This is a genomic window from Nocardia sp. NPDC059228, from assembly GCF_042754245.1.
GTDB lineage: Bacteria > Actinomycetota > Actinomycetes > Mycobacteriales > Mycobacteriaceae > Nocardia.
On the sequence record NZ_JBHZAL010000006.1, the window covers coordinates 114,044 to 170,837 of the forward strand.

The 56,794-nt window shown below is 67.5% G+C and carries 54 protein-coding genes and 1 pseudogene (2 of these 55 cut by a window edge); 23 read left to right on the forward strand and 32 right to left on the reverse strand.

Annotated elements, in window-relative coordinates; all coding sequences use genetic code 11:
• From ACFXKA_RS12715 to ACFXKA_RS12730, 4 genes are all read right to left on the reverse strand, one after another.
• A protein-coding gene (locus ACFXKA_RS12715) for an FAD-binding protein (protein WP_379427454.1) crosses the window boundary here: on the reverse strand, positions 1–664 show its start. It extends 722 nt beyond the left edge of the window; 664 of the gene's 1,386 nt are visible here — the first part of the coding sequence; the start codon lies at positions 662–664; the stop codon falls past the left edge of the window.
• A 307-nt stretch (positions 665–971) separates the two neighbouring features.
• Positions 972–1,418, reverse strand: a complete 447-nt coding sequence (locus ACFXKA_RS12720) for a DUF4189 domain-containing protein (protein WP_379427294.1) — start codon at positions 1,416–1,418, stop codon at positions 972–974.
• A gap of 990 nt (positions 1,419–2,408) precedes the next feature.
• Complete coding sequence (locus ACFXKA_RS12725) at positions 2,409–2,879, reverse strand: hypothetical protein (protein WP_040863499.1); 471 nt, start codon at positions 2,877–2,879, stop codon at positions 2,409–2,411.
• Positions 2,880–3,759: 880 nt separating this feature from the next.
• Positions 3,760–4,071 (reverse strand): EthD family reductase, encoded by a 312-nt coding sequence (locus tag ACFXKA_RS12730; protein WP_379427295.1) that lies wholly within the window; start codon positions 4,069–4,071, stop codon positions 3,760–3,762.
• A 281-nt stretch (positions 4,072–4,352) separates the two neighbouring features.
• On the opposite strand from ACFXKA_RS12730, the gene ACFXKA_RS12735 reads away from it, so the two are divergent.
• A complete protein-coding gene (locus ACFXKA_RS12735) occupies positions 4,353–5,255 on the forward strand; it encodes a LysR family transcriptional regulator (protein ID WP_379427296.1) in 903 nt (300 codons plus the stop codon).
• Between the two features lie 350 nt (positions 5,256–5,605).
• Here the strand turns inward: ACFXKA_RS12735 and ACFXKA_RS12740 are convergent, their stop codons facing one another.
• A complete protein-coding gene (locus tag ACFXKA_RS12740) occupies positions 5,606–6,022 on the reverse strand; it encodes a winged helix-turn-helix transcriptional regulator (protein WP_379427297.1) in 417 nt (138 codons plus the stop codon).
• 97 nt (positions 6,023–6,119) lie between these two features.
• Between ACFXKA_RS12740 and ACFXKA_RS12745 the strand changes: the two genes are divergently transcribed.
• Both ACFXKA_RS12745 and ACFXKA_RS12750 read left to right on the forward strand, forming a co-directional pair.
• Positions 6,120–6,992, forward strand: coding sequence for an alpha/beta fold hydrolase (locus ACFXKA_RS12745; protein WP_379427299.1), 873 nt, complete (start codon positions 6,120–6,122; stop codon positions 6,990–6,992).
• Positions 6,993–7,616: 624 nt separating this feature from the next.
• Positions 7,617–8,435 (forward strand): TIGR02452 family protein, encoded by an 819-nt coding sequence (locus ACFXKA_RS12750; RefSeq protein ID WP_379427300.1) that lies wholly within the window; start codon positions 7,617–7,619, stop codon positions 8,433–8,435.
• Between the two features lie 101 nt (positions 8,436–8,536).
• Here ACFXKA_RS12750 and ACFXKA_RS12755 read toward each other — a convergent pair whose 3' ends face one another.
• Positions 8,537–9,028: a hypothetical protein gene (locus tag ACFXKA_RS12755; protein WP_379427301.1), complete on the reverse strand. Its 492-nt coding sequence runs from the start codon at positions 9,026–9,028 to the stop codon at positions 8,537–8,539.
• 223 nt (positions 9,029–9,251) lie between these two features.
• Complete coding sequence (mraY, locus tag ACFXKA_RS12760; RefSeq protein ID WP_379427302.1) at positions 9,252–10,328, reverse strand: phospho-N-acetylmuramoyl-pentapeptide-transferase; 1,077 nt, start codon at positions 10,326–10,328, stop codon at positions 9,252–9,254.
• A gap of 337 nt (positions 10,329–10,665) precedes the next feature.
• Here mraY and ACFXKA_RS12765 point away from each other — a divergent pair, with 337 nt between their 5' ends.
• A complete protein-coding gene (locus tag ACFXKA_RS12765) occupies positions 10,666–11,283 on the forward strand; it encodes a hypothetical protein (RefSeq protein WP_379427303.1) in 618 nt (205 codons plus the stop codon).
• 75 nt (positions 11,284–11,358) lie between these two features.
• Here ACFXKA_RS12765 and ACFXKA_RS12770 read toward each other — a convergent pair whose 3' ends face one another.
• The 7 genes from ACFXKA_RS12770 to ACFXKA_RS12800 all read right to left on the reverse strand — a co-directional run bounded on the left by ACFXKA_RS12770 (position 11,359) and on the right by ACFXKA_RS12800 (position 19,287).
• Positions 11,359–12,807, reverse strand: coding sequence for an amino acid permease (locus tag ACFXKA_RS12770; protein WP_379427304.1), 1,449 nt, complete (start codon positions 12,805–12,807; stop codon positions 11,359–11,361).
• 64 nt (positions 12,808–12,871) lie between these two features.
• Positions 12,872–13,873 (reverse strand): proline racemase family protein, encoded by a 1,002-nt coding sequence (locus tag ACFXKA_RS12775; protein WP_379427305.1) that lies wholly within the window; start codon positions 13,871–13,873, stop codon positions 12,872–12,874.
• Complete coding sequence (locus tag ACFXKA_RS12780; protein ID WP_379427306.1) at positions 13,873–15,345, reverse strand: FAD-dependent oxidoreductase; 1,473 nt, start codon at positions 15,343–15,345, stop codon at positions 13,873–13,875. Before ACFXKA_RS12780 ends, ACFXKA_RS12775 begins: the two co-directional genes overlap by 1 nt.
• Complete coding sequence (locus tag ACFXKA_RS12785; RefSeq protein ID WP_354833716.1) at positions 15,342–15,656, reverse strand: (2Fe-2S)-binding protein; 315 nt, start codon at positions 15,654–15,656, stop codon at positions 15,342–15,344. The genes ACFXKA_RS12780 and ACFXKA_RS12785 overlap by 4 nt, the downstream gene beginning before the upstream one ends.
• Complete coding sequence (locus ACFXKA_RS12790; RefSeq protein WP_379427307.1) at positions 15,653–16,843, reverse strand: NAD(P)/FAD-dependent oxidoreductase; 1,191 nt, start codon at positions 16,841–16,843, stop codon at positions 15,653–15,655. The genes ACFXKA_RS12785 and ACFXKA_RS12790 overlap by 4 nt, the downstream gene beginning before the upstream one ends.
• 26 nt (positions 16,844–16,869) lie before the next feature.
• Positions 16,870–18,333, reverse strand: coding sequence for an aldehyde dehydrogenase family protein (locus ACFXKA_RS12795; RefSeq protein ID WP_379427308.1), 1,464 nt, complete (start codon positions 18,331–18,333; stop codon positions 16,870–16,872).
• Positions 18,334–18,375: 42 nt separating this feature from the next.
• Positions 18,376–19,287, reverse strand: a complete 912-nt coding sequence (locus ACFXKA_RS12800) for a dihydrodipicolinate synthase family protein (protein ID WP_354833722.1) — start codon at positions 19,285–19,287, stop codon at positions 18,376–18,378.
• A 171-nt stretch (positions 19,288–19,458) separates the two neighbouring features.
• On the opposite strand from ACFXKA_RS12800, the gene ACFXKA_RS12805 reads away from it, so the two are divergent.
• Both ACFXKA_RS12805 and ACFXKA_RS12810 read left to right on the forward strand, forming a co-directional pair.
• Entirely contained in the window at positions 19,459–20,874 is a 1,416-nt protein-coding gene (locus tag ACFXKA_RS12805) for an MFS transporter (RefSeq protein ID WP_379427310.1), read from the forward strand.
• A gap of 51 nt (positions 20,875–20,925) precedes the next feature.
• The gene (locus tag ACFXKA_RS12810) at positions 20,926–21,588 is read left to right on the forward strand and encodes a GntR family transcriptional regulator (RefSeq protein ID WP_354833726.1); all 663 of its coding nucleotides are present in this window, start codon (positions 20,926–20,928) and stop codon (positions 21,586–21,588) included.
• 30 nt (positions 21,589–21,618) lie between these two features.
• On the opposite strand, the gene rox is transcribed toward ACFXKA_RS12810, so the two are convergent.
• Positions 21,619–23,046 (reverse strand): rifampin monooxygenase, encoded by a 1,428-nt coding sequence (gene rox, locus ACFXKA_RS12815; protein WP_379427311.1) that lies wholly within the window; start codon positions 23,044–23,046, stop codon positions 21,619–21,621.
• A gap of 144 nt (positions 23,047–23,190) precedes the next feature.
• Positions 23,191–23,382, reverse strand: a complete 192-nt coding sequence (locus tag ACFXKA_RS12820) for an alpha/beta fold hydrolase (RefSeq protein WP_379427313.1) — start codon at positions 23,380–23,382, stop codon at positions 23,191–23,193.
• A gap of 27 nt (positions 23,383–23,409) precedes the next feature.
• Here ACFXKA_RS12820 and ACFXKA_RS12825 point away from each other — a divergent pair.
• Together ACFXKA_RS12825 and ACFXKA_RS12830 are read left to right on the forward strand one after the other, a co-directional pair.
• Positions 23,410–23,676: pseudogene (locus ACFXKA_RS12825) on the forward strand (cupin domain-containing protein); the annotation flags it as partial.
• A 319-nt stretch (positions 23,677–23,995) separates the two neighbouring features.
• Complete coding sequence (locus tag ACFXKA_RS12830; protein WP_379427314.1) at positions 23,996–26,392, forward strand: ATP-binding protein; 2,397 nt, start codon at positions 23,996–23,998, stop codon at positions 26,390–26,392.
• Positions 26,393–27,359: 967 nt separating this feature from the next.
• Here ACFXKA_RS12830 and ACFXKA_RS12835 read toward each other — a convergent pair.
• Together ACFXKA_RS12835 and ACFXKA_RS12840 are read right to left on the reverse strand one after the other, a co-directional pair.
• On the reverse strand, positions 27,360–27,686 hold the full coding sequence (locus tag ACFXKA_RS12835) for a transcriptional regulator (RefSeq protein WP_379427315.1): 327 nt from the start codon (positions 27,684–27,686) through the stop codon (positions 27,360–27,362).
• Entirely contained in the window at positions 27,683–28,129 is a 447-nt protein-coding gene (locus tag ACFXKA_RS12840; RefSeq protein WP_379427316.1) for a hypothetical protein, read from the reverse strand. The genes ACFXKA_RS12835 and ACFXKA_RS12840 overlap by 4 nt, the downstream gene beginning before the upstream one ends.
• Between ACFXKA_RS12840 and ACFXKA_RS12845 the strand changes: the two genes are divergently transcribed.
• Positions 28,117–28,431: a TipAS antibiotic-recognition domain-containing protein gene (locus tag ACFXKA_RS12845; RefSeq protein ID WP_379427317.1), complete on the forward strand. Its 315-nt coding sequence runs from the start codon at positions 28,117–28,119 to the stop codon at positions 28,429–28,431. The two genes, ACFXKA_RS12840 and ACFXKA_RS12845, sit on opposite strands and share 13 nt — an antisense overlap.
• Before the next feature lie 705 nt (positions 28,432–29,136).
• Here ACFXKA_RS12845 and ACFXKA_RS12850 read toward each other — a convergent pair.
• Positions 29,137–30,111 carry a hypothetical protein gene (locus ACFXKA_RS12850; RefSeq protein ID WP_379427318.1) on the reverse strand — a complete coding sequence of 325 codons (975 nt, stop codon included), beginning with the start codon at positions 30,109–30,111 and terminating at the stop codon, positions 29,137–29,139.
• 579 nt (positions 30,112–30,690) lie between these two features.
• Between ACFXKA_RS12850 and ACFXKA_RS12855 the strand changes: the two genes are divergently transcribed.
• A complete protein-coding gene (locus ACFXKA_RS12855; protein WP_379427319.1) occupies positions 30,691–32,943 on the forward strand; it encodes a serine/threonine-protein kinase in 2,253 nt (750 codons plus the stop codon).
• Positions 32,944–33,103: 160 nt separating this feature from the next.
• On the opposite strand, the gene ACFXKA_RS12860 is transcribed toward ACFXKA_RS12855, so the two are convergent.
• The 3 genes from ACFXKA_RS12860 to ACFXKA_RS12870 all read right to left on the reverse strand — a co-directional run bounded on the left by ACFXKA_RS12860 (position 33,104) and on the right by ACFXKA_RS12870 (position 35,114).
• Positions 33,104–34,240 (reverse strand): NAD(P)/FAD-dependent oxidoreductase, encoded by a 1,137-nt coding sequence (locus tag ACFXKA_RS12860; RefSeq protein WP_379427320.1) that lies wholly within the window; start codon positions 34,238–34,240, stop codon positions 33,104–33,106.
• A gap of 169 nt (positions 34,241–34,409) precedes the next feature.
• Entirely contained in the window at positions 34,410–34,622 is a 213-nt protein-coding gene (locus ACFXKA_RS12865) for a hypothetical protein (protein ID WP_379427321.1), read from the reverse strand.
• A gap of 15 nt (positions 34,623–34,637) precedes the next feature.
• Entirely contained in the window at positions 34,638–35,114 is a 477-nt protein-coding gene (locus ACFXKA_RS12870; protein ID WP_379427323.1) for a hypothetical protein, read from the reverse strand.
• Positions 35,115–35,490: 376 nt separating this feature from the next.
• On the opposite strand from ACFXKA_RS12870, the gene ACFXKA_RS12875 reads away from it, so the two are divergent.
• Together ACFXKA_RS12875 and ACFXKA_RS12880 are read left to right on the forward strand one after the other, a co-directional pair.
• The gene (locus ACFXKA_RS12875; RefSeq protein ID WP_379427324.1) at positions 35,491–36,369 is read left to right on the forward strand and encodes a helix-turn-helix domain-containing protein; all 879 of its coding nucleotides are present in this window, start codon (positions 35,491–35,493) and stop codon (positions 36,367–36,369) included.
• A complete protein-coding gene (locus ACFXKA_RS12880) occupies positions 36,366–36,578 on the forward strand; it encodes a DUF397 domain-containing protein (RefSeq protein ID WP_354833748.1) in 213 nt (70 codons plus the stop codon). The genes ACFXKA_RS12875 and ACFXKA_RS12880 overlap by 4 nt, the downstream gene beginning before the upstream one ends.
• Positions 36,579–36,648: 70 nt before the next feature.
• Here ACFXKA_RS12880 and ACFXKA_RS12885 read toward each other — a convergent pair whose 3' ends face one another.
• From ACFXKA_RS12885 to ACFXKA_RS12920, 8 genes are all read right to left on the reverse strand, one after another.
• Positions 36,649–36,981 (reverse strand): hemophore-related protein, encoded by a 333-nt coding sequence (locus ACFXKA_RS12885; protein WP_354833750.1) that lies wholly within the window; start codon positions 36,979–36,981, stop codon positions 36,649–36,651.
• A gap of 128 nt (positions 36,982–37,109) precedes the next feature.
• Positions 37,110–38,471: a sensor histidine kinase gene (locus ACFXKA_RS12890; RefSeq protein ID WP_379427325.1), complete on the reverse strand. Its 1,362-nt coding sequence runs from the start codon at positions 38,469–38,471 to the stop codon at positions 37,110–37,112.
• Positions 38,468–39,139, reverse strand: coding sequence for a response regulator transcription factor (locus ACFXKA_RS12895; RefSeq protein WP_379427326.1), 672 nt, complete (start codon positions 39,137–39,139; stop codon positions 38,468–38,470). The genes ACFXKA_RS12890 and ACFXKA_RS12895 overlap by 4 nt, the downstream gene beginning before the upstream one ends.
• A gap of 60 nt (positions 39,140–39,199) precedes the next feature.
• Positions 39,200–39,622: a CBS domain-containing protein gene (locus ACFXKA_RS12900; protein WP_354833756.1), complete on the reverse strand. Its 423-nt coding sequence runs from the start codon at positions 39,620–39,622 to the stop codon at positions 39,200–39,202.
• A 50-nt stretch (positions 39,623–39,672) separates the two neighbouring features.
• Positions 39,673–40,383 (reverse strand): ABC transporter permease, encoded by a 711-nt coding sequence (locus ACFXKA_RS12905; RefSeq protein WP_354833758.1) that lies wholly within the window; start codon positions 40,381–40,383, stop codon positions 39,673–39,675.
• Positions 40,380–41,021 carry an ABC transporter permease gene (locus ACFXKA_RS12910; RefSeq protein ID WP_354833760.1) on the reverse strand — a complete coding sequence of 214 codons (642 nt, stop codon included), beginning with the start codon at positions 41,019–41,021 and terminating at the stop codon, positions 40,380–40,382. The genes ACFXKA_RS12905 and ACFXKA_RS12910 overlap by 4 nt, the downstream gene beginning before the upstream one ends.
• Entirely contained in the window at positions 41,018–42,163 is a 1,146-nt protein-coding gene (locus ACFXKA_RS12915) for an ABC transporter ATP-binding protein (RefSeq protein ID WP_379427327.1), read from the reverse strand. Before ACFXKA_RS12915 ends, ACFXKA_RS12910 begins: the two co-directional genes overlap by 4 nt.
• 15 nt (positions 42,164–42,178) lie before the next feature.
• Entirely contained in the window at positions 42,179–43,075 is an 897-nt protein-coding gene (locus ACFXKA_RS12920) for an ABC transporter substrate-binding protein (RefSeq protein WP_379427455.1), read from the reverse strand.
• A gap of 357 nt (positions 43,076–43,432) precedes the next feature.
• Between ACFXKA_RS12920 and ACFXKA_RS12925 the strand changes: the two genes are divergently transcribed.
• The 3 genes from ACFXKA_RS12925 (at position 43,433) to ACFXKA_RS12935 (ending at position 45,532) form a co-directional block, all read left to right on the forward strand.
• Complete coding sequence (locus ACFXKA_RS12925; RefSeq protein WP_379427328.1) at positions 43,433–44,407, forward strand: glycine betaine ABC transporter substrate-binding protein; 975 nt, start codon at positions 43,433–43,435, stop codon at positions 44,405–44,407.
• A 177-nt stretch (positions 44,408–44,584) separates the two neighbouring features.
• Positions 44,585–45,247 carry a Crp/Fnr family transcriptional regulator gene (locus tag ACFXKA_RS12930; protein ID WP_354833765.1) on the forward strand — a complete coding sequence of 221 codons (663 nt, stop codon included), beginning with the start codon at positions 44,585–44,587 and terminating at the stop codon, positions 45,245–45,247.
• 117 nt (positions 45,248–45,364) lie between these two features.
• The gene (locus tag ACFXKA_RS12935; protein WP_379427330.1) at positions 45,365–45,532 is read left to right on the forward strand and encodes a hypothetical protein; all 168 of its coding nucleotides are present in this window, start codon (positions 45,365–45,367) and stop codon (positions 45,530–45,532) included.
• Between the two features lie 9 nt (positions 45,533–45,541).
• Here ACFXKA_RS12935 and ACFXKA_RS12940 read toward each other — a convergent pair whose 3' ends face one another.
• Positions 45,542–46,168: a TetR/AcrR family transcriptional regulator gene (locus ACFXKA_RS12940; RefSeq protein ID WP_379427331.1), complete on the reverse strand. Its 627-nt coding sequence runs from the start codon at positions 46,166–46,168 to the stop codon at positions 45,542–45,544.
• Positions 46,169–46,282: 114 nt separating this feature from the next.
• Between ACFXKA_RS12940 and ACFXKA_RS12945 the strand changes: the two genes are divergently transcribed.
• The 5 genes from ACFXKA_RS12945 to ACFXKA_RS12965 all read left to right on the forward strand — a co-directional run bounded on the left by ACFXKA_RS12945 (position 46,283) and on the right by ACFXKA_RS12965 (position 53,286).
• On the forward strand, positions 46,283–47,803 hold the full coding sequence (locus ACFXKA_RS12945) for a flavin-containing monooxygenase (protein ID WP_379427332.1): 1,521 nt from the start codon (positions 46,283–46,285) through the stop codon (positions 47,801–47,803).
• A 32-nt stretch (positions 47,804–47,835) separates the two neighbouring features.
• Positions 47,836–48,666 carry an SDR family NAD(P)-dependent oxidoreductase gene (locus ACFXKA_RS12950; protein WP_354833773.1) on the forward strand — a complete coding sequence of 277 codons (831 nt, stop codon included), beginning with the start codon at positions 47,836–47,838 and terminating at the stop codon, positions 48,664–48,666.
• A gap of 28 nt (positions 48,667–48,694) precedes the next feature.
• Positions 48,695–49,609 (forward strand): alpha/beta hydrolase, encoded by a 915-nt coding sequence (locus tag ACFXKA_RS12955; protein WP_379427334.1) that lies wholly within the window; start codon positions 48,695–48,697, stop codon positions 49,607–49,609.
• Positions 49,610–49,721: 112 nt separating this feature from the next.
• Positions 49,722–51,518, forward strand: coding sequence for an AMP-dependent synthetase/ligase (locus ACFXKA_RS12960; protein ID WP_379427335.1), 1,797 nt, complete (start codon positions 49,722–49,724; stop codon positions 51,516–51,518).
• 301 nt (positions 51,519–51,819) lie between these two features.
• Positions 51,820–53,286 carry an MFS transporter gene (locus ACFXKA_RS12965; protein WP_379427336.1) on the forward strand — a complete coding sequence of 489 codons (1,467 nt, stop codon included), beginning with the start codon at positions 51,820–51,822 and terminating at the stop codon, positions 53,284–53,286.
• Between the two features lie 75 nt (positions 53,287–53,361).
• On the opposite strand, the gene ACFXKA_RS12970 is transcribed toward ACFXKA_RS12965, so the two are convergent.
• Positions 53,362–54,261, reverse strand: a complete 900-nt coding sequence (locus ACFXKA_RS12970; RefSeq protein ID WP_379427337.1) for an alpha/beta fold hydrolase — start codon at positions 54,259–54,261, stop codon at positions 53,362–53,364.
• A gap of 88 nt (positions 54,262–54,349) precedes the next feature.
• Here ACFXKA_RS12970 and ACFXKA_RS12975 point away from each other — a divergent pair, with 88 nt between their 5' ends.
• The 3 genes from ACFXKA_RS12975 to ACFXKA_RS12985 form a co-directional block, all read left to right on the forward strand.
• Complete coding sequence (locus ACFXKA_RS12975) at positions 54,350–54,910, forward strand: CGNR zinc finger domain-containing protein (protein ID WP_379427338.1); 561 nt, start codon at positions 54,350–54,352, stop codon at positions 54,908–54,910.
• Positions 54,911–55,034: 124 nt separating this feature from the next.
• Positions 55,035–55,463: a VOC family protein gene (locus tag ACFXKA_RS12980; protein ID WP_379427339.1), complete on the forward strand. Its 429-nt coding sequence runs from the start codon at positions 55,035–55,037 to the stop codon at positions 55,461–55,463.
• A gap of 183 nt (positions 55,464–55,646) precedes the next feature.
• Positions 55,647–56,794: the 5' portion of a molybdopterin-dependent oxidoreductase gene (locus ACFXKA_RS12985; protein ID WP_379427340.1), read on the forward strand. The gene runs 427 nt beyond the window's last position; 1,148 of the gene's 1,575 nt are visible here — the first part of the coding sequence; it begins with the start codon at positions 55,647–55,649; its stop codon lies beyond the right edge, outside the window.

Below are 56,794 nucleotides of genomic sequence, written 5' to 3' on the forward strand. Positions count from 1 at the left end.
CAGGGACCGACATCGAGTATTCGTAACCGTCGTCGGAGCCGCCGGTGAGCAGTTCCATGGTCTGTTCGAGATTGTCGGTGCGGTCGTTGTCGACGAGGAAGTACGCGGTTTCGGTGTGTTTCATCCGTACCCGGGCGCGCACGACGATGCCGGTCAGCCCCATGCCACCCACGGTGGCCCAGAACAGATCCGCGTCGGCTCCTGCGGGAGTGAGGGTACGGAGCGTGCCGTCGGCAGTGAGCAGTTCCATCGAGAGGACATGGTTGCCGAAACTGCCATGGGAGTGATGGTTCTTGCCGTGGATGTCGGAGGCGATCGCGCCGCCCACGGTGACTTGACGGGTGCCGGGGAGGACCGGAACCCACAGGCCATGGGGCAGAGCGGCTTTCATGAGGGTATCGAGACTGACGCCGGCATCGATGTCGACCACGCCGGTGTCGCGGTCGATGTCGTGGATGCGGTCGAAGGCGGTCATGTCGACGACCAGACCGCCGCCGTTCTGGGCGGGATCGCCGTAACTGCGACCGAGCCCGCGGGCGATGACCCCGCGCGGTCCGGCAGCGCTGACGGCTTTGGCGACCGTGTCGAGGTCGGGAGTGGAAAGTACCCGCGCCACAGACGATGCGGTACGGCCCCACCCCGACAGCGGGCGTTGATCAATCATCGATCCCCCTTGAATGAAATTCACCTCGCCACGGTAGCCGCGCAGCGAACGATGCTGCTGTGAAGCTCTGTCCGTCGAGTTTCCGCGCCTCGCGCTGGCCAGCTCGGTATGCGGCAATAGCGTGCGTTCGCGGTGACAAGGCAGCCCCGGCAAGCCTGAAGATCCTGGTCTACACCACAATGCCGTGCGACGCCGTCTCGAGAGACTGCGGTTCGATCGAGAAACCACTGTGCCCCCTCCGAATTACCAGGCGGGGCACAGTCACTGTCAGGTCCGGCACCGAGGTTTCGGCGGTGCCACCCGCGAATCATGCGTTGGCGGTGCAGATTACATCGTTGATCGCCGTCGCCGACAGGTCCGCGGAACCGACATTGGCCAGCATGGCCCGCGGATAAACTCGGGAGAGACTGGAATAGGCCTCGCGGAGCGCGGACGCCCGGTCGCGGCCAGCGCCGCTGCCTACCGCGACGTCGTCTCCAGCGTCGTTCCGGTACACGAGTGCGCCACAGCCGTCCGACCAGGCCACAAGAACGGCGCAGTCGGAGATGCCGCCGTAACTGCAGTTGGCCATCGCCTCGTCGATCGCCTCGCCGCGGCTGCCCGCATTGACACTGGTGCCGTAGCTCCAGTTCTCGACACTGAACGCGATCGCACCGTGGAGATCGGCCGCATTCGCCGTACCAGCACCGATCGCAGACCCGGCCGCAAGGCCCACCGCCGCGACCCCGACGACGGCCTTACCCATGAAATTCATCAAGCATTTCCCTGTCAACGTATGGAGAGACTTACCCGACGAATCATGGCTGATCACTGTCAGATTCGCCAAAAGGCCTAAAGTCACAAACCCCGCCGGCGAGTATCCTCGAGATCGCGGACGCGCTCAATGGCTGGGCAAGTCGAGTCGGCGCGACGTCACAAACGGTTGACCGCAACTGCTGAATCGGCATAAGTGCGCTACCGGCGGCCGGACGGCCTCTGCTGGTTGATCTTCCGATGTCCCATGCTGGCTGGTTCGATCAACGCGGGGCGCGGCAATCGAGGACGTTCTGGCTGGTATTGGTCACCGTTTGGGTCCTATTGCCCGCGATGCTCGCAGCATTGACGTTTCGGCAGTCACCCGAGCGTCTGCTCGATCATCCACAACTGCCGCCGACCGTGCCCGCACATTTCGATCGCTGGTGATCGCTCGAACCTGGCAATTGCACATCGGCACAGGGGCTGAAAAACCGCTGTATACGAACATCGGCAACATCTCCGGGCATGCTCAACTCGGCAGCTGCGGACGTTTCGCCAGCCTCGGATCGGCACGGCCAGTTGATCTTCCGATGCCTCGCGCTGGCCGGTTCGGTCAGCGCGGTATGGCGCCATGACGGTGCGTTCGGGAGCTGCCTGGCGGCCGGCCTATGGCGGCGGACTGGCCTGTTGCTCCATTCTCGAGTGGTTTCAAGCAGTTTCCTGACTCAGAGGCACCGAAAGTGGAGCAAAAGGCCAGATCCGACCTCCGTCACATGGTCGCTGGTTCGATCCAGCTAGAACCACAGGAAGCGGCCGGTCATCGCAGGTGTTGCGATGACCGGCCGTTTTCGTGCCATTTGCGTGCGCACTGGAGTCGATGAAGAAGATCGACCTCGCCGATAGGCCAAAAACGATTGCTGCGTAACGGCGTTCGATTCACTTTGTGTGCCTGGGGCCGTCGACCACTGCACTCCGTGCCGTCCACCGACCCACTGTCCCAACTGGCCGGTCAGAGTTGTGTGTGCCCGGAGCCGGTGAGGATGATCAGCGGCATCATCAGAGCGCCGAGAATATCGTTTCCGGTGCACTGGGCCGAGGCGCTGGAGCTGCCGGTCGGCTGGCTGCCGCAGTTCTGCACCGTCATGGACTTGGTCGACGAGCCCTGCGTGGCGGTGAGGCTATAGACGCCTTCGGGAAGCTTCGAGCGATAGACGTACTGGATGATCCCGGTGCCGGCCGTGGATCCGGCTTGCGGGGTGAAGGTGCCGACGTTCTGCCCGTCCAAGGTGACCGTGACCGGTGCCAGGGCGTCCGCGCCGCTGGTGGTCACCAATATCGTGCAGGTATTGCCTGCCCCTTCACATCCGCCGATGCCGGTGTCGACCTGTGTCAGATTCACATTGTCGACCGTGGCCGACGCCGATGCCGCCGCGACGACCGGTATCGCCAGCATGGCCACCGTGACGGCGGCCCAACTCATTTGCCTCATCTGTACTTTCCCGTTGGAGTAGTCGTTGCCGGCACCTGAGTGCCGCTCCGACGGTAACCGCGTAGTGCGGCCCCGCGCGTACAAATTGAAAAGCCTATACTTCAATATGTCCTAGAGTCGGCTCTGGGCGTGGTGCCCTCGAAGACGCCGGGGTCCCGTCGGTGGCGTAGCGCTGGGCGGCGGTGACGTTCACCGGCTGCGGCGCGCCGCAGGCCAGTTCGCCGACCAGATACCGAAGACGACGAATTGTCGAGGGAGCGACGGTGCGTTCGGCTCGGCCTCGGATCGGCGCGGCCGGTTGACCTTCGCCCGCCCGTTGTAGCCGGTTCGGTCAGCACGGTATGCGGCAGAAGAGCACGCTGCCGTGCGCGCATGAACGGCCAACCCAACCGTTCTGAACGCGCACTACAGCTGAGGAACTGGCGCGAAATCGCTGTTCTACAGCGGATTGTGCGGGATTGCACCGGTCCTCCGAAACTCGGCATGAGCGCGCACTGCCGGCGGTCGTACGGCGCTCTGCCCGTTGATCTTCCGATGCCCCGCGCTGGCCGGTTCGGTCAGCACGGTATGCGGCATAGAAAGACGTTCTGTGCGTCGGTTGTCTGGACGTGGGGAACGTCCTCCTGATGTGCTTGTCGGGCTTGGTGTCTCATCGCAGGAGGAGGACGGCCGTTGTTCGAGGTCACCTAGCGCAGTTGCAGTGTCATCGAGCCGGTAGGTGCCGCCCGGAGTGGCGGACATGGCTCCGGCCAGGACATCGGCCCCACCTCTGACGCTCAATGAACCAGCAACCGCGAACGGTGTCCCGTCGATAGCCGGGACCTGGCCCGCAACGGCCGACCGAACGCGTCCCGGGGCTTACCGTCCTGCCTCAGGCGGGTCCGTCCTGCACCGGATAGTCGATGACGACCGCACCGCCGGTGGCGTAGTTGGCGACATCGGCGGCCACCCGCTGGCCGTGCGCCGACGCCCGCGCCGCGGCCAGGGCGGCGGCGTCAGCGAAGTCGCCTTCGAAGACCACGAAATACGGCGCTTCTCCCTTGGTCCCCGCCACGTCGAAGCTGTAGCGCCACGCAAGCAGGCCGGGCATCTTCATGACCAGTGGAAGGTGGTTGGTCACGTAGTAGTCGCGGAAGTGGTCAGGGTCGGCGGGCTTGGGATACAGGACCAACAACTTATGCATGACGACCTCCGTCCAGCGACGAAACCACAACACTCCGGGTGACCTGGAAGCTCCTGTCGAGAACTGCCGCCGACCTCGCTAGGTGCGGAGCATCGGGATCTGGGTGAGGACGGAGGTGGTTTCGAGGAGCGCGTGGGAGTTGGTGGCCAGCCACAGCGGGAGGTCGCCGACGAAGGCGTTGAATCGTCATATGCGCAGGTTAGGGCTTGATGTGCGATCGAGGGAAAGACCGGAATGGGATAGGCTCAGAACGGATCGTTATCAATTGGCGGGGAGGGCTTGTGGCGCCGGATACGGTGAGCCTGCGGTACTTCCTGGTGCTGGCGCAGGAGTTGAACTTCACCCGTGCGGCCGCACGGATCGGTATCGCACAGCCCGCACTCAGTGCCCGGATGCGCCGATTGGAGGCGGAACTCGGTACGGCCCTGCTGGTCCGCAACACGCGTAGCGTCGTATTGACCACGGCCGGTGCGGCTTTGGCGGAGTCCGCGCCGTCCGCGCTGGCGGCGCTGGACCGGGCATGGGACACGGCCCGGAGCGCGGCGGCCGGTGAACTGGGCACGCTGCGCATCGGATACAGCCTCAGCACCGGGGCCGAGACGGCACCGGCCCTGGTGGACGGGCTGATTCGCGGCAACAGCGGACTCGAAGTCGTTGCGGTCCCGATGGCGACACCGGAGATCTCCGCCGCGGTCGCCGACGGCCGCATCGATGCCGGGATCACCCGCGGTGAACAGCCGGGCCGTGGCGTGCGCCGGTTCCTGCTGCGGTGTGAGCGCATCGGGGTCCAATTGGCGCAGCACCATCCGCTGGCTGAACACCCGGAGATCGAGATCGCCGACGCGGCCGCGTATCCGCTGCGACTCCCGGACCGTGCGGCCAACCCCGTGATCCACGATCAGCTGTCCGCACTGTTCCGCGACACCCGGCCACACCCCCGATTCCTCACGCCCACAGTCTCTTTCGACCTGTCGCAGCGCGACCTGCGCGACGGGGTCACCCTCGCCCCGGCCGGTGAAGCCGCGGTCACGGCAGCACCGGCCGGTCTCACCTGGCGACCGCTGCGGGGCGCGCCCAGCCTGACGATCCACCTGGTCCTCCCGCGCGAGCAGTCGCCACTACACCGCCGCATCCGTGCTGTCGCCAAAACCTTGGCGCACGAGCTGCACTGGCTGCCGGACTGACGCGCAAGAAGTCAAGCTAGACGGACGTCTGCGGTGACGAAGCCACGACCTTGCGCCCGGCGGACTTCGCGGCGATGACGACGACGGCGGTCTTGCTGAATGTCCGACACGACCTCGCTGCGCCGGCGGATCAGCATCCGATGATGGCCTTTGCGATCCGCTTGCCTGGAGGTCGGGTCGCTGCGCCCTGTATTCGGCAGTTGCGTGCACTCGCCGACCGAGCCTGCGGCCGGTTCCGAACGCCCGCGTCGCGGCTGTCAGTGCATTGGCGCGCTGCCGGTTGATCTTCCGAAGCGCCGTGTTGGCCGTTCCGAGCAGCATGGCGTGCGGCATGAGCGTGTGCTGGGAAGCTATTCGGTGGCGGTTGGGTCGGCTTGCGTGTCGTTGACAGTGTTGGCGTGGTCGATCTCGGCCATATGCTCCTCGGCCCAGGTGCGCAACGCGGCTAATGGAATCTCCAGGGACAAGCCCAGTTCGGTGAGCCGGTAGTGCACGCGCGGTGGCACTGTCGGCTCCACTCGACGGATGACCAGGCCGTCGCGGACCAGGTTGTGCAGGGTCACCGACAGCATCTTCTGAGATACACCGGGCATTCGCCGCCGCAGCTCGGCGAACCGCACCTCACCCGGGGCGGCCTCAGCGAGGACCTTGACCGCCATCGACGTCCATTTCGTGCCGATACGGTCCAGCAACTGCCGTGTCGGGCATTGGGAATCGAACAGATCACCGCGAACAGGTGCCTTCGCGTGCACTGATCGAGCAGTCACCTGGACCTCACCACCTGTAGCCGAAGTGCCTTCTTGGCAGCGTAACCGACGTTACCTACCGTTTTCTGGTAACTAATGGTAACCAGCTGGAGGTCTCATGATCCGCACGCCACCGCTCCAAACCGCCCCTATCGAGCTGCGCCAGATCGAGACCAACGGCATCCGCGCCAATGTCGCCATTGCCGGCTCCGGCCCCGCGGTCGTTCTGCTGCATGGTTTTCCGCATACCTGGCGACTGTGGAGCGAGATCATCGGCCCGCTGTCCACGCATTACCGGGTCATCGCCCCGGACCTGCGCGGATTCGGCGCCACCAGCCGTGCGCCGGACGGCTACGACGCCACCACGCTGGCCGCCGACATCGCCGGGATCCTCGACGCCCTCGGCGAACCCACCGCGGCCGTGGTCGCGATCGATGCCGGTACCCCGGTCGCGCTCCTGCTCGCCCTGCGCCACCCCGACCGGGTACCACCGCTGGTGGTCATGGAAGCCCTGCTGGGCGCCCTCTCCGGCGCCGAGGACTTCCTCGCCGCGGGTCCGCCGTGGTGGTTCGGCTTCCACGCCGTCCCCGGTCTCGCCGAAACGGTCCGGTCCGGCCACGAGGCACAGTACGTCGAATGGTTTCTCACCACCGGCACCCGTGGACGAGGTGTGCGGGCCGATATCCGCGACGCATTCGTCGATGCCTACACCGGTGAAGAGGCCCTACGTTGCGCCTTCTCGTACTACCGGGCACTACCGGCCAGCGCACGACAGATCGATCACGCCGTGGCAGCCGACCGACTCACCACACCCACCCTGGCGATCGGTGCCCACCCGGTCGGCGACGCACTCGAGCGGCAACTACGCCCCATCGCCGATACCCTTGCGGGACACGTCATTCCGGATTGTGGCCACATTATCCCGCTGGACCGCCCGCAAGAACTGCTCAACCTCATAACCCCCTTCCTCGCCGCCGACCAACCTGCCTGACCACGCATCCGCAAAGCCCCCATGAGGCCATCCCCGGTACAACACTCCATCCGGCATTCCGCATGAGCGCGCACTGCCGGCGGTCGTACGGCGCTCTGCCCGTTGATCTTCCGATGCCGGCGCGGCCGGTTCGGTCAGCGCGTTATGCGGCAGTAGCGGACGTTCTGGTGCCGTGCAGCGGGAAGCGAGCCGCATGATCGCCTGGTAGCTCGCTGTTTCCATGGTTGCTTGAGCATGGGAGAGGCTGCTGGGTATGTCTGAATACACCGCCACCGTAACCGTGAGCGACGAGAAGTACGAGCCGGGTAGTATCGAAAAGACCTGTGTCGCAGTGACGTTGGAGTGAGAAGCTGTCGGCGGTCGTACGGCGCTCTGCCCGTTGATCTTCCGATGCCCGCACGGCCGGTTCGGTCAGCCCGGTATGCGGCAGTAGCGGACGTCCTGGTGCCGTGCAGCGGGAAGCGATCGGCATGATCGCATCGCCGAAGAAGATTGGCCCACAGCGTGTTACGGGGCTGTGTGCGTAGCCGAAGATCGGGCGTCGTGTTTTGGTTTTTGTAGCGGCCCGCACTTCCCCTCTGGCGGTGGTATCCGGTTCGTCTCGAGCCATGAGAGCATTGCGGGGTGACCGAACGCCTGCGAGCCATCGCCGCCGACAACGAGCGGATCATCGCAGCCGGCGGTTACCGGACGCCCAGCGGGCACCATGTGTCGTTGACATCGGGGGTACAAGCCGCCGTCGAGGGCACCCGGATGTACGGTCCCGACCCGGTCCCTGTAATCACCCGCAGCGAGGCCGCCACCGTCATCACGGTGACCGGGGAGAGCAGCCTCGCCGCGGCGCGCCGGATGCTCGACACCGATCCGGAGCCGGTCGCCGTTCTGAATTTCGCGTCCGCCCGCAATCCCGGCGGCCACTACCTCGCCGGCGCCCGCACCCAGGAAGAAGCCCTGTGCCGAGCGTCGGCGCTGTACACCACCCTGCTGGCCGTGCCGCAGTACTACGAGCACCACCGCCGCACACCGGACCCTTTCTACAGCGACCGCGTGATCCTGTCTCCTGCCGTGCCTGTCTTCCGCGACGACACGGGCTTTCTGCTCGACAGCCCCTATACGGTCGGCTTCCTCACTTGCCCAGCGCCCCGGACCAACGTGATCGTGCAGGAGCTGGCGAGCGAGGCGTATCGAATACCCGCGGTGCTGGCCACCCGCGCCGAGCGCATTCTCGAAACAGCCGTCGGCTACCGGCGTTTGGTGCTGGGCGCCTGGGGTTGCGGCGCCTACGGCAACGACCCAGGCATGGTGGCCGGTGTCTTCCATGCACTGCTAGCCGACGGTGGGCGGTTCAACGGGCACTTCGACGAGATCACCTTCGCAATACTGGACCGGACCCCCGGCGAGGCCACCCTCACTGCCTTCCGAGCGGCCCTCAGCTCGGCCTGACGGCGCGTTCGGCCAGCCGTGGATACGCACGGCCAGTTGATCTTCCGCCGCGCCGCGCTCGCCGGTTCGGCCCGCGCGACCAGCGGCAAGAGAGGGCGTTGCTAGCCGTGGCAACAGACCCGAACAAGCACTGTGTCGTCGGGCAGTGTCTCCAGGTAGTTTTCGATGCCGCCCGGTGGTATCGGGCAGTCGGGTTGGTCCTCGCCGGACGTGGTCTCGCCCCAATCCTTGTGTCGGCAAATGCCACTCCACTCGACCCACCAACCGTCCTGGGTGAGTACATCGGGCTCTGACAGGTTGTGTACCGCGACGTTCAGCAAGGACTTCGGGCCGCCCGCGCACTCGCCTCGCGTGGGGAGCAGCACGATGCCGAATTGATTGGGGCCGTCGTGAATCAGCCGAGGATCGTCCTCATGACCCGGTCGGACGTAGAACCCGGCTCCTCCTCCACCATCCCGAATCTGCCACGTGTCCCACATATCTCGCTCCGGGAACCCTTGCCGCATCTCGAATGGAGCGAGAGCTCGCGTGATCGCGGCTTCCACGTCATCGATCGCATCCGGCGGCAGGCAGATCGTCACCCAGCGCTGCACCAAACCACATCCCTCCCGCCGTTCCGCGCGCCAAGGTTACCTCTCGGAATCGACGAGCACAGATTCCTGACCGCTGTGACCAATCCACCAGAAGAGCGCCCTGCCATCGGCAATTCAGTGCGTTCGGTAGGTGCGCGGTTGCCCGAGATCCGCCCGTGGATCTTCGGGTGTGCCGGGTGGGCGGTCCGAACTGCGCGCAGTGCGGCGGTCGCGGATATTTTCACTATCGGGTAACGGCGAGGTGTTCTCCGTAGAACAGCATCAGGCCGGTGGCTGCGGAAATTGCTGTGAGCAACCAGAATCGGATGGATACCGTGGTCTCGGGCCAGCTGCTGAGCTCGAAGTGGTGGTGCATCGGGGCTATGCGGAAGAGGCGGCGGCGGGTTGTTTGGAAGACGACGATCTGCAACAGAACCGAGAGGATCTCGGCGCAGAACAATGCACCGATCACGACCATGAGCAGCTCGGTGCGGGTCGTGATGGACAGCCCGGCCAGCAGCCCACCCAACGCCAGCGATCCGGTATCGCCCATGAAGATCTTCGCCGGTGCCGCGTTCCACCAGAGGAACCCGACGCAGGCCCCGCCCGCCGCAGCGCTGACCAGGGCCAGATCGAGCGGGTCGCGAACCGTGTAGCACCCCACCCCGGGACGGGTCGTGCACGCGTTGGTGAACTGCCAGAACGTGATCAGCACATAGGCACCCAGAGTCAGGCCCATCGATCCCGCGGCCAGACCGTCGAGCCCGTCGGTGATGTTCACCGCGTTCGACCACGCGACCACCATGATGCACACCGCCAGCAGGAACAACGCCGGGACGAACGACAGCCAGCCGACATCGCGCAGGATCGACAAATGCCTGCTGGCCGGGGTCAAGCCGGTGCTATCAGGGAAACGCAGTGCCAGCACGCCGAAAATGATCGCGGCGCCGAATTGGCCGACGTACTTGCCGCGGGCGGTCAGCCCGAGATTGCGCCGCTTGTAGAGTTTGACGAAATCGTCGAGAAATCCGACCACACCCAGCGCGGTGGCCAGACCCAGAACCAGCAGTCCGGAGGCTGTGACTCCGGATGCGTTATAGCGCAAGCCGATCAGATGCGAGCCCAGGTAGCCCGCCCACATGCCGGTCACGATCGCGATCCCGCCCATGGTGGGCGTTCCGCGTTTGGCTTGGTGGCTGCTGGGTCCTTCGGCGCGGATCTCCTGACCGAGCTTCTTCCGGGTGAACAACCGGATCAACAGCGGCGTCAACGTGATCGACACTGCCAGCGCGATCATCGCCGCGAACAAGATCTGCCTCATCTGCCCCCCTGCGAGCCTTCCCACCGCGGTCCGCCGCATCGACACAACTCGAGTGGTCAGATGTTAGCCAAGCACACGACCGAGAGCGACCGCTGTCTGCGTGGCGCACGGCATTCGGCCGAAAGAGGATGTCGTGGGGCGCATGTGGTCTCGCCGTCGGTCGCGCCCGCTCTGTCCGATTCGGACCGCGTGGAATGCGGCTTTTCGGTCAGTCCCGTGAGAAACGGGAGTGCAGCGACTTCGAACTGCGTGTGGCGTACCACACACTATTGAATTCGACGTCTAAGGTTCTGACTCGGTCCGCCCATCAGGGGTAGCTGAGTGGAGGGTTCGACGAATGACGTTCGGGAAAATCACCGCTGCCGTTTTCATGGCAATCTCGGCCGTGGGTATCAGTGCGGCAACCGCCCATGCAGAACCGGTCGTGACGGAGCAGCCGACTGCGGTGACTGCGGAGGGCACGACTTCCGGTGTGGATCATGGAATCAATTACCAGATCACCGTTTCGCCAGTCGACAGCGCAGTTGTCGCCACCGTCGAGAATGGCAAGTTCGAGGTCGCGCAGAACGGTGCGGTGGTGCTCGAGTCCGGCGATGGAGCGGCGGTGACCGAAATCCCGCAATGGCTCGCCATCGACGGGCGTTCAATCGCGATTGCACAGCACATCGGTGCGGACGGCCGCACCCTGACGCTGACGCCGACTCCGACGGCTGAAGATATCGCGCAACTGAAGGACATCAACTCCTACGACCGGCTCAAGGAGCAGGTCGACAAGAACCTGCCCGGCATCGTCATCGGCGCCATCGCGGGCGGCATCCTCGGGGCGATGATTCCCCTGGTATGGGGTCTCAGCATTCCGGTGGGTGCGCTGATCGGTGCAACCGTCGGCGGATACGTCTCGGGCGGTCCGGACTTCATCAACGCCGTACAGGGGTGGGTCACCAACCAGCCGTGATCACGGGGGAATGGGCGGATCCACGAGTCGCCCACGGGCAGTTGTCCCGTGGGCGACGCTGTGCTGTGGCGGGGCTCAGTCCTCGATCGGCACAGAGGCGGTGTTGTCGATCCCGGTCCGGTTCAGCGTCGAGTTGCGATAACCGAAGGTGGCGTAGAGGGCGAGACCGAGGAGCAGCCAGACGACGAAGCGGATCCAGGTGACGATGTCGAGGTGGCTGATGAGCCAGATCGAGAAGCCGATGCCGATGAGGGGGACGACCGGCACCCAGGGGGTGCGGAAGGTGCGGTCGTCGTCGGGGCGGGTGTGGCGCAGGCGCATGACGCCGATCGCCACCACGATGAAGGCCATGAGGATGCCGACGTTGGTGAGTTCGGCGGCCTCGCGGATCGGGAGGAAGCCGGCGATGAGCGCGGAGACGATGCCGACCGGCCAGATGACGCGGGTGGGCACCTTGCGTTCGCCGGTCTTGCCGAAGTAGCCGGGCAGCAGTCCGTCTCGGCTCATGGCGAAGCCGACGCGGGTAACGGCGAGCATATTGGCGAATGCGGAAGTGGTGACTCCGACGACCGCGCCGACCGCGATGACCAGGCCCAGGATGCCCATGCCCACGGTGTCGAAGGCGCTGGAGAACGGCGCGGCCACATCGATATCGGTGTAATTGACCATACCGACGATGACCAGGCACACGAGCAGGTAGACGACCGAGGCGATGCCGAGACTGATCAGGATGGCCTTGGGCAGCAGCTTCTTGCCGTCCTTGGATTCCTCGGCGGCCGCGCTCATGGCGTCGTAACCGTAGACCGCGAAGAACGCCAGCGCCGCACCGGAAACCGCGCCGCCGACCCCGAACGGGAAGAACGGCGTGTAGTTGCCCGCCTTGATGTGGAATGCTCCGGCGACGACCACAATGGCCACGATCAACACCTTCACCGCGACCAATCCCGTTTGCACACGGGCAGATTCCCGGGTGCCACGCGAGAGCAGATAGGCCAGCAGCAGGCAGAGAACGACCGCGAACAGGTCGATCTTGCGGCCCTCGCCGGTGCCGGGCGCGCCGAGCGCCCAGGTCGGCAGATCGAATCCGATGTAATGGGTGATGTAGTTCAGGTAGCCCGAGACCGCGATCGCCACCACCGACACGATGGCGGTGTATTCGAGCAGCAGATCCCAGCCGATCATGAACCCGATGATCTCGCCCAGCGCCACATACGAATACGTGTAGGCCGAACCGGCTTTCGGCACCATGCCCGCGAATTCGGCGTAGCAGAGTCCCGCCGCGCCGGAGGCCACGACCGCGATGGCGAAGGAGATCAGCACGGCCGGACCCGCCACCTGGTTGGCCACGACACCGGCCAGAGAGAACACTCCCGCGCCGACCAGGCCGCCCAGGCTCAGCGCGACCAGTTGCCACAGGCCCATGCTCTTGGTGAAATCGCCGGAATCGGCATCGGTGACGGGCATTCGCCGCATGACTCCGGCGAGGGTGATGGGCGGGCGTGGGCGGCGGGTGACGACAGACATTGTCGCGCCTTTCAGGTGGTGATTCTTCAACTAGGGGTGGTGGACGGCGGGGGAGTCGCGAGCCTCAGAAGACGAAACCCTCGGGGAACGGATCGGCCGGGTCGAGCAGGTAATTGGCCGTGCCGGTCAACCACGCGCGACCGGTGATCTCCGGCACCACGGCGGGATGTCCGGCGACGCTGACGGTCTCGACCGCGCGGGCGTGGAAGGTGGTGCCGATGAACGAGTCATTGCGCAGCACCTGTCCATAGGAGAGCAGACCGCGGGCGTGCTGGCGGGCCAGCAGCGCGGAGGTGCCGGTGCCGCAGGGCGAGCGGTCGAACCAGCCCGGGTGGATGGCCATGGCATTGCGGGTGTGCGCGGGTTCGGAGGCCGGATCCAGGAACAGGACGTGCTTGCATCCGCCGATCCGCTCGTCCTCCAGATGCACCGGACGCCGGAATTCATTGACGGCGGCCATGATTCGCAGGCCGGCGTCGAGGATCCGATCCTGTTGGGCGCGGTCGAACGGTATCCCGAGCTTGCCGAGATCGACGATGGCGTAGAAGTTTCCACCGTAGGCCATGTCGTAGCGGACGGTGCCGATCCCGGGCACCTCCACCTCGTTGTCGAGGCTGTCGCAGTAGGCCGGGACATTGCGCAGCGCGACCGAATCGGCATGGCCCGCAGTGATGTTCACGGTCGCTACGACGCGCCCGGCGGGCGTGTCCAGGCGGATCTCGGTGACCGGTTCGGTCACCGGCACCATGCCCGCCTCCACCAGCGCGGTCGCCACGCCGATGGTCCCGTGCCCGCACATCGGCAGCAGCCCGCTCACCTCGATGAACAGCACCCCGTAGTGCCCGTCGGCGGTGGTGGCCGGTTGCAGGATTGCCCCGCTCATCGACGCGTGCCCGCGCGGCTCGTTGACCAGGAATTTCCGCAGGCCGTCCAGATTCTCGAGGAAGTAGTCGCGCCGATCGGCCATGGTGTCACCCGGAATCGGACCGATCCCGCCGGTGACCACCCGGGTGGGCATCCCCTCGGTGTGAGTGTCGATGGCGGAGATGATTCTGCTGCTGTGCATCAGGATTGCCCTTCGGTGTCGAGTTCGGCGAGTTCGCGCAATCGCACGACGGCAGCCAGCGGACGCCGGGCGGGAGTGGCGGCGGCCAGGCCGGTGGGAGCGGGATCCGCTGTGCCGTAGCGGCATTGGCTATCAGCGGCCGCATCGCCGGTACCGGCGGACTGTGCGGCGCGCAGGGCGGCGACGGCGGTCCCGCAGATGCGGCCCTGGCACGGCCCGAGCCCGGCGCGGGTGGAAAGTTTGGTGGCCCGGTAGCTCTCGCCCGCAGCGCCCGCCCAGGCCGTGGTCAGCTCCTCCCGGGTGGTGTTCTCGCACCGGCAGATCACGGTTTCGGGGCGGGACCAGGCCACCGCCTCGGTGCCGATGGGGTGCGCTGCGGCGAGCCGGGCGATGAACCGCCGGGCGGTGCGGTGGCGGGTGCGCAGGCCGCGCTCGGCGCTCGGATCGCCACCCGCGGCCGCGATCCCGGCGACGACGCCCTCGACCGCCGCGACCTGCGCCCCACCGATTCCGGTGAGTTCACCTGCCGCCCAGACCATGTCGGCGCTCGTCCGCTGATCCCGGTCGACGCTGACGAACCCGTCGGCCGTCAGGCGCGCGCCCGCGGCCACCGCCAGCTCGTGCTGCGGGGTGAAGCCGTGCGAGACCGCGACCGCGTCCACCGGGATGGTCGTATGGCTACCCGGCACCGGTGCCCAGTGTTCGTCGAGCCGGGCGAGGGTCGCCTCTTCGACCCGGCCGTCGCCCGCGACCGCGACCACCGCGGTCGAGGTGCGCACCGGAATTCGATGGCGCAGACCGGAACCCGCGTACTGGATCAGTTCGGCCGCCTTGCCGGCACTGTGCCGCAGCTCCCACGGCCGGGCGACCCAGTGCCGCAGGATCGCCCGGGCCGGATTGGCCTCGAGCACCGCTCGGACCCGCGCGCCGCCATCGGCCAGGGAGTGGGCGACCGGGAGCAGGAACGGCCCGGTGCCCGACACCAGCACGGACCGCCCGATGAGCAGCCGCTGGGTTTTCGCGAGGGTCTGCGCGGCCCCGCCGGTGTAGACGCCGGGCAGATCCCAGCCGGGGAACGGGCACACGCGGTCGTAGGCTCCGGTCGCGATGATCAGCGCGTCCCCGCGCACCGCTCGATGCGTACGGCGATCACCCTCGAGGCCGATGAGCAATCGCACTGTGGGACAACCACCCTCGGGGTGGGGTTCGAGGTGGTACACCGCCGCCCGGGACAGATACTCGCAGCGCGGATGCTCGGCCAGAAGCCGGGCCCGGCGCTCGGCGGCCGCGTACCCGTGCCCCATGGCCAGTGGCCGGCGGACTCCGTAGGCCGCCGGTATGCGGCGGTTGTACTGGCCGCCGAGCGCCTCGTTGGAGTCGATCAGTGTCACCGACGCGCCGTGCCGCAGCGCCGCTTCCGCGGCCGCCGTGCCCGCCGGACCACCACCGATGACCACCACATGCCGGTTCATCGCTCGCTCCCGCCCGCTCGGCTCTGACCGGTGACGGTGTCGCCGTCGCGCGCCGGGCGGCGACACAGGCGCACGTCCGGCACGCCGTTGACGGTCGCCACGCAGTCGAAGCACACGCCGATACCGCAGAACACGCCGCGGCCACCGCCGTCGCGCGCGGTGCGCCAGTGCGTGTGCCCGGCGGCGAGCAGCACCGTGGCCAGGGTCTGACCGTGCACACCCGCCACCTCGACGCCGTCGGCGCGGATGGTCAGCGGCCGGTCCGCACGGCCGAGGCGGTCGCGGTCCGGGGGAATCAGATTGGGGCTCATGGTGAGACGTACTCCGTGCTCGGGGTGATGACCGCCGGTCGGTCGACGGTGAAGGCCGCGATGTCGATCTCGTCGGGCCGGCTGGTCAGGGCGGAGGCGACCAGCTGCGCGGTGCCGAGGGCGAGCCCGATGCCCGCGCCCTCGTGGCCGGTCGCGTGCCACAGTCCGGGCAGGCGAGGATCCGGGCCGATCACCGGGAGGTGGTCGTCGACGTAGGGGCGGAAGCCGCCGTAGGAGCGCATGATCGCGACGTCCGCGAGCATCGGGAACAGGCGCAGCGCCTTGCGCGCGATCGCGGCGAGGCTGTCGGGGCGGATCCGGTCGTCGAATCCGGCCTGCCGCCGCGAGGATCCGATCAGCAGCGGGCCACCCCGGGTGGACTCCACCACGGCCGAGGATTGCAGCGCGGTATCCGAACTGCCCACCGCGCCGACGTAATCCGCGTCGTAGACCTTGTGGAAGACGGTCGGCGGCAGCGGAGCGGTGATCAGCACATCGCCGCGGCGTGGTTTGACCGCGATCGGCGCGCCCAGCACCGCCGCCACCGGACCCGACCACGGCCCGGCGGCATTGATCACCACATCGGCGAACCGGTCGCCGCGCGTGGTCCGCACGCCCAGCAGCCGATCGCCGCTGACGATCGAACCGGTGACAGTGCACCGGGTTTCGACGATCGCCCCGCCCGCGGTCGCGGCGGCGAGCAGTGCCGAGGCCGCGCCGACCGGCTGGACCTGCGCGTCGTCGGGGTAGTGGACCGCGCCGCTCACCTCGGTGGTGAGCGCCGGCTCGGCCGCCGCGAGTGCGGCCGCGTCGAGATCGGCGCAGTGCACACCGACCGCGCGCTGGTCGTCGGCGAAGGCGGCGAGTGCGGACGCACCCGCGTCGGTGGTCGCTACGACGATGCCACCCTTGGGTTCCCACTCGACGGCCGCGACCGCCCGGGGCAGCCGTTCGGCGATGCGCGCGAGCGTCTCGGGCCACAGCCGCCGCGACAGTCGCGCCAGCTCCAGCTCCGGACCGGGGGCCTTGTCCGAGACCAGCACGTTGCCCTCGCCGTGCGCCGTGGTCCCGGACGCCACCTCACCCGCCTCACAGATCCGCACCGACAGGCCCGCCACGGCGAGCCGGTCGGCGAGCGCGCAGCCGATCATGCCGCCGCCGATGATCAGCACATCGGTCCCCCTCACGGACGATGTGCCGGACGTGCCGAATGTCATTGCGCCCGTGCCCCGTTCACCGATCGAGGCACACCCAGCGGATTGTCGTCGCGCAATTCCGGCGGCAACAGCTCCGGCGGCACGGACTGGAACACCACCGGACGCAGGAACCGGGCGATCGAGGCGGTGCCCACCGAGGTCGACGCGGGCGCGGTGGTCGCCGGGTACGGACCGCCGTGCTGCTGCGCGTAGGTCACCGACAAACCGGTGGGCCAGCTGTTCCACAACACCCGGCCCGCCGCGCCCGCCGCCTCGGTGAGCAGGGCGTGAGCGGTACCGTCGGTCGGGTCGCCGAAGACCGAGACCGTCAGCTGCCCGCTCACGGCACGGGCCAGCTCGAGCAGTTCGGCGGTCTCCCGATAGGTCACCACCAGTGCTGCGGGGCCGAACATCTCGTGTGTCAGCGTTTCCGGATCTGCGAGCACGTCCTGGGCGGTGGTGGTCAGCAGCAGGGTGCGCCCCGCCGCGCCGCCGCTCAGGATCCGCACCCGCGGGTGCGCGCGCAATTGCTCGACGGCCCCGACGAATCCGGCCTCGATCGCGGCATTGAGCATGTCACCGGTCGGCTCGGGTGCCGACCGGGCCAGTTCGGCGAGCAGCGGCGACCCGTCCGGGACCGCGATGATCCCCGGCTTGGTGCACAGCTGCCCGGCACTGGCCGACAGCGTGCCGAGCAACCCGGCGGCGATCTCAGCGGCCCGTGATCTCGCGGCCGCGGAGGTGACGAAAACCGGGTTGACGGAACCCAATTCACCGTAGAAGGGAATCGGCACCGGTCGCGCGGCGGCGATGTCGAACAGTGCGCGCCCGCCCCGGGTGGAGCCGGTGAACGCGGCCGCGGTGATGGCGGGATGGGTCAGCACCCGCACGCCCGCGCCGACACCGAACACCAGGCCGAAAGTTCCGCTCGGAGCCTGGTTTTCGGTCAGCGCCTCGGCGACGATCGCGCCGACCGCCCGGGACAGCAATGGATGGCCGGGGTTGGCCTTGACGATGACCGGGCACCCGGCGGCCAGCGCGGCGGCCGTATCGCCACCGGCGACGGAGAAGGCGAAGGGGAAATTGCTCGCCGCGAAATTGACGACCGGGCCGAGCGGAATGTTCATCCGGCGCAGATCCGGGCGCGGCGCGCCCATCGGCCACTCGGCGTCGGCGGTGTCGATGCGCACGTCGAGATAGCCGCCGTCGCGGACGGTCTCGGCGAACAGGCGCAGCTGAAACGTGGTGCGCCGCAGCTCGCCGGTCAGCCGTGCCTCGGTCAACCGGGTTTCATTCCGCGCCATGGCGATCAGCTCTGCGGCGCGAGCGTCGAGCCGGTCGGCGAGGTCGGTCAGCGCCCGAGCGCGACCGGCCGCACCCAGCGCCGCCCATGCCGGGGCGGCCCCGGCCGCGGCGGCGACCGTGGCGTCGACCTCGGCCGCCGTGGTGTCGGCGATCGATCCGGCTGTGGTGTCGATCATCGTGTTGTCCTCGTTTCCCGTATTCGCCTGCTCGCCTGTGGATTACCGGTAACCCTTGGCCAGCACCGCCGTGGTGTCGGCGGTGATCTGGGCGGTCAGCCCGGGGGCGAGCGGGATCCGCGGCGGCCGGCACGCGCCGCCGGGTCGCCCGGCCAGGTCCATCGACAGCTTGATGGCGTGGACGAATTCGGTTTTGGAGTCCCAGCGCAGCAGGGGATGCAGTTCCCGGTACAGCGGCAGGGCCTTGTCCAGGTCGCGGTTGACCGCCGCGTTGTACAGCTCCACGGTCACCTGCGGAATGGCGTTGGGGTAGCCCGCCACCCAGCCGACCGCGCCCGCGATGCCCAGTTCCAGCACCACGTCGTCGGAACCGATGAGCACGTCGAGTTCCGGTGCGAGTTCCTTGATTTCGTAGAATCGCCGGACATCGCCGGTGAACTCCTTGACGCCGACGATCAGCCCCTCGGCGTGCAGTTCGGCCAGCAGGTCCGGGGTGAGGTCGATGCGGGTGTCGATCGGATTGTTGTAGGCGACGATCGGCAGACCGACCGCGGCCACCGTCCGATAGTGATCGAGGACGACCTCGCGATTGCCCCGATAGATGTTGGGCGGCAACAGCATGACGCACTGGGCGCCGGCCTCGGCGGCCTGCTCGGCCCATTTACGCGCTTGCAGCGCGCCGTAGGCGGCGATGCCGGGCATGACGGTGAAGCCTGGCGGCGCGGCCTCGATGGCGGTGGTCACCACCCGGGCGCGTTCGGTGTCATCGAGGGTCTGGTACTCCCCGAGCGAGCCGTTGGGGCTCACGCCGTGGCAGCCGTTGGCCGCCAGCCACCGTACGTGCTCGGCGTAGGCGTCGTAGTCGACCGAGAGATCCTCGGTGAACGGCAGGGTGGTCGCGACGATCACCCCGTGCCAGGGCTTGTTCGCCGGCGACGTGGTGGTTTCGGACATGTGAGCCTCCATCGGGTGAGAGTCCGGGGAGAGCGCCCCGGCCGCCTGTCACCATGTGACGTGTGACATTGCACTGACGGTAAGTGATGGAGTCATGCCCGGTCAACCACTTGCGTGATCCGGGTCACCACCCTATGGTGCAATGTCACACATCACAGATGAGGGTGGCGCATGACTGCAGTTGACGACTCCGCGACAGCACGGCAATCCGATCCGAGCCCGACAACCCCGCCGACCGGACTGCGCCGGATCGTGGCCGCGGCCATGGTCGGCGCGGTCGCCGAGTGGTACGAATTCTTCCTCTACGGCACGGCATCCGCGCTGGTCTTCGGGGAGGTGTTCTTCCGCTCCAACGGCAATGCCGTCGACGGGATCATCGCCGCCTTCGCGCTCTACGCCGTCGGGTTCCTGGCCCGGCCCTTCGGTGGAATCCTGTTCGGGCACTTCGGAGATCGCGTCGGACGCAAGGCGCTGTTGCAGCTGAGCCTGGTCGTGGTGGGCATCACCACGTTCCTGATGGGCTGCCTGCCCACCTTCGCCACGGTCGGCTACTGGGCCCCGGTGCTGCTGGTGACGCTGCGGCTGATCCAGGGCTTCGCGTTCGGCGGCGAATGGGGCGGGGCGGTGCTATTGGTCAGCGAGCACAGCCCCGACCACCGGCGTGGGTTCTGGGCGAGCTGGCCGCAGTCGGGCGTGCCGCTGGGCAATGTCCTGGCGACCGTGGTCATGCTGGTGCTGTCGGCGAATCTGTCCGACGCGCAGTTTCTTTCGTGGGGCTGGCGGATCGGCTTCTGGCTGTCGGCCGTCGTCGTGCTGATCGGCTACTGGGTGCGCTCCAGCGTCGACGACGCACCGATCTTCCGCGAGGCGCAGCGGCGGTTGGACGCCGACCGGCGCCACGCGCTCGGCATCGTCGAAGTACTGCGCCATCACTGGCGACAGGTGCTGATCGGCATCGGCGCGCGCTTCGCCGAGAACATCCTCTACTACCTGGTGGTGACCTTCTCGATCACCTATCTCAAACTCGCCGTGCACGTGGACACCGCGCCGATCCTGGCGCTCATGCTGGTGGCGCACCTGTTGCACTTCTTCATGATTCCGGCGGCGGGCCTGCTGTCGGATGTGATCGGGCGGCGGCCGGTCTATCTCACCGGGGCCGTGCTCACCGCCGGCTGGGGCTTCCTGGCCTTCCCGATGATGGACACCGGGAACTACGCCGTCATCATCATGGCCATCACCCTCGGTCTGGCCGTCGAATCCCTCACCTACGCACCGTATTCCGCGCTCATGACCGAGATGTTCCCGACGCATGTGCGATATACGGCCCTGTCGTTCTGCTATCAGGTCGCGCCGATTCTGGCCGGATCGCTGGCCCCGCTGATCGCCATCAGTCTGTTCGACCGCTTCCACAGCTCGGTGCCGATCTCGCTGTATCTGATTGTGGCCGCGGCGATCTCGGTGCTGGCGGTCGGGCTGGCCAAGGAGACCGCGGGCAAGTCGCTGCGGACGGTCGATGCCGAGGCCGCATGCGCCGATTCCGGGCCGGCTGTCGAGGGGGCGACGGCTATGCCACGTGACATGGCATAGAATGTCGTGAACCGATCGAATCCATCGATCACGGGCAGGGGAGCCGACCACGTGAGTATCGACCAGTTCACCCAGGTGGAGAAGGTCAGCCTGCGCGAGAAGGTCTCGCGGGCACTGCGCGCGGCCATCATCGCCGGTGAAATGGAGCCCGGCGTGGTGTATTCCGCACCCACGCTCGGCGCGCGGTTCGGAGTGTCGGCCACCCCGGTCCGTGAGGCGATGCAGGATCTGGCCCGGGAGAACCTCATCTCGATTGTGCCCAACAAGGGATTCCGGGTCACCGAGGTGGCCGAGAAGGACCTCGACGACATCACCCGCATCCGGCTGCTGCTGGAACCGCCGGTGGTCCGCGAGGTCACCCCGCTGATTCCCGAATCGGATATACCGCACCTGCGCGCCCTCGCTGAGAAGATCGTCGAAGGTGCCGAAAGCGGAGACCTGGTCGAATACACGGCGGCCGACCAGATCTTCCATCTGACCCTGCTCGGCTACGCCGACAACCCGCGGCTCAACGCCCTGGTCTCCGACCTGCGCGACCACACCCGCCTGTTCGGCCTCGCCTCGCTGGCCCAGAAAGGCGAACTGGTCGACGTCGCCCGCGAGCATCTCACCATCGTCGACCTCCTCGAATCTCGCGATCAGGACGCCGTCGAACACTTCCTGCGCGACCACATCCAGCAGGCCCGCGGCCGCTGGGCGAAGCCCCAGGAGTAGCCGGCCTGGCTTTCGGCTGCTCGGTCGAAATCAGTTGGCGGGCTTGCCGAACCAGCGGGCGAGGTGGTCGTTCAGGTCCTGCTGGTTCTCGCCGATCCAGGCGACGTGGCCGTCGGGGCGGAGCAGGATGGCCGGAACATCCAGTGCCGCAGTGGGATCCGCGATGAGGTCGACTCGGTCCGGCCAGCCCTCGACGGTCAGGCGTTCGGTGCGGTCGAGTACCAGGCCGCGGCCCCGATGTAGTCGGTCGTAGAGGCGGCCCTGTTTCAGGTCGATATCGCGCAGCCGGCGGCCGAGCAGGTCGGGGCCCTCGCCGAAGTCGTAGCGGATGTGGATCGCGGTGATCTTCTCGGTCAGATGACGGTTCACCTCGCCGAAGTCCATCAGTTCGGTGAGCAGCCTGCGCACGGCCTGCGGGCCCGGTTCGGTGGACAGCAGTTCCATCTGGGCGCGGGTGTTGTCCAGTACGTCTTCGGCGACCGGATGACGTTCGGTCTGGTAGGTGTCCAGCAGTGCTTCCGGCGCCCAGCCGCGGATCTCTGCGGCCAGTTTCCAGCCGAGGTTGAACGCGTCCTGAACGCCCAGATTGAGGCCCTGACCGCCGGTGGGCGGATGGATGTGCGCCGCATCGCCGGCCAGCAGCACCCGCCCGACCCGATAGCGCTCGGCCAGCCGGGTGGCATCCCCGAAGCGGGACAACCAGCGCGGGGAGTGCACGCCGAAATCGGTTCCGGCGATGTCACGCAACCCTTGTTTGAAATCCTCGAGGGTGGGTGGTTCCGCGCGATCCTCGCTGACTCCCTTGGTCGGGACGACGACGCGATAAACCCCTTCGCCGAAGGGCCCGAGGCTGAATACCTTATTGGTCTCGCGGATCTCGGCGACCGTGGCGGCGATTTCCTCTTGCGGCACACCCACTTCCATCTCGCCCATCAGCGTCTCGGTCCGTGCGGGCTCGCCGGGGAAGCCGACGCCGAGCAGTTTGCGCACCGTGCTGCGCGCGCCGTCACAGCCGACGAGATAACGCGAGCGCAGCCGCTCCCCGCCGGCCAGCTCGACGGTCACACCCTCGTCGTCCTGCTCGAAACCGGCCACCGCACAACCGCTCCGGACCTGCGCACCCAGTGCGATCGCATGTTCTTCGAGTAGATGATTGACGACCGGCTGCGGGATGCCCAGCAGATAGGCGTGCGCGGAATCCAGTCCCTCGGGAGCGGGTTTGGGGATGGCGGCGAAGATACCGCCGACCGAGCGCGGTCTGCCACGTTCGAGAATGCGATCCAGCAGTCCGCGCATCGCCATCAGCTCGATACTGCGAATATGCAGACCGACCAGGCGCACGAACGATACGGGCTCGAGTTCCTTCTCCAGCACGAGTACCCGCACATCGTGCAGTCGCAGTTCGGCGGCCAGCATCGCACCGGTCGGCCCGCACCCGGCAATGATCACATCGAACATGAACCACCCATTCGCCCGGTTTTCTCCCGCCCAGTCGCCGCGGATTCAGCATTCCCGCAGGTCCTGGCATCGGCCGCCAATTGTGCGGCACCCCCGGATCTTGCCGCAAGGGAGATATGCCGAAAGGGGAGCGGGGTGGGGTTGTCAGGAGAGGAAGCGCCGTAGTTCCGCCGCGACGAACTGGGGGTTCTCCTCGACGAGCCAGTGCCCTGCGTGGGGCACGTCGACCGCGCGCACGATGTTGGTCATGCGCGGTGCGACGGTCGCTCGGATCGCGTCGAGTTGGCCCTGAGCGGTCATGAGGAGGGCCGGGACGGGAATTGGTGTTGCCGCCACGGTGTCGCGGACGTCTTCGTCCAGGGCTTGGTCATCCCCGCCCGGCCCGAACCGCTCGACCCGACACCGCAGACGCACGACGGCTTCGAATGGCTGTACGTGCTCAACGGTCGCCTCCGGCTGGTGGTCGGCGAACGCGACCTGACACTGCCGCCCGGCGAAGCCGCGGAGTTCGACACCTCGCTGCCGCACTGGCTGGGCAGCGCCGACGGCGGAACGGTCGAACTGCTCATCCTGTTCGGCCTCCAGGGAATGCGCGCGCATGTGCGTCCCGACCAGCACGAGAACCGTTGACCGCCAACGGATCTTCTCGGGTCAAGAGCAGACGTTCAGGGCCGTTGTGCGGAACACGGCCATGCCGGCGTCGGTGGCCACCGCGCCGTCTGCCGGTCGTGGTCGCGATGTACCGCGGCGTGGTGCGGACTCGGATATCGACGCCATGGGATTGCGTCCCGGTGTTCGCGGTCGGCGCGGAGGCACCCGTGGATAGCCGTGCGGCAACCGTCGAATAGCTGGATGTCCGCTCGTCACGGGCGATAGGCTGGGCACCGTCGAAAGGTGAGTTGATCATGTCCGGTGCTCACAGCGATACCGCGAGGATTGCGCGCGGCTGATGATCGACGACGCCGCGAACCGTACCCGCCGTGACGTGAGCATGTCGGTAGCGGAGGAGTTGCCTGCGGTTGGAGCCTCGCCGCGAACCATAGGACGCAGCGGCAACGTGCTGCCCGAGTTGACCAGCTTCGTCAACAGGCGCGCCGAGCTGACCGAGCTCAAGCACCTGCTGACCGTGTCGAGGCTGGTGACGCTGGCCGGGATGGGCGGCGTGGGCAAGACGCGGCTGGCGCTGCAGGCGGCCGCGGCTGTTCAATGCGATTTCGCCGATGGGGTGTGGGCGATCGATCTGGCCGACGTGCGTGATCCGTCGCTGGTGGCTCCCATCACCGCTGCCACGCTGGGCGTGCGGGTCGATTCGGCCCGGCCGGTCCACGACACCCTGGTCGAGTTTCTGCGATCCCGTGAAATCCTGCTCCTCGTCGATAATTGCGAGCAGGTTGCCGAGTCGATGGCAAGCCTGGCCCAGACGTTGTTGTCGGAGTGTCGGGGACTGCGGATCCTGGTCACCAGCCGCGAGCCGCTGGATATCGGCGGAGAAGCGGTGCGGCGGCTGTCGCCGCTGAGCGTTCCTGCCGCCGGCCGCGAGCCGACGCTGCGAGAGCTGCGCAAATACGATGCGGTGATGCTGTTCGGCGATCGCGCCGCGGCGGTCGTGCCCGGATTCGCGCTGACCGAGGAGAACAAGGCCGCGGTGGTCGGGATCTGTTCGCGGCTGGACGGGTTGCCACTGGCGATCGAACTCGCGGCGGCTCGGATGCGCACCATGTCGCCGGACCAGATTCTGCAGCGGCTCACCGACCGGTTCGCGCTGCTCACCCGGGGCCACCGCACCGCGCCGACACGGCAGCAGACCCTGCGGTGGTGCATCGACTGGAGCTATCAACTGTGCACCCCGGCCGAGCAGCGGCTGTGGGCCCGGTTGTCGGTGTTCGCCGGTGGTTTCGAACTCGACGCCGTCGAGGCGGTGTGTGGTGCCGATACCGAGACGGCAGAGCTGCTCGATGTGCTGTCCTGGCTGGTGGACAAATCGGTTGTGATCAGGGAAGAACCCGTGGGTGCGGTCCGCTTCCGGATGCTCGACACCGTACGGGCCTACGGGCAGGACAAGCTGCGGGAGGCCGGCGCGGACGAGGATCTGCGGCGCCGGCACCGGGACTGGTACCGCCAGCTGGTGCTCGATGCCGAGGCCAACCTGATCAGCGACCGGCAACTCGACTGGATGGCCCGGCTCGACCGCGAGCAGGGGAACATCCGTGCGGTGCTCGAATTCTGCATGTCCGACCAGACCGAGCAGTCAGCCGAAGCGGGGCTGCGCATCACCGCCGCCTCGTTCGTGTTCTGGAGTTTCCGTGGCTTGTTCGGTGAAGGCCGCCGCTGGCTCGATCGCGCCCTGGCCCATCCTTGCGCAGATTCGACAACCGACCAGGTCCGGGCGCTGCACGCCAGCGTCTTCATGGCCACGCGGCAATGGGACCTCCAGACGGCAACCACCCTGCTCGAGCAGGGGCGCGTGCTCGCCGAGCGCGATCCCACGCCCATGAATCAGGCGCTGATCGCCTCTGCAGAGGGTGATCTGGCTCTCTATCGCAATGAGCCCGCGCGCGCGGTGTCGTATATCGATCGAGCCATCGAGGTGCTGAGTTCCGACCCGCGAGGATGTCTGCACATTACCGCCCTGCTGTTGCTCGGTGTGGCGTACGCGCAGCAGGGCGACTCCGCACGGGCGGCCGAGTGCCATCAGCGGATCCTGTCCATCACCGAGGCGTGCGGCGAGTCGTTGTTCCGGTCGACCGCGCTGGGGATGACCGGGATCGCGGCGTGGCAGCAGGGTGAGAACTCCCGCGCACAGGATTTGCTGCGGGAATCGCTGCGGCTCAACCAGTGCATGCGCAGCCTTCTCGTCGCGGCGCTCGATCTCGAAGTACTGGCGTGGCTCGCGGCCGGCACCGACGACCAGCGATCCGCCGCGCTGATGGGCGCTGCGGCAAACATGATGCAGACCGCCCCCGGCGCGGCGATCTACTTCCCGCAGATGGTCGAGGCCCACCTCGACTGCGAGCGTGCCGTGCGCCGCGCGCTCGGTGAAGCGCGCTTCGATGCCGCGTGGCGACGCGGCCATGCCATGAGAATCAACGCTGTTGTCGCCTACGCGCTGAACGAAGAACAACCGGCTGCCACCCCGCCGGCCGGCGGGACGACATTGACCAAACGTGAACGCCAAGTGGCGGACCTGGTCGCCGAAGGACTCACCAACAAGCAGATAGCATCCCGGCTGGTGATCTCCCAGCGCACCGCGGATGCGCACGTCGAGCACATCCTGACCAAACTCGGGTTCACCTCTCGCGCCCAGATCGCGGCGTGGTCCGTGGACGCGGCCCGGCACGAGGGCTGATCGCGTCCCACTGCTGAGGCGCGCTTGGTCCAACAGATCATCAAAACGCGCCGCAGTCGACATTCCCGTGCACTGCCCAGGCCGCGCGCTACCGAGATGATCTCTGCCCCTTGGTCTTCGAGATCATCGCGTGGCCGATTAGCCCCGCGCGCCACGCGGCAAGAGCGGACGTTCCGCATCCCGCTCACGCGGGGCCACGTTGGTTCCGCAATATCGATCACCGTCGTGCGACGAACAGTGCTCACTCGCGGGTAAGCCACCGAAATCGGTGTATGGCGGCCGTGTTCGGGCCGACACAGAATGATACTCGAGGTGCGCGGGGGCGGATGGCAACAATCGCTTGTCTCAGCACGAGATTCCGTCGTAGAGGAACGACCCATGTTCAGGAAATCCGGTATCAAGACCGATCCATCGGTCGAACTGACTGCCGCCCAGATGCGCTCAGCGCTCGCAGCAGCCCGCCGAGCCGCGCGCGAATCCCGCCGATCGCTGCGAACAGCAGGCGGCCAATACCGGCGCTACCGAAGGAACGCGGGTGCAGCCTACCTGGATTGGCCTCGCTGGCACGCGGAGTACCTGCGCGAGTACCGCCGGGGATCGGATTGGGTCAGGCCCGACAACCCCGGCGGTATGGGAAACGCGGGCTCCCTCAGCGGAGCGCTGTAGCTCTGGTCTTGGTGTGTCATGAATCTCAGCGCATCCATCATTCGCGACCGATCGTGTTCAGAACGGGCGCATGGCATTCGGCAGTAGCGGAGGTTCAGCCGACCTCGGATCGGCGCGGCCAGTTGATCTTCCGATGCCCGCGCTGGCCGGTTCGGTCAGCGCGGCATGCGGCAGAATAGTGCGTTCGACAGATCAGGCTTCGGATCGCCGCGGGCCTGGATGTGTCCCTGACTATTCGGCGGAAGACCACTGGCGCGACATCCCGCCATCAGCCCACAGCTGCACTTCTTTCCCAGCGCGATCAGGATCTACCAGACGGTGAGTCCGGCTCGCCCGCCGCCTTCCGTGCCTGTTGTGCGAGTGCGGTGAGGGCGTTCAAGTGTTCGTGGTAGGCCGTGCGGCCGCGGTCGGTCAATGCGAGCCATGTCTTGGGCCGCCGCCCGACATATCCCTTCGTGATCGTGATATATCCGGCGCCCTCGAGGACGGTCATCGCCTTCGACAACGTGGACTTGTTCATCTCGCACAGGTCGGTGATCATGCCGAACTCGGCCTCGCGGCATCCGTCCAGAAACGCAACCACTTTCAGGCGCGGCAGCGAACCCAGCAGCTCGCTCAGCTCCGTCACGACGCGGCCCGTGGTTGGGTCAGCTGGAACCACATCCATGCGCCCATGATCACAGCGGACGCGATAGTCATCCATCCGGGCATGGCACCGAGCAGGGTGACGCCGACAAATGGCGGAAGCCAGCCCAAAGCCACTCGCTTCCATCGCTGCACCGGTTGCTCGGCCAGAGACCGGGGAACGACACCACCGTTGCGCCATTCTCGAAGCACCCACGCCACGAAGGCACCGAATGCAACCGTCACAGCGATTCCGGCAACCCCGCGAACGGTGATCGCGCGATCGATGGGCATGGCGACCGCGTCGCCGATCAGGAAGAACGAGCCGAAACACAGCAGCGCCCCCACCGTTGGCACCCAGCGGGGCCGGGCTGGCGCGCTGCGCGCTCGACGAGTGGTGGCCGAGGCGATGTCGAGTGCGTCCTGTGGTGTCAATGCGTCGCTCACGATCGCAGAATAATCAACTAGTTTCCATTCGCCAACTAGTGTCTCGACTTTTCTCGGTACAGGTATCCGGCACCAGCGCGGCCACGAAACCGACTGTGGCCGTGCAATCCGAGATCGATGCTGCGTACCAACTCGTCAGTGCCACTTGGAACCCGGACGCGCAGATGTTCAAGCAACTTGCCCAGACCTACCTCGACGACCCCACCGCCACCGCCAGTTTCGATCAGGTCGCTCCGGGACGGGGACGGGCCGCCTACTACCGCGACGCGATGGTGGTCTTCGCTGATACCAGGCTCACGTAACCGACAGCCGCCCACACCATCCGGATTGCCCTGCGCTGGTCGGTTCGGTCAGTCAGCGCGGTATGCGGCAGATGCGGACGTTCAGATGCGGGACCTAGTGGCTCGGCCGGGGACGTTGGAGTGGGAATGCGGGCTCGATACCCCCGCGTGTCCGGATTGGGACCCCGGTGTCTGTGAGGTCTACTGAAGGGCGAGTGTTCGTGCGGGTGTCGTGAATTGGTGAAAGCTGTTGACGAAGTCCTTCAAAGCGTGGTGATCTTCGTCAGTGGGCGGGCGATGACCGCGTTCGGCGGTAACTACGACGAGGTCACCGGCTCGTATCTGTAGGACGTCCCAGCACACCGGCAGCACCAGAGCGTGGACCGTACGTCCATGGCAGCTGATCGTGAGATAGGAGCTGTATCGGCTGGCGACGGCTGCGAGGTCCTCGGCGATGTCCTCGGTGAGCGCTCCGAACGCCCGGAACTCCTCAAAGTGCATGTCGCTTCCCCCGTGCCTTCCTGCTCGTGTAACTCCCTCTCCAGCCTATGCACCGGGTAGGTACTCAACGCACCAAACTCGGCATTACCGTGCACCGCCGAAGGCCGAGCGGCGTTCAGCCCGTTCATCTTTCGGGGGTGCCGGGTTGGCCGGTTCGGTCAGCGCGCCATGCGGCATGTGCGGACTCCAGATCAGCGACGGCTATCAAACTCCCTTGCCGGCGCGTTAGTTGCTACGAGATACCGTGCCCTGAATCCGAGACGTGTTCATTCGGCCGTAATCCGCATAGTGATAGGTCGCCGAAACCACCTGGCTACTCCCGGCCTCACACTTCGGAGCGCGCAGCTGAGTAAACGCGAACCCGTTGCCTGTATCAGGCTGATACAGCAGCACTTCGGTTCCCGGCGGACCCGACCGGAATGGCAGCTCGTCTCGGAACGAGATCGCGGTCGGCGGGGTGGTTTCGACCCTGGCTGTGCTGTTGCGCAGTGTGACCACGAGGCGGAAAACGTTGTCGGGCGCATCCTTCGGCGGATATGACTGTGTCGCGCCGCCGGTGTAGACGGTCGCCTGCCCCTCATCGGTCCAGTCCGACAAGTTCCTGCCGCAATGGGGATCGGTGACGAGCCCGGCCAGGACACCGGACGGGGTTCCGCTGCCCTCGATCAGCGGCGGAATCGTAACCACCGCACCGACGATAATGGCAACCACCAGCACTGCTCCGCCTCGCATCGAGGCGGAGCGCGTCCGACCGGATCGGTTGCTGTACAAGTGCAAGAAGGCTGCCACAAACGCAGCGGCAAGTGCGAAGCACGCCGCGACGACGCTGGTGTCGAGGTGTCCGGGTAACTCCGGCTTGTAGTCGGACAAGTACAGCTCGGTTCCCACCCACTGGGCGAACAAACTGGCAACTATCCCACCCACGATGGTGCCGCCAGGCGCGAACCGGTATGGCATCAGCCCGAAAAGGGCAGTGACGGCCAACAGCGGGCTGATCACAAGCAGGAACGGCCAATAGACCGTCAGGTTGGCCGCGAAATGGCCGCCCGCTTCGAGCTCGAACCGTGGATCCGCTCCCGACTCCGAGTACAGTCCGAACGCGATCGCCGCCCACGCCACAGCCAGCGCGCCGACGGCAACGAACTGCACTATGTACGCGAGGCGGTTCAAGCGATTCCACGGTGTATCACGAGCAAACACGTGGTCACTGTACCGACCAGTTGTGTCCGATCCGGTTGCCAAGCGTGGAGAAATCGTGTGGGTCCGGTAGAGACTCCGAAGTCGCGGCCGCGAGCGCAGCAGGATCGGCGGCCTTCAGGGCCGACCGCCTCGTCAATGGTGTTCGCCTCATGTCATGGGCGGCACAGCGAATGCAGGTTGTTCGAGTCGTAGCGCTCGCGCCCGTGCCCCTAGCTCATCGAACATCCTCAACTCGGCAATGGCGGACGTTCTGCACCGCAACAGGTTCCGGGTGCCGGGCGCCTCGCGCTGGCCGGTTCTGTCGACGCGAAATGTGCCAATGTAGGACGTTGGGTGGCGAGTGGTCGGCCGCCGGGCGACTGATTCCCTTGCGCTGATGAACGCACCATTCGGCGGTCCGCCGCCTTACTGTCGGTGCTGGTGCCGCCTCAGGTGTTGGTGTGTGCTCGATGGTTGCGCGATAGGCTTTGGAGGTGCCGGTCAGGGTGGATGGCACCGAAGCTGTGTCGAATATTCAGGTGTGGTTGTCGAACATCGCGTGGGGCCACACCTCGGGGATCCGCGTCTCGGGGTATCGATGTGGTGCATGAGTCCCTCGAGGATCTGATCGTCGATCCGGCCGAACGGAGCCGCACGGCGCTCGCCGGGGCGGTGGCCCGGTTCGAGCAGGCGTGGGCGGCGTCGGGGTGTCCTCCCGACCTGTCGGCGTATCTGCCCGACGCCGATGCCGAGCGGCGGGCGGTGCTGGTGGAGCTGATCAAGGTCGATCTCGAGAACCGCTGGGTGCGGCATCATTTTCCCAAGCGGCTGGCCGAGTATTGCGAGCAGTACGCCGAACTGCGCAGCGGCCCACTGCCTGCGGACCTGGTTTATGAGGAGTACCACGCCCTGCGTCGCGGCTCGCAGCCGGTCGCGGCGGCGGAGCCGACGGAGCCCGGGGCTACGGAGATCGGCCGGCCTCCGGTCCAGTTGGACACCACCGCTTATCGCAGCACGATGGTTGCTCGCCCGAGTGCGCAGGTTGCCCTGGGGGCCATCAATCCGGGGGACCGGGTGGGGGATTTCGATCTGCTGGCGATGATCGGGGAGGGCACGTTCGCTCGCGTGTATCTGGCGCGGCAGCGCTCGATGCAGCGGCTGGTCGCGGTCAAGATCTCGCACAACCACGGCACCGAGCCGGAGACCCTCGCCCAGCTCGACCACGAGTACATCGTGCGGATCTTCGACCAGCGACTGATCGCCGACGGTGAACTCAAGCTGCTCTACATGCAGTACCTGCCGGGCGGCACGCTGCTCGACGTGCTGAATCGACTGCGATCGACCCCGGTGCAGGCCCGCAGTGGGCAGGTGCTGCTCGATGCCGTCGACGGGGTACTCCAGGACAAGGGCGAGGTTCGTGCCACCGATTCGGCGGTGCGGGCCCGGATCGCCGCGATGACGTGGCCGGAAACGGTTGCCTGGCTCGGGTGTCGGCTTGCCGATGCGCTGGGGCATGCCGCCGGACGCGGGGTGCTGCATCGCGATATCAAACCGGCGAACGTGCTGCTCAGTGCCGACGGTATACCCAAGCTCGCCGACTTCAATGTCAGCTTCAGCCAGCACATCCGGGGCACCAGCCCGCTGGCGTATTTCGGTGGATCGCTGGCCTACATGTCGCCCGAACAGCTCGAGGCGTGTCATCCGGAGCTGCCGGGGACCGCCGGTGACCTCGACACGCGCAGCGACATCTATGCGCTGGCCGTGATGTTGTGGGCGTTGCTCACCGGGCGGATCCCGTTCGCGGACGAGGAATTCGCCGGTATGTCGGAGACGTCGCTGGGCCGCATGCTCGAGCTGCGCCGCCGGCCCATCGATCCGCGGTATCTGTCCGATGTTCCCGCCGATTGCCCCGCGGCGCTGCGGCAGGTGCTGCTGACCTGCCTGTCACCGGACCGCGAGCACCGGTACGGCAGTGGATCGGAATTGGCCCTGCAGTTCGATCTGTGCCTCGACGCGCGGGCCCGAGACCTCGTCTACCCACCGGAGAACAGTTGGCGCGCACGGCTTTCGCGCCATCCCGTCCCGATCCTGTGGCTCATCGCATTGATCGGCGTCGGACCGGCGTTGCTCTACCTGTACGGGCAGAGCTTGCAGTTCGGCAGAGGGCGCCCGTCAGGGGCCGTCCACTCGGAGCTCATCCAGGCCTCGAACACTTTTCATCTGATCGCCTGGCCGCTGGCCATCGTGAGCTGGGTCTACCTGTGCCGGCATCTGATCGCGGTGCCACGCGGCCTGCGCAAGGGCAGACGCTACGACGAGGCGATGTTGGCCCGCGTCCGATCACGCACCCTGTTCTGGGCCGACTTCGACGTGATGTTCACCCTGGTGTTCTGGATGATCGGCGCGGGGGTGTGGGTGGCCCTGCTCGGCGCGATAGCCGCTCGTCCGCCGCGGCTGTTGGCCCATGCGGCGATGCTGGTGCTGGTGTGCGGCGCGATCGCGGTCTCCTACATGTTCTTCCTGCAGGCGTTCTACATCGTCCGCTGCGTCTACCCGATCTACCTGCGCCATGGGCACACGACCGTTCGCGATGCCGCCCGCCTCCGGGCATTGCACCGACGAAGCACGGTCTACCTCGGCATCGCCGCATCGGTGCCCCTGGTCGCCGTGCTGACCGGATTCCTCTACCTCGAGCCTGACGAGCGCGTCCGCATCATGAATTCGGTGCTGTGGTTGTGCGGGATCACCGGTCTCGCGTTCGTGGCCACCTATTGGCTGTTCCGAAAACTGGACGCGGACCTGCGCGCCCTCGAATGGGTCGTCGAGAAGCGATCGGGTGTCGAGATCGCATGAGCACTCCCGGCCGATGCCAGGAGGCCAGTCGTTGTGATTCGTTTGCCGCATGTCGGATTCTGTTGCGCGGCATGATGTCCGGCCCTGGTCGATGAGTTGTGGCGCCGGCAGAGCTGCTGATGGCGACAGGCTGGTGGGACGGCAGGACCGGCCGTTCGTCTCAGGACCCGAACCAGCGCCGGCGACGGTCTGCTGCGAACTCCGCTTTCTCCCTGGCGAATTCGGCGGACGGTCCGAGGAACGGAGCCACCGGGGCCGGGCCGGACAGGAAGTCCGCTTCCACCTTCCCGACGAGGCCGCCGCCGAACTCGATGTGGCACGTGCCCTGTCCCAGGTATCTGCCCTCGTGCGGGTTGTCGTGCAGGCCGGCGATGATGTCCGCCGCGACGGTCCGTGCCGCCGTCTCGGCGAAGACGCCCGCCCGGGGCACGGGGGCGTCCGCACAGTCGCCCAGCGCGTACACCCCCGGGTACGGGGTCGCAAGGGTGGCCGCGTCGACATGGATCCAGCCGTCCACCCCGCCCTCCGTCAGGCCTGAGGACTGCACGACATCCGGAACCCGGTGGCGGGGGACCCCGACGAACAGGTCATAGGCGAGGTCGCCGCCGCGCGTCGACGCGGTGTGCGTGGCCGGGTCCAGGGCGCGCACCCGCGTTCCGGTCGTGTACTCGATGCCGCGGTCCGCGAGTGCGCCGACGATCGCGGTGTTGGAGCTGGGGGACACCGGGATGGGGGAGTCCATCGGGGTGAGCATTCGCATGCGGGTCGCACCGCGCAGGTTGCGTCGCACGAGTTCCTCGTGGAGCAGCAGCGCACCTTCGTACGGTGCCGGTGGGCACTTGAACGGGACGCTGAGGATCGACAGCAGGACGGTGCCGCCGGTGAAGGCGTCGAGGCGTTCACGCAGCCGGTGGACTCCCTGGAGCGAGTAGTACTCGTGACCGTCCTCGACGAATCCGGGGGTGGCACCGCAGTCGTACTCCGCACCCAGCGCGACGACGAGCGTGTCCGGCGCGTACCCGCCACGGTCGGTGGTGACCTTGCGGTTGGCGGGGTCGATCGCGGTGACCGTTTCGCGCCGGAACTCCACGGCAGGAAGATTCAGGGTGTCGTACGGAATCCGGACGTCGTCGACAGTGCGGTCCCGGAACAGCACGTCCAACTTGGAGAAACCGAATACGAATCCGTCGGCGCGGTCGAGGAGTGTCACCCGGACCTCGTCCGGTACGGACCGGGACAGGCTGGCGGCGAGTTCGAGCCCACCGAATCCCGCACCCAGGATCAGAACGGTGTGCATCGTTCGAGTATGCGCCTGAGGGTGCACGATGGACAGGACCTGCCGAGGGGACATCGATCGGTGAGCGCGGCGTATTGTGCCGGCTCGGACGTCGTCATTCGTGCACCCGGCTCGCTTGTGCCAGTAGCCGACGGCACCGTGGTGGTCGAGTGCCTGTCGGGCTGGGTTGTCATGTTGTGGGCGCGAGCTGGGTCGCCAAGCGGGCGGCCTCGCGTCTCGAGGCTGCGGCCACGCGCTTTTCGCCTTCGATGCGGGCTCGGATTGCGGCGACGGAGCGGTGGTCGGGGATGCGTGGGCTGGGGAGGTATCGTCGGCCGGTCTGCGCGAGATGCCATGCGAGGAACATGAAAGTACTTGCGGTGGTGATGATTTCGGTGAGCATGATGTCCTCTCGTGGCTAGGCGGGGTAGGTGCGGGGGATGTCGCGGAGGACAATGCGGATCGCGCGGAGGACCGCGGTGATGGGCTGGAGGCTCTCCGACTGCGGGTATCTGAACCAGTGGGGCTCGGGTCCGCTGGGCGGGAGCGTGGAGGGGAGGGTGATTTGCCTTCCCGGCGGCAGGAACTCGCACTGCGCGCGACGGCGGAGATCGGCGGCGCAGCCGGTCATGTCGAGTGGGCTCGGGGCGGCCAGGAGGATGAGGTCGCCGCTGCCGGTGCCCTCGTCCAGGATCGGCGTGACCTTCTTGCTCCAGAACAGCTCATCGTCGATCAGCGCCGCCAGGCCGCTCGGCGCATTGATCGCGCTGATATCGCTGGTGGACAGCGTGATTCGGGTGCCCGATACCCGACAGGGCAGACCGTAGAGCTCCCGGTACAGCCACACCCGCCGTTCGATCGGAGTTTCACCGGTCATGCCTGCGCATGTGGGCATCGGCTCGCACCTTCCTTGAGATACTTGCGGGCACTCTCCGAGCGCGGGCACGGCGGTTCGCAGGTGGCGTGGATTGCCAGAATCCCTTCGGCGCGTTGGCGACTGACCGGCCAGATGCGGCTGTTGTGACAACCATCGGCGACCCATCCTTCGACCGTTCGCGGGTAGGTGACCATCTGAAGTCCTCTCGGCGGCGTCGTGGTCTGCCTCGAAGCTCACTCCTGTTCCGGTGGCATGAAAACTGAAAACTGGAAATCCAGATCGAGTTTCCTGTTTCCCCAGCGCGTGTCCCGAAGTCGGTGGGACGATTTTCTCGATCCTGAAATCAAGGCCCGCGAAATCTGGGAACTGCGACGGCATCAGAACGGGAAAACCCATGCCCGAGAACACGAGTACCCTCACGCGCCGCCAGTTGGGGCGGTACCTGCGCGAAGCGCGGGAGGCAGCGAAGTTGACTCTGAGTCAGGCGGCGAAGGTCATGGAGTGGGGCACAAGCACTCTCCAGCGGATCGAGGTCGGCGAGACGGCCAAGATTCGCATACACGACTTGGACAAGCTGATCAGTCTGTACGAGGTCGACGACCACTGGGCGGTCACCCTGCGTGCCATGGCACAGCAGGCGGCGGTCAAGAGTTGGTATCACGAGTTCGGTTCGGTTATCCCCGAAGACTTCCGGCTGTATGTCGACATGGAATACAACGCCCGGATAGTGACGTCGTTCCAGCCGGATCTGGTACCTGGCCTGCTCCAGACTCGCCCCTATGCGCGGGTCCTGACCAGCGACGCCTATCCCGATGACGACGAAGCCAAGCTCGGCGGCAGACTCGAGTTGAAGGCCCGGCGACAACGCGCCGTCACCCGTGATGTCAACCCGATCCAGTTCAACGTCATCCTCGGAGAAACTGTGTTGCGCAGAGTCATCGGAGGGCCGAAGGTAATGGCAAACCAGCTCGAGTACCTCGCCACAGCCAGCACCCGGCCCAACGTCTGCCTCCGGGTCCTTCCGTTCTCCGCGGGAATGCCAACGGGTCGTCAGACCGGTCCGTTCGTGATCCTCGAATCGAAGCTCGACAGCCGAGGCGATCCGGCCGAGCCGCCGACTGTGTACGGAGAGGGATTCTCGACGGACATGTACACGGAGAAGTCGGACATCGTCGAAAGCTACGCATCCGCCTTCAGGATTCTCCAGCGAGCAGCGTTGGACGAGATGCGCAGCAGGCAACTGGTGCGTGATGCAGCAAGGGAGTATCTGTGAACGACGAACTACGCGAAGCGCTTTGGTTCAAGAGCAGTAAGAGCGGCGGCGGCAAGGAGTGCGTCGAGGCCGCGTTCCTGGTCGGGGGCCGGGTCGGTGTTCGTGACTCCAAGCATCCCGCCGGGCCGGCGCATGTCTTCACCGCCGGTCAGTGGGATGCGTTCGTGGGCGCGGTCATGGCGGGGAAGTTCGACCTGTCCCGCGTTTGATCGATCGAAAAGGCGCCGAAATGCGCACGGGGCCCGGTCATTTCGACCGGGCCCCGTACGTGGTGACCGCTTACCTGTGGCGTCCGCAGGCCTTGTGGTAGTCGATCACGGCCTGGCGGGCGGCCTTCAGGTCCTGTGCCTCCTGCGGGTTGGCCTGCCGCCACGCTTGCCGTTCGGCGCGGCGCTGGTCCTTGGGCAGGCTCTTCACCTTGGCGATCTCGGCGGCCACATCCGGGTGCTGCGCCAGGTAGGCGGCGACCTTGGGGGCGGCGTCCGCGCGGGCCGCGGCGGCGGCCTGCGGGCTGCACTGCGGTGTGTCCGCGGAGGCGGTGCCCGGCACGGCCAGGGCGATGGCGGCCGCTCCGGCGGCGCCGACCAGGGCCGCGGCAAGGGTGCGTTTCATTCTCACTCCAGGTTCGTGGGTTGTGGTCCCCACCGAATCTGCCCGCGAAAGCTGAAGGCGGCCTGAATCGGCCGGCCATCTTCAGGTGATCTTCAGCCACACCTCGGCAACACCGGCAAGCCCGGTGATCACGGGCGAGCCGGCGGTGCGCTGCGGGGCAGGCGGAGGACGAAGACGGCTCCGGTCGTGCCTGGGGCGGGGTCGGCGCAGGTCAGATCGCCGCCGTGCGCGCGGGCCAGGCCGCGCGCGATGGCCAGGCCCAGACCCGAACCGTCCGGGCGATGGTGGCGGGCATGGTCGAGACGCACCAGGCGGTCGAAGATACGCTCGCGATCCCCGGCCGGAATGCCGGGGCCGCTGTCGGAGACGACGACGTCGACGGCATCGGCATACGCGCGCAGCTCGACGGTGACGCTGCCGTCGTCCTTCATGGCCTGGCAGGCATTGCTGCACAGGTTGGTGAGGATCTGGGTGATGCGCTCGGGATCGGCGGGCACGGTGGCCGCCTCGCCGGTGAGCCGGAATTCGGTGTGCGGGTGCAGCATTCGCATGCGGTCGAGGTGCGTGGCGGCCACCTCGTACAGGTCCACCGGTTCGAGCCGGAGCTGCAGGCCGGCGTCGATGCGGGCCAGGTCCAGCAGGTCGTCGACCAGGCGGCCCGCGCGCTGGGTCTCGCGGACCAGGAGCAGCAGCATGCGCTGGCGGTCCTCGGGATCGGTGTCCGCGGGCTGCTGGAACACCGCTTCGGCCAGCGAGCGCACGCCGGTGATGGGGGTGCGCAGTTCGTGGGCGGCGTCGCCGACGAACACCCGGATGCGCTGTTCGGAGGCGCGGGCGCGGGCCTCGGCGGCGGCGGTGTCGCGCAGCGCGCCCTCCAGGGCATCGAGCATCTCGTCGAAAGCGGCTGCGGTGCGGCCCAATTCGGTATCGGTGCGGGATGGTTCGAGGCGGCGGCCGAGGTGGCCGTGCGCGATATCGCGGGCCAGCCGGGTCATGGTGTCGAGGGGCGCGAGCGCACGGCGCACCCCGAGCCAGAGTCCGAGCGAGATCACCGCGATGGCCCCGGTGGTGGCCAGGGCCAGCAGCAGTCCCAGCCGCGACTGCACCCGGGCGATCAGCGGCGTGTCCACCTGCAGGGTGAGCCGGCTGTCGTTGAGCGTCCCGGGCCCGGTGAGTTTGATGAGGCGGGTCTTGGTGGTGCTGTCCTCGGCCAGCCGGTGGTCGAGGCTGCCGAAGGTGCGTCCGTCGGGCAGCACCAGCCGGACCCGCACCGAATGCGTGTCCACCCGGGTGATCAGGTTCTCCGGCGAAACCCCTTCCTGCGCGAGCTGTCTGGCCAGCTGGGCGCGGTCGGTGAGCACGGTGTTCTCGCTGCGGGTCACCACCACCCCGAACAACGCGTGCACGCTCAGCGCGACCAGCACCAGGACGATGCCGGAAACCAGTGCGGCCGTGAGGGTTACGCGACCACGCAGCGAGACGGTCCTCACCGCGGCACCCGCAGCGTGTAGCCGAGGCCGCGCACGGTGTGCACCACCCGCTCCCCGTGTTCCTCGAGCTTGCGGCGCAGTGCGCTCACGTGCACCTCGACCAGGTTGGGGTCGTAGTCCTCGTATCCCCAGACGGCCGTGAGGATCTGGGTCTTGGTGAGCACCCGGTCCCGCTGCGCGGCCAGGTAGCCCAGCAGCTTGAATTCGGTGGCGGTCAGGGTGAGCTCGTGTCCGGCCCGCCGCGCGCCGCCGGCGTCCACGTCCACCTCGAGGTCGCCGATCACGATGCGGCTCTGGAGTTTTCCCATCCGCCGCAGCAGCGCGTCCACCCGCGCCACCAGCTCGACGAGGTCGAAGGGTTTCACCACGTAGTCGTCGGACCCGGCGCGCAGTCCGCGCACCCGATCCTCGACGCCGTCGCGGGCGGTGAGCATGACCACGCCGGCCGCCGAGCGGGCCCGCACCGATTCCAGCAGGGCGAAGCCGTCGCGGCCGGGCAGCATCACATCGAGGACCACGACATCGGGCCGGAACTGGGCCAGGTCCTGTTCCAGCAGGCCGCCGTCCGCACGCGCGAGCACCTCGTGCCCGGCGGCGGACAGCCCGGCTCCTACCGCGGCCCGAATGGCCTCGGCGTCTTCGATGACAAGAATGCGTCCCGGTTGCACCCGGCAATTCTCAGGCCTGTGCCTGTGAATCCGCTGCGAACCGGGACGCCTCCCGGGCTTTTAGTGCGGGACCGCGACGGCGGTAATGAATTCCGCCAGCTTCCTGTCGTCGATGTTCTTGGCAAGGTCGGATTCACAGATCATGCCGGCCAGTTGGTTGCCCTTACGCATATCGAGAACTGGCATGCGCTTGATCTGGTTCCGTTCCATGACGTCGAGGACGGTACTCATATCCGTGTCGACATCGACCGACCACACGCGGCCCTGGGCCAGATCGCCGGCTCGGACCCGGCTGGGGTCGTGCCCCATGGCGACGCAGTGCACGACGATGTCACGGTCGGTGAGCATGCCGATCAGCGTGTCGCCCTCACAGATGGGGAGCGCGCCGACGTCCATGTTGCGCATCAGCTGAGCGGCGCGATCCAGGGTTTCATCAGCGGGGATGCATTCCGCACTCCGGTGCATGATGTCGCGAGCCTTCACTGCAACCTCCTGTCTCGGGATGGGTGTGCCAGGAGACATCGTGACCCCGATCACACCGGAAGGTCAATGCGCATGTTTCGGAAGCGACCCGTGACCCGGCGCAACCGGCCGGTTCCCGGCACACTCAGCCACACCACGAACGCCAGCAGACCGTCCAGGATCAGCGCCAGCGCGGCCACCAGGATCGCGCCCACGAGCACCTTGTCGTAGCGGTAGAGGCTGATGCCGTCGAAGATGTAGCGGCCCAGCCCGCCCAGGTTCACGTAGGCGGCGATGGTCGCGGTCGCCACCACCTGCAGGGTGGCCGCGCGCAGACCGCTGAGCAGCACCGGCATGGCATTGGGCAGCTCGACCCGCAGCAGCACCCGGGGTTCGCTCATGCCCACGGCCCGCGAGGCGTCGACCACGATCGGGTCCACATTCGCGATGCCCGCGTACGCGCCCGCCAGCAGCGGCGGAATGCCGACGGTGAGCAGGGCCAGCAGCGGCGGGGTCAGGCCCAGACCCATGAGCAGCACCACGAAGGTCAGCACGCCCAGGGTCGGCAGCGCGCGCATGGAGTTGGCGAAGCCGACGATGAGGGCCGACCCGCGGCGGGTGTGCCCGATCAGCAGGCCGATCGGCACCGCGATCACCGCCGACAGGCCCACGGCCAGCAGGCTGTACCAGAGGTGCTCGAGAATGCGGCGCCCGATGCCGGCCGGGCCGGACCAGTTCGCGCCGTCTGTCAGGAAGTGCCAGGCATCCAGGAAGAGGTTCATGCCGCACGCCCCTTCAGCCACGGCGTCGCCACCCGGCCGAGCAGGTACAGCAGGCGGTCCACGATCAGGGCCAGCACCAGCACCACGATGATGCCCGCGACGATCTCGTCCGGGTAGTCGCGCTGATAGCCCTGGGTGAACAGCTTGCCGAGCCCGCCGACGCCGATCAGCGCGCCGACGGTCACCATCGAGATATTGGTGACGGCCACGACCCGCAGGTTGGCCATGAAAACCGGTAGGGCGAGCGGGAAGTCGACGGTGAGCACCCGTCGCCAGCGCGGGTAGCCGATGGCGTCGGCGGCGTCGAGGGTGTCGGCGGGCACCGAATCCAGGGCGGTGGGAACCGCCGTGATGAGCAGCGCCACCGAGTAGATGGTCAGCGCGATAACCACATTCAGCGGATCGATGACGCCGAGGCCCAGTAGCGGCGGCAGAATGACGAACAGCGCCAGCGACGGAATCGTGTACGCGACACTGGCCGCCGTGGTGGTGACCCGCCGCAGCCAGCGCGCCCGATGCGCCAGCGCGCCCGCCGGGATCGCGATCACCAGGCCCAGCAGCAGCGGCAGCAGGGCCAGATATAGATGGGTGCGTGCGTATCCGGCGATCTCGTCGAAATTGTCGAGAAGGTACCTCACCGGGGCTCCTCGAAGAAGACCCGATTGCGTTCGACCTCCTCGGCGGTGCGCTGCCGGTGCAGCTGCTCCAGCACGTCGCGCGCGTAGATCGCACCCACCGCCGCCCCGGAATCATCCACCGCCACACCGATTTCCGACGGCGAGGAGATGGCGGAGTCGAGCGCCTGGCGCAGATCGCCGTCCTGCGGGAAGAGCGAGCCGCCCGCGGCCATGCTGTCGGTCAGCGCGTGCCCGGCGCGCACGCCCTCCACGCCGGTGGTGTCGATCCAGCCCATGGGCCGCTTGGCCCGGTCGATGACGAGCCGCCATTCGCCCAGCGCCAGCCGGACGCCGGGCACCTCCTCCGGCGTGACCGTCGAGAGTTCGTGCAGCGGAACGGTATCGGCGGTGCGGAAGGACAGCTCCCGGTAGCCGCGGTCGCGGCCCACGAAGCCGGCCACGAAATCGGTGGCGGGCTGGGCGAGTACGGTCCGCGGCACATCGTGCTGCTGGAGGTAGCCGCCGGGGCCGAAGACGGCGATGTGGTCGCCGAGCTTGATGGCCTCGTCGATGTCGTGGGTGACGAAGACGATGGTCTTGTGCAGTTCGGACTGCAGCCGCAGCATCTCGTTCTGAAGTTCGGTGCGCACCACCGGGTCGACGGCGCTGAACGGTTCGTCCATCAGCAGGATCGGCGGGTCCGCGGCCAGCGCCCGGGCCACGCCCACGCGCTGCTGCTGGCCACCCGACAGCTGCGCCGGATAGCGTTGCGCCAGGCCGCGATCCAGCCCGACCCGGTCCATCACCTCGAGCGCCGCCCGGCGGGCCGCACGACGGGACTGCCCGCGCAGCACCGGCACGGTGGCCACATTGTCGACCACGGTGCGGTGCGGCAGCAGGCCCGCGTTCTGGATCACGTAGCCGATGCCGAGCCGCAGCTCGACCGGATTGCTGCGCGAGATATCCTGCCCGCCAACGGTGATGGTGCCCGTGGTAGGGCTGATCATGCGGTTGATCATGCGCATGGAGGTGGTCTTGCCGCAGCCGGACGGCCCGACGAACACGGTGAACGACCCGGATTCGATGCGCAGGTCGAGGTCGTGGACGGCGGTGGTGCCGTCCGGATACGTCTTGCTGACGCCGGTGAATTCGATGGCGGACACCGTGTTCGGCCCTCCCTAGGCGATCGGCTTGTCGAGCCCCTGCGCGGCCACCCACTGCTTGGCGGCGGCGGCCGGTTCGGTCTTGCTGCTGCCGGAGACGGCGGTATTGAGCGAGATGAGTTCGGCGGTGGTCAGTTTCGCCGAGACCGCGTCGAGCACCTTCGTCAGCTTGTCGCTCTTCTTGGCGGTGTTGTAGAGCGGCGCCACGTTCTGCGGCGGGAAGTTGTGCTTCGGGTCGGTCAGCACCACCAGGTTGTTGGCGGCGATGGCGGGGGAGGTGGTGAAGATGTCGGCCGCGGTGACCTGACCCTCGGTCAGGGCCTTCACGGTGGCGGGGCCGCCGCCGTCGGCGATCGGCACGAAGTTCGCCGCCGCGATGTCCAGGCCGTAGTTCTTCTTCAGGCCGGGCAGCCCGCCGGGCCGCTCGGAGAACTCCGCGGGCGCGGCCAGTTTCACCTCGGCCGAGTGTGCGGCCAGATCGGCGATGCTCGTCAGGTTCCACTTGTCGGCGGTGGCCTTGGTGACCACGACGGCGTCGGAGTCCTCACCGGGCGCGGGGGTGCCGATGGCGAGCTGATCGCCGAGCGCCTTGGTCAGTGCCGCGTTCACCTCGTCCGGGGTGGTGGCGGTGCTCGACTTGTCCAGGTACTGCAGCAGATTGCCGGTGTAGTCCGGGATGAGGGTGATGGCGCACTGCTTCAGCGCGGGGACGTAGGCTTCGCGGCTGCCGATATTGAGCTTGGTGTCGATACCGAAACCGTTGGTGCGCAAGGCTTCCGCGTAGACATCGGCCACCGTCTCGGATTCCGGGAAATTGGCCGAGCCGACAGTCACCCGGTTGGCGTCGCTGCCGCAGTCGCCGCCACCGCCGAGCGGATTGGACTTGGAGCCGCCACAGGCGGACAGCGCCATGGCCGCGGCCAGCGCCACCGACGCGGCCAGAATTCGGAGTACGGTCCGGGCGGTGCGCCTGCCGTCGGCGCGGGTGGTGATGAGCGAGTGCACTGTCGTCCTTCCGAGCGGGGTGCCTGCGCGGGCGGGGCGGATTCCACCCCTGAAACAGACTCAACTGTCCATATTGCCCGGCTGTTCCTGCGAACGTTGCCTACCTGTGGTCGGTTTCGTGCATTTGGCGGATACGGTCGAGCCATCCTGCCGGGGCGTTTCCAGCGGGAGAACCTCTCGGCTCGAGCTGCGCGGAACTCCGCGGTGCGCTCATGCGCGGGTCGGTTTCGCACGGGGGAGGGGTGGGGCGGCAGACTGTTGCGCGTGTCCGGCACAGACTCCTCCGCACCGCGCGCCCTCGGCCGTCGCGCCCGCTCGCTCCGCCGCGCACGGCGGCCCCGCCTCGGGTCGGCGCTGCTGGTCGTCGCGGTCGCCGCGGCCGCGGTGGCCTGCGGCAGCTCGGGCACCGGACCGGTATTGACGGTGGGAGCGGGCAATTCGGCGGAATCGATGATGATCGCCGAGATCTACGCGGGCGCGCTGGCCCGCGCCGGACTGCGCACCCGGGTCGAGGATCGGATCGGACAGCGCACGGATCTGCTCGCGGCCCTCGACACCGATCGGATCGCGCTGTTCGGCGATGTCAGCGGAGATCTGCTGACCGCCCTGGACTCCACCGCGAACGCCACCAAACCGGACGAGGTGAATGCGGCGCTGTCCAAGGCGCTTCCGGAGGGCGTAATCGACTCCGATGCCGCCGACGGCACCGACCTTCGCCCCACCGTGGTCGCCGCCGCCGCCCGCCCCGACGGCCTGCCGTCCTCGCTGAAGGACCTGGGCACCCGCTGCGCCGAGATCACCATCGGCATCGACACCGGCGCGCCGCTGGACGCCCTGCGCGCCCCGCTCGACCCGCAACGCGACGTCCTGGATCCGCTGCGCACCGTCTACCACTGTGCGATCAGCCACCCGGTCACCTTCGACACCGACACCGACCTGCGAAAAGCCCTCTCCAACGGGGAAATCCAGCTGGCCGTCCTGCCCGGCCCGCCCGCCTTCCTCCCCGACGGCGGCGCCGACCTCGCCCCACTCGCCGACCCCGACTATGCCTTCCGCGCCGCCATGGTCCTCCCGGTCATCCGCAAATCCGCGTTGACCGACCAGCAACTCCGCAAACTCAACTCTGTCGCCGGCGAACTCACCACCACCGACCTGGCCGACATGATCCACCAGGTCCGCGACCAGGGCGCCGTCCCCGCCGCCGTCGCCCGGGTCTGGCTCGACGCGCACGCCCTGTGACCCCGGTCCGGTCGTGAATCCGTAACACCTCGGCGTCCCCTGCGTCGCAACCGGTTTCGCTCGCCTACCGTGGATGGATCGGGGCAGCTTCTCACGGCGGTACGGAAACCGGATACGACTGTGAACCCATCAGGCGGCGGGCATCTGGGCGATTGGCCCTGGCCTACGGGGACTTTCATGGAACGGCTGTGCGCGCGCAGCCGCCAGGACCTGCTCCAGCTCGGCGTGCAGACCTACTGCCCGCCGGGCACCGTGCTCATGCGCCAGGGCGAACCCGGCACCACGGTGTACCTGCTGCGCTCGCGGGATCGCACGCTGTCGGCGTGCGTGAAGATCACCGCGGCCGACGGCAAGCTCTTCGCCATCCGGGTCAGTGGTGACGTGATCGGCGAACTGGGTGCGCTGGTACCGGATTCGCCACGATCCAATACCGCGACGGTGTGCACCGCCACCATCGCGCACCGCATTCCGGGATCGGTGTTCATGGCGTTCCTGGAATCTCATCCGGACGGTTCGCTGGTGCTGTGCCGCTCGCTGGCGGACCGGCTGGCCTGGTCCGATCAGCGGCGCCTGGACTTCGGCGGCTGCCACGTGCAGATCCGGCTGGCCCGCCTGCTGGTCGAATTCGTCGAATCCTGCGGGCGGCGTGCGGAAGCGGGGTGGGAGATCACCGTGCGACTGTCCTACGAAGAGCTCGGCAACCTCGTCGGCGCGGGTGTGGACGCGGTGGGGCTGGCCATGCGCGAGATGCGGGAGGCCGACCTGGTGGGCCTGTACAACCGGCACGTCCACGTCCGGGACCTCGAAAAACTGCGTCGGTTCGCGGAATTGGATGAGTGATTTCCGAAATCCTGCTGAGGGACCTGATTTTTCAGGCGTTCGCACACCCGCGCCGTGTCACCCTCGAGGAGTCTCCCCATCATGGATCTGGGGCAAAACCCTCGGGAGGTGTGACCGATGCCGGCACCCGAAATACCGTCCGGATGTACAGCGGTCGACGAGCTCTATCGCGCACTGACAATTGTCCACAGCTCGCTGGCGGCCGCGCTCATCGTCGCCGCCGTGACGGGGCGGTGGCCGGACCGGGACGAGCCGGCCATCGTGTTCGCGGTCAGAGTTCGGTAGGTCCCCGCGTCACTGCCGCAGGGCCGCAGCGAGATCCGCGTTGAGGGCCAGCGCCGGGAGGGAGGCGACGAGCATCTCGACCAGGGACTCCCGGGTGATGGGTTCCTCGCGGAGCCAGGTCAGGGTGGTTTCCTCGACGAAGGCGATCCAGCCCCGGACGGCCAGGCCCAGGCGTGGGCGGTCGGGGTCGTCGGCGGGGATGGGGGCCTCGGCGATGATGCGGTCCACCAGGGCCATGCGGGTGGCGTCGACCAGGGCGACCAGTTCGGGGCTGGCGCTGGCCGGGCCGCGGAGCAGGGCCAGGTAGGACGTGCGGTTCTCGGTGACGTAGTCGATGTAGCGCTCGACCGAGTCACGGAGCATGTCGAACAGCGCCAGCGTCGGGTCGGGCGAGGTGCGTTCCAGCAGTTCGGCATTGGCGTGCTGGATGATCGCCAGGTGGAAGTCCTGCTTGGTGGGGAAGTAGTGGAACAGCAGGCCGCGCGAGATGCCGGCCTGCTCGGCGATCTCGCCGATGGAGATGTCGTCGAGGGCACGCTCACCCAGCATGCGGGCGCCGAGTGTGATCAACTGCTCGCGACGTTCGGCGGGGCTCAGGCGCACGCGTTTGCCCCGGCTGTCCGGTCTGCTGCTCACGGCGCGCTCCTTGGTCATCGGTCCAACGTCAGGCCATCTTGTCATGTCCCAGGTCTTACTGAACGTGAGTCAATACTGTTGACTCCCGCTCAATAAGACCTTACGCTCGGATACATGAGTCGCAAGGTTACAGACAAAGCTGTCGGCAACCGGCCGGTCCGGCACTCCCGCGTGATCATCGTCGGCAGCGGGTTCTCGGGCCTGGGCCTGGCCATCCGGCTGAGCCAGCAGGGGCGCACCGATTACCTCGTGCTGGAGCGTGGCAGCGATGTCGGCGGCACCTGGCGCGACAACACCTACCCGGGCGCGGCCTGCGACGTGCCCTCCCAGCTGTACTCCTACTCGTTCGCGCTCAACCCGGAGTGGTCGCGCTCGTTCTCCAAGCAGCCCGAGATCCAGCGCTACATCCAGGGCGTCGCCGACAAGTACGGCGTGCGCGACCGGCACATCTTCGACTGCGAGATGACCGGCGCCCGGTGGAACGCCGAGGACGCCCGCTGGGAGCTCCAGACCAGCCAGGGCCCCTTCACCGCCGACATCCTGGTCTCCGCCGTGGGCGCGCTCTGCGAGCCCAACCTGCCGGATATCAAGGGCATCAACGACTTCCAGGGCGAGATCTTCCACTCCGCCCGCTGGAACCACGACTCCGATCTGACCGGCAAGCGCGTCGCCGTCATCGGCACGGGCGCCTCCGCCATCCAGATCGTCCCCAGCATCGCCGGCCAGGTCGCGCACCTGGACGTGTATCAGCGCACCGCGCCCTGGCTGCTGCCCCGGGTGGACCGCGAGTACCTGGCCCCGGAGAAGTTCGCGCTCAAGCGCATTCCCGCGCTGCGCAGCCTCTACCGCGCCGGGATCTACGCCGCCCGCGAGACCCAGGTGGTCGGGCTGGCCAAGTTCCCGCCCGCCATGCTCGGCCTCGAGGCCATCGCCCGCGCCAAGCTGTTCGCCGAGGTGCGCGATCCGGAGTTGCGCCGCAAGGTCACCCCGAACTTCCGCATCGGCTGCAAGCGCATGCTGATCTCCAACGAGTACTATCCGGCGCTGAGCCGCGACAATGTCGACGTGGTGACCGACGGGATCAAGGAGATCCGTCCGGGCTCCATCGTCACCAAGGACGGCGCCGAGCGCGAGGTCGACGCCATCGTCGTGGCCACCGGCTTCCACGTCACCGACTCGCCGGTCTACGACACCGTCACCGGCCGCGACGGCCGCACGCTCTCCGAGGTCTTCGACGCCATCGGCCAACAGGGCTACAAGGGCTCGGCCATCAACAACTACCCCAACATGTTCTTCATGCTGGGCCCGAACGTGGGCCTGGGGCACACCTCGATGGTGTTCATGCTGGAGTCGCAGATCAACTACATCTCCGACGCCATCGCGCAGTTCGACAACCTGGGCCTGCGTACCGTCGAGGTCCGCAAGGACGTGCAGGACGACTACAACGCCGGCCTGCAGCGCAAACTGGAAGGTGCGGTGTGGAGCACCGGCGGCTGCGCCTCCTGGTATCTCGACAAGCACGGCAACAACACCACACTGTGGCCGGATTTCACCTTCCGGTTCCGCACCCTGCTCGAGCACTTCGATGTCTCGGCGTACGACACGACCACCGAGCCTGTCACACAGGCCGACTAGTCACCCAACCCAGACAACCGAAGGCGGTAACCGTGAGCAATGACGCTTACTTCAAGGACAAGGTCTGCGTGATCACCGGTGCGGGTTCCGGCATCGGCCGCGCCCTGGCGGAGAACCTGGCCCGGCGCGGCGCGCACCTGGCGCTGTCCGACATCGACGCCGAGGGCCTCGCCGAAACCGTGCGACGCTGCGAGAAATATGGCGTCAAGGTCAAATCCGACCGGCTCAATGTGGCCGAGCGCGAGGCCGTGCTGCTCTACGCCGATGACGTGCAGAAGTACTTCGGCAAGGTCAACCAGATCTACAACAATGCCGGTATCGCCCACCACGGCGATGTGCTCGACACCGCCTTCAAGGACATCGAGCGCATCATGGACGTCGACTTCTGGGGCGTCGTCAACGGCACCAAGGCGTTCCTGCCGTACCTCATCGAATCCGGCGACGGCCACGTGGTGAACGTGTCCAGCCTCTTCGGCCTGATCGCGGTCCCCGGCCAGAGTGCCTACAACTCGGCCAAATTCGCGGTCCGCGGCTTCACCGAGGCGCTGCGCCAGGAAATGCTCATGAGCGGTACCCCGGTCAAGGTGACCTGCGTGCACCCCGGCGGCATCCAGACCGCCGTCGCCCGCAATGCCACCGTCTCCGAGGGCCTCAACCAGAAGAACCTGGCCGCCCTCTTCGACAGCAAGCTGGCCCTGCACACCCCGGAAATGGCCGCGCAGACCATTACCGAGGCCGTCCGCAAGGGGCACGGCCGGGTGCTCATCGGCTGGGAGGCCAAGGCCCTCGACCTGTTCGTGCGCACCACCGCCTCGTACTACCAGCGCATCTCCGCCGTGGTACAGAAGCGCTTCCTGCCGTAAGCCAGAGACGAATAGAGGACGCTCGGTCATGCCCGATGTGACACTGCCGTTGCCCATCGTCCGCGGCGCGTTGAATCCGCTCTTCCGGATCGTGCTCAACCACCGGCTGCCGTTCAGTGTCCAACGGGCGCTGATGGATTGGGGCTCGGTGGCGCAGCGCGCTCCGCGGGGCACCCACGTGGAGCACGTCGAACTCGGTGGCCGCCCGGCCGAACGCGTGACGGTCGGGCCGGTCTCGGACAACGCCACCGTGCTGTACCTGCACGGCGGCGGCTACACCGTCTGCTCGCCGGCCACGCACCGGTCGCTGGCGGCCTATCTGGCGCGGGAAACCGGTTGCGCCGTCCAGGTTCTGGACTACCGGCTGGCTCCCGAGCACCCGTTCCCGGCGGCGCTCGACGATGCCGAGGCGGCCTTCCTGGACCTGGTGGCCGCCGGCTACCCGCCGGAACGCATTGCGGTGGCCGGTGATTCGGCCGGCGGCGGGCTCTCGCTGGCACTGGCGCTGCGGCTGCGCAACCGGCACCGGCTGGTGCCGGCCGCACTCGGCCTGATCGCGCCCTGGGCCGACCCGAACGAGCTACCGATCCGGAACCGCGATCTGGTCATCAACAAGCCGTGGTCGCGGGCCTGTGCCGCCGCCTATCTGGGTGCGGGCGACCGCACCGACGCCGGGTACGCGCCTCTGCTCGCCGACCTGTCCGGGCTGCCGCCCACCTATGTCCAGGCCGACGTGGACGAACTGCTGCACGCCCAGTGCACGCGGCTGGTCGCCCAGCTGCGGGCGGCCGGGGTGCCGGCCGAGTTCACCGAGACCCGCGGACTGTGGCACGTCGCCCAGTTGCAGGCGAGTCTGGTGGCCCCCGCCGCGGCCGTGACCGCCGAGCTCGGACAGTTCCTCCGGCATGCCCTTCGACCAGCGCAGAGCCGGTCAATAGGATAGGGAAAAGACATAACGCGGGACCGTCCGACAACAGGTTCGGGCGGTCCGCCGGGAGTTACCCCTGAGCGTGGCGTAGATTACCCGCCAGTAAACCCACTGTGGAAGGGCAGCGATGCGAGAGTTCGAAGTCCCGGCTACCTACACCATTCCGGAGAACGCCAACATGTCGGACGGCGCGTTCCGGCATGCGGAGAAGACCCCCAACCTGGTCGTCTTCAACACCCCGGATGGCAAGGGCGGCTGGAACGACGTCACGGCGGCGACGTTCGCGAAGACCGTGACCGAGGTGGCCAAAGGCCTGGTGGCCTCCGGCGTCGAGCTCGGTGACCGCGTCGCCATCATGGCCCAGACCAGCTACGAGTGGGTCGTGCTCGACTTCGCCATCTGGGCGGCCGGCGGCTGCACCGTCGCCATCTACGACTCCTCCTCCGCCGAGCAGGCGCGCTGGATCCTCGAGGACTCGGCCACCAAGCTCACCGTCGTCCAGAACGACAAGCACCGTGCCACCATCGCGGAAATCGAAGGCGGACTGGGCAATCTGAAGGAAGTCCTGCAGATCGACAAGGGCGCCATCGCCGACCTCGTCGCCCGCGGCGCCGACCTCGACGACGCCGTCGTGCACGAGCGCCGCGCCCAGGTGAAGGCCGCCTCCCCGGCGACCCTCATCTACACCTCCGGCACCACCGGCCGGCCCAAGGGTGTCATGCTCTCGCACGCCAACCTGTACGCCGAGTCGGCCGCCGACCGCTCCGCCATGAGCGAGTTCCTGCTGCCGGGCCGCAAGTCGCTGCTGTTCCTGCCGCTGGCCCACGTCTTCGCCCGCGCGGTCGCGCTGGCCGCCTTCGACGCCGGTGTCACCGTGGCCCACACCGCCGACTGGTCCACCCTGGTCGAGCAGTTCGGGCAGTACAAGCCGAACTTCATCCTCTCGGTGCCGCGCGTCTTCGAGAAGGTGTTCAACGGCGCCAAGCAGAAGGCGCACGACGGCGGCAAGGGCAAGATCTTCGACTACGCCACCGAGATCGCCATCCAGTACAGCCAGTCGCTGGAGAACGGCGGCCCGAACATCGTGCTCAAGCTGCAGCACATGGTGTTGGACAAGCTGGTCTTCTCCAAGCTGCGCGAGGCCATGGGCGGTCAGTGCGACTCCGCCGTCTCCGGCGGCGGCCCGCTGGGCGCGCGCCTGGGCCACTACTTCCGCGGCGCCGGCGTCACCATCTACGAGGGCTACGGCCTCACCGAGTCCACCGCCGCCGTCAGTGTGAACACCCCCAAGTTCATCAAGGTCGGTTCGGTCGGCCGCCCGCTGCCCGGCCACGGCGCCAAGGTCGCCGAGGACGGCGAGCTGCTCATCCGCGGTCCGGTCGTGTTCGGCGGCTACTGGAACAACCCCGAGGCCAGCGCCGACGCCTTCGACGCCGACGGCTGGTTCAAGACCGGCGACCTCGGCGCCATCGACGAGCAGGGCTTCGTCGCTATCACCGGCCGCAAGAAGGAAATCCTGGTCACCGCCGGCGGCAAGAACGTCTCCCCGGCCATGCTCGAGGACTCACTGCGCCAGAACGCGCTGATCAGCCAGGTCATGGTGGTCGGCGACGGTCAGCCCTTCATCGGCGCGCTCGTCACCCTCGACCCGGAGGCCCTGCCGGCGTGGAAGGCGCGCAACGGGATTCCCGCCGACACCCCGATCGAGCACGTCATCGAGAACCCGGCCCTGGTCGGCGAGATCAATGACGCGGTCGCGGCCACCAACAAGCTGGTGTCGCACGCCGAGGCGATCAAGAAGGTCCGCATCCTGTCGGTCGACTGGACCCAGGAGGGCGGCGAGCTCACTCCCAAGCTCTCGCTCAAGCGTGCCGTCGTCATGAAGCAGTACGCGGCCGACGTGGACGCGATCTACAACTCCTGATCGGCTCCGGAGACATCCGGAAAGGCAAGGGGCCCGCGGACTTCCGCGGGCCCCTTCGCGTTCCCGGGTAATGGCCCCGGGTGCACCGATGAATAACGGATCCTCGTGATGTGGAAGCCCGGTGTTTACCGGAAGCATTGATGCCATGAGCGACAACGGGATCGGCCACACCGCCTCGTGATCCCGGCTCGCGGGTCCGGCGTCCTCCTGCCGGTCCCGGGCGCGCTTCGGCATATCCTCAAAACTAGTTGCTTAGAAACTAGTGTTGTGGATACTATTGCTCCATCGGAAGGAGCCCGCAATGTCCACCGCCACCGCCCTCACACCGCCCGTCGCGGCCGTATCCACACCAGTCGCCGCGCCCGCCCGCCGGTGGCTGGGGCTGTCCGCGATCATCGGCGCGACGCTGATGAACATGCTCGACACCAATGTCGTGAACGTCGCGCTGCCGATGATCCGGCGCGATCTGGGCGGCAGCTACGCCACGATGCAGTGGATCGCCGCGGCCTACACGCTGGTGCTGGCGGTCGGGCTGCTGACCGGTGGACGGCTCGGCGACCTGTTCGGGCGCCGGCGGATGTTCCTCGGCGGCACAGTCGGATTCGTGCTCGCCTCGGTGGCCTGCTCGCTGGCCGCGTCGCCGGAGGCGCTGATCGGTGGGCGGGTCGCGCAGGCCGCGGCGGCCGCGGTGATGGTGCCGCAGTGCCTGGGGATGATCCGGGATCTGTTCCCGGACACCGCGGATCAGCCCCGGGCGTGGGCGGTCTTCGGCGCCACCCTCGGCATCGCGAGCATTCTCGGGCCGATCGTCGCCGGGCTGCTCATCACGGTGGATCTGCTCGGCACCGGCTGGCGGTCGATCTTCTGGATCAATGTGCCGCTCGGGCTCTTCGCTCTGATCGGGGGTATCGCGGCGCTGCCCCGGCGCGGCGGGGACCGCACCGGTGGGCTCGATCTGCTCGGTGTCGTCCTGGCCGGTGCGGGTGTCGGGCTGCTGATCTATCCGCTCATGCAGGGGCGAGAGCACGGCTGGCCGGCCTGGAGCCTGATCATGCCGGTGATCGGTATCGCGGTGCTCGGGATCTTCGTTGCGCAGCAGCGGCTCCGGACCGCCGCCGGCCGGACCCCGCTGGTGCGGCTGAGCGTGTTCGGGCGCCGGTCCTACAGTGCCGGAGTGCTTTTCGAGACGGTGTTCTTCATCGGCATCATCGGCTTCTCGCTCGGCCTCGGTCTGATGCTGCAGCTCGGGTTCGGCTACAGCCCGATCGGCGCGAGCATCGCCATGGCGGCCTGGGCCCTCGGCTCCTTCTTCGGTTCCGCTCTCGGAGCGGAGGCGCCGAAGCTGGGCCGCAAGGTGCTGCACCTGGGCGTCGGCATCATGACCGCCGGACTGTCCGTCCTCTACGCGGTGCTGCACCTGGCCGGCACCGGCCTGAACGCCTGGGAGCTGGCGGGTCCGCTGCTGGTCGTCGGATTCGGTATGGGCATGGTGTTCGTCCCGATGTTCAGCATCATCATCGGCGAGATCGAGGACGACGAGGTCGGCTCGGCCTCGGGCCTGCTGGAATCGGTACAGCAGCTGGCCGGCGCGCTCGGCGTCGCGGTGCTGGGCACCGTGTTCTTCAACCGTTTCACCCACCTCGGCGGCACCCCGCGCGGCAATGCTCTGATCGGCATGGAGCACGTCACGCTCGTCGGCATCGGGCTCGGCGTCACGGCCTTCTGCCTGGCCTTCCTGCTCCCGCACGCGCCCCGCGAGGCCCACTGATCCACGCCGCCAACATCATTCGACAGGCCCCGCCCGCGCGGGGCCTGTCGTCGTGGCGGGGCGAGATTCCTCGCCTCACCGTGCGGGTGTGGGTAGGCGGTCGAGGAAATCGGCGATGAGTCCGGCGATTTCGGAGACATGGGTTTCCAGGGCGAAGTGCCCCGTATCGAACAGGTGGAGTTCGGCATCGGGGAGGTCGGCCAGGTAGGCGTGCGCGCCCGGGGCGGGGAAGAAGGGGTCGTTCGCGCCCCACGTGATGAGGGTGGGGGGCGTGTAGGTGCGGAGCCAGGACTGCCATTCGGGGTAGCTGGCCACGTTCGACTTGTAGTCGAAGGCCAGGGTCACCTGGGCTTCCTTGCGGCCGGGAAGATCGAGATAGTGCTGGTCCAGGGTCCAGGCATCGGGGTCGAGCAGGGCCGGGTCGGGGACGCCGGTTTCGTATTGGCCGCGGGTGCCCTCGAGGGTGAGCAGGCCACGGATGACCTCCTCGTCGCCCGCATGGTCGGGACGCAGGGCCACGAAACCCTTGGCGGCCTCGGACAAACCGGCTTCGTAGGCATTGCCGTTCTGGACGACGAGACCGGTGATCCACTCCGGATGCCGGGTGGCCAGGCGCAGGCCGATGGGCGCCCCGAAGTCGAAGATGTACATGGCGAAGCTGGTCAGGCCCAGCCGCTGGACGAAACCCTCGGTGATGTCGGCCAGGTGGTCGAAGCTGTAGTCGAAATCCGCGGGGGCGACGGTGTTTCCGAAACCGGGATAGTCGGGAGCGATGAGGCGGTAGCGGTCGCCCAGGGCGTCGATGAGGCGACGGAACTGGTGGGACGCGGTGGGAAAACCGTGCAGTAGCAACAGGACCGGGGCGTCCGCGCGGGCGGGCGCCGATTCCCGGTAGAAGACCTCGACGCCATCGACCTCGAGGCGGCCGTGCCGGACGGTGGAGAGCGGGTGCAGGACCTGGGTGGGTGCGTTCACGGCTTCACATGCTTTCTCTCGGCGATGTTGCATTAGTTCTACGCCGATTCCGGCTAATGTGTCAACGGCTCGAGGTAGCATTAGCGACGTGGCTGATCTCGAACCGTTGATCGGTGAACCTCTCGCACTGGACCTGGTGAACACCCGGCCCACCGGTGCCGACCTGCTGGAAACCCCCGAGCAGCTGGCGGATTGGCTGCGCCTGGAGGCCGATCGCCTACCCGAGCCGCCGCCGCAGCGCCTCACCGGGGCCGACCTGGCCGCCGTCCACGCGGTGCGCGACCACACCGCCGCAGCGCTGGACGCGATGCTGCACGGCCGCCGCCCGCCGTCCTCCGCACTGCGCGGCCTCGCCGAGGCGCAATCGGCCGCGCCCGCCATTCGCCGCCTGGACTGGAACGGCGATGCCGTCACCGAAACCGTCGCGCGCCTAGGCGATCCGGGCGCCCGGCTGGCCGCGCACCTGGCCGATGCCGCCGCGACCCTGCTCACCGATCCGGCCATCGATCGCCTGCGGCAGTGCGGTGCGGAGGACTGCGTCATGCTCTTCCTGCCCGCGCATCCGCGCCGCCAGTGGTGCTCGCCCGAGCGGTGCGGCAACCGCGTCCGGGTCGCCCGCTACTACCAGCGCCACCGGGCCGCCGACTGATCCACCGAATTCCCCGCCGGTTCACCCGAATTTCCCGGGTGAGGGCCGATGATTTCCGCGAGGCCCCCGAGTCCTACCTTCCGGGTGCCGCCGCACCTGCCCGAAAACGATCGAGGAGGAACCCATGCCCGCGCTGAACCCGTACCTGCTCTTCAATGGCAATGCCGAAGAGGCAATCACCTTTTACCAGTCCGTCTTCGGCGGCGAGGCGACCATCGTCCGTTTCCGCGACATGGGTGAGACCCCGCCGGAGATGCCCGAGGACGTGCTGAACCGGGTCGCCAATGCCCAGCTGCCGCTGAGCGAGACCAATATCCTCATGGTCTCCGACTGCCCGCCCGGCAGCGAGATCGACAACTCCAAGCCGGGTTTCACCGTGCAGGTCGAGGTCGAGTCGGCCGCCGAGGCCGAGCGGCTGTTCAACGAGCTCGCGCCGGGCGGATCCGTGTCCATGCCGCTGGGCCGGGTGGAGTGGGCCGAGGCGTTCGCCATGGTCACCGACAAGTTCTCGGTGCCGTGGATGATCAACTACACCGGCAGCGCGCAGATGTGATTCACTCCGGCCCGCCGGGCCGGCGCTCAGCGTGACCGGCCCGCACCACGCCGTCGCGGTGGCGGGTGGCAGTCTGCTGGTCATGGCCGTGATCGCCGCCGTGGCGCTGCGGACCACGGGCGTCACGCTTCCGTAATCCTTCGAGCCGTTCCACGAGCCGACCCGCGCAGTAGGGTCGGTTTCGTGGCGGATCGCGGATTACGGACGGCCGGCGGAATTGTTGCCGGCGGCGTCACCCTGGGTGTGGCGGAGCTGGTGTCCGTGCTGGTCAGCCCCGACAGCACGCCCCTGCAGGCGGTCGGAGCGTGGATCGTCGACCACACGCCGGACGGGTTCCGGGAGTGGATCATCGGCCTGGTCGGCACCAATGACAAAGTGTTGCTGTTCGTATGCATGGGTGTGGTCGCGGTGGTGCTGGCCGCGGTCGCCGGGATCGTGGAGCGGGAGCGGCGGCCGCTCGGGTCGATCCTGTTCGCGATCTTCGGGCTGCTGTCCACCATCGCCGCGCTCGGTCGCCCCAATGCGACCTGGACCTGGGCCTTACCTTCGATTCTCGGCATGGTCGCCGGAATCCTGGTGCTGCGCAGCCTGATCGGCCGGATCACCCGGTTCGGCGAATTCGCCGCGACCGCCGCGGACGCGGAAACGGCCGAGCCGCAGCGCCTTTCGCCCGCCGAGCTGGCGGTGGAGCGGCGGCTGGTGGTGCGCGGGATCGTGATCGCGGGCGTGGCCGCGGCGGCCGGCGGTATCGCGGGACGGATCATCGGGCTGCGGTCGCGGGATGTGTCGGCCGAGCGCGCGGACGTGCAGCTGCCGACGCCCACCGGCGCGGAGCCGTCCATCGAGCCCGGCGCGGATCTGCGGATTCCGGGCCTGACGCCGTATCTCACCTCGAACGCCGACTTCTATCGCATCGACACCGCACTCACCGTGCCGCAGGTCAGCAAGGACGACTGGTCACTGCGCATCCACGGCATGGTCGATCGCGAGATCCGTTTGAGCTATGCCGATCTCGCCGCCAAGACCCCCATCGAACGGCTTGTCACGCTGGCCTGCGTGTCCAATCCGGTCGGCGGCGATCTGATCGGCAATGCCCGCTGGCTCGGCTATCGGCTCGACGAGCTGATCACCGCCGCCGGACCGCACCCCGACGCCGACATGGTGCTGTCGCACAGCATCGACGGCTTCACCGCGGGCAGCCCGCTCGCCGTGCTGATGGACGGCCGCGACGCCATGCTGGCCGTCGGCATGAACGGCGAACCGCTGCCCACCGCGCACGGCTATCCCGCGCGGCTGGTGGTGCCCGGGCTGTACGGCTACGTGTCGGCCAC

What these genes read in the sequence shown, in the direction of transcription:
- ACFXKA_RS12800 (WP_354833722.1), bottom strand. Translation starts at nt 19,287, where the DNA reads ATGTCCGAAACCACCACGTCGCCGGCGAACAAGCCCTGGCACGGGGTG.
- ACFXKA_RS12865 (WP_379427321.1), bottom strand. Translation starts at nt 34,622, where the DNA reads ATGCTCACCGAAATCATCACCACCGCAAGTACTTTCATGTTCCTCGCA.
- ACFXKA_RS12770 (WP_379427304.1), bottom strand. Translation starts at nt 12,807, where the DNA reads ATGTCTGTCGTCACCCGCCGCCCACGCCCGCCCATCACCCTCGCCGGA.
- ACFXKA_RS12875 (WP_379427324.1), top strand. Translation starts at nt 35,491, where the DNA reads ATGCCCGAGAACACGAGTACCCTCACGCGCCGCCAGTTGGGGCGGTAC.
- ACFXKA_RS12965 (WP_379427336.1), top strand. Translation starts at nt 51,820, where the DNA reads ATGTCCACCGCCACCGCCCTCACACCGCCCGTCGCGGCCGTATCCACA.
- ACFXKA_RS12730 (WP_379427295.1), bottom strand. Translation starts at nt 4,071, where the DNA reads ATGCATAAGTTGTTGGTCCTGTATCCCAAGCCCGCCGACCCTGACCAC.
- ACFXKA_RS12795 (WP_379427308.1), bottom strand. Translation starts at nt 18,333, where the DNA reads ATGATCGACACCACAGCCGGATCGATCGCCGACACCACGGCGGCCGAG.
- ACFXKA_RS12830 (WP_379427314.1), top strand. Translation starts at nt 23,996, where the DNA reads ATGATCGACGACGCCGCGAACCGTACCCGCCGTGACGTGAGCATGTCG.
- ACFXKA_RS12930 (WP_354833765.1), top strand. Translation starts at nt 44,585, where the DNA reads ATGGAACGGCTGTGCGCGCGCAGCCGCCAGGACCTGCTCCAGCTCGGC.
- ACFXKA_RS12955 (WP_379427334.1), top strand. Translation starts at nt 48,695, where the DNA reads ATGCCCGATGTGACACTGCCGTTGCCCATCGTCCGCGGCGCGTTGAAT.
- ACFXKA_RS12980 (WP_379427339.1), top strand. Translation starts at nt 55,035, where the DNA reads ATGCCCGCGCTGAACCCGTACCTGCTCTTCAATGGCAATGCCGAAGAG.
- ACFXKA_RS12960 (WP_379427335.1), top strand. Translation starts at nt 49,722, where the DNA reads ATGCGAGAGTTCGAAGTCCCGGCTACCTACACCATTCCGGAGAACGCC.
- mraY (WP_379427302.1), bottom strand. Translation starts at nt 10,328, where the DNA reads ATGAGGCAGATCTTGTTCGCGGCGATGATCGCGCTGGCAGTGTCGATC.
- ACFXKA_RS12870 (WP_379427323.1), bottom strand. Translation starts at nt 35,114, where the DNA reads ATGCCCACATGCGCAGGCATGACCGGTGAAACTCCGATCGAACGGCGG.
- ACFXKA_RS12805 (WP_379427310.1), top strand. Translation starts at nt 19,459, where the DNA reads ATGACTGCAGTTGACGACTCCGCGACAGCACGGCAATCCGATCCGAGC.
- rox (WP_379427311.1), bottom strand. Translation starts at nt 23,046, where the DNA reads ATGTTCGATGTGATCATTGCCGGGTGCGGGCCGACCGGTGCGATGCTG.
- ACFXKA_RS12935 (WP_379427330.1), top strand. Translation starts at nt 45,365, where the DNA reads ATGCCGGCACCCGAAATACCGTCCGGATGTACAGCGGTCGACGAGCTC.
- ACFXKA_RS12920 (WP_379427455.1), bottom strand. Translation starts at nt 43,075, where the DNA reads ATGGCGCTGTCCGCCTGTGGCGGCTCCAAGTCCAATCCGCTCGGCGGT.
- ACFXKA_RS12775 (WP_379427305.1), bottom strand. Translation starts at nt 13,873, where the DNA reads ATGCACAGCAGCAGAATCATCTCCGCCATCGACACTCACACCGAGGGG.
- ACFXKA_RS12765 (WP_379427303.1), top strand. Translation starts at nt 10,666, where the DNA reads ATGACGTTCGGGAAAATCACCGCTGCCGTTTTCATGGCAATCTCGGCC.
- ACFXKA_RS12720 (WP_379427294.1), bottom strand. Translation starts at nt 1,418, where the DNA reads ATGAATTTCATGGGTAAGGCCGTCGTCGGGGTCGCGGCGGTGGGCCTT.
- ACFXKA_RS12885 (WP_354833750.1), bottom strand. Translation starts at nt 36,981, where the DNA reads ATGAAACGCACCCTTGCCGCGGCCCTGGTCGGCGCCGCCGGAGCGGCC.
- ACFXKA_RS12905 (WP_354833758.1), bottom strand. Translation starts at nt 40,383, where the DNA reads ATGAACCTCTTCCTGGATGCCTGGCACTTCCTGACAGACGGCGCGAAC.
- ACFXKA_RS12745 (WP_379427299.1), top strand. Translation starts at nt 6,120, where the DNA reads ATGATCCGCACGCCACCGCTCCAAACCGCCCCTATCGAGCTGCGCCAG.
- ACFXKA_RS12845 (WP_379427317.1), top strand. Translation starts at nt 28,117, where the DNA reads ATGCGTCGCTCACGATCGCAGAATAATCAACTAGTTTCCATTCGCCAA.
- ACFXKA_RS12945 (WP_379427332.1), top strand. Translation starts at nt 46,283, where the DNA reads ATGAGTCGCAAGGTTACAGACAAAGCTGTCGGCAACCGGCCGGTCCGG.
- ACFXKA_RS12860 (WP_379427320.1), bottom strand. Translation starts at nt 34,240, where the DNA reads ATGCACACCGTTCTGATCCTGGGTGCGGGATTCGGTGGGCTCGAACTC.
- ACFXKA_RS12725 (WP_040863499.1), bottom strand. Translation starts at nt 2,879, where the DNA reads ATGAGTTGGGCCGCCGTCACGGTGGCCATGCTGGCGATACCGGTCGTC.
- ACFXKA_RS12780 (WP_379427306.1), bottom strand. Translation starts at nt 15,345, where the DNA reads ATGAACCGGCATGTGGTGGTCATCGGTGGTGGTCCGGCGGGCACGGCG.
- ACFXKA_RS12785 (WP_354833716.1), bottom strand. Translation starts at nt 15,656, where the DNA reads ATGAGCCCCAATCTGATTCCCCCGGACCGCGACCGCCTCGGCCGTGCG.